The following is a 42,100-nucleotide window of genomic DNA, read 5'->3' as shown; positions in this document are numbered from 1 at the left end:
GGCCGGCCCCGGGCGCCGGGGCCGGCCGCGGGACGTCACTTGACCAGGGCGCCGGCGTCCACCGGCAGTGGCACGCCCGTGATGTACCGGGCGTCGTCGGAGGCCAGGAACACCAGCGCCCGGCTGATGTCGATCGGCTGGACCCACGGGATCGGCAGGGTGTGCATGGCCTGCGACCTCGGCTCGAAGTCCGCCCGGGTCGGGTTGGGGATGTCGGGGACGAAGACCTTCATCGTCTCGTCGTTCATGATCATGTCGGTCTCGACCTGGGTCGGGTGGATGCTGTTCACCCGGATCCGTTCCGGTCCGTACTCCACGGCGAGGGTGCGCATCAGGCCGACCACGCCGTGCTTGGCCGAGACGTAGTGCGAGATGTGCGAGTAGGCCTGCAGCCCGGCCGCGGAGCTGGTCAGCACGATGGCGCCGCCCTGGCCGCCCGCGAGGATGTGCGGGATCGCGGCCTTGCAGGTCTGCCACACACCGGTGAGGTTGACGTCGATCATCTGCTGCCAGACGTCGAGCGGCAGCTCGTGGGAGGCGTGCGGCAGTGACCCGATCCCGGCGTTGGCGGCCACGATGTCCAGCCGGCCGAGTTGGCTCACCCCGTCGTCGACCGCGCCGGCGAGGGCGTCGTAGTCCCGGACGTCGGCCTTCGCCGCCACGATCCGGCGGTCCAGCGCCTCGACCTCGCGGACGGTCTCCTGCAGCTTCTCCCAGGTGCCCGTCGGGTAGGGCATCCCCGGGACCTGCTCGCAGATGTCGACGGCGATGACGTCGGCCCCCTCCCGGGCGAGTTCGACCGCGTGGCTGCGCCCCTGTCCCTGGGCCGCTCCGGTGACGAAGGCGACCTTCCCCTCGAGCTTGCCCATGACGTCTCCCCTCGCCGATGTGGTGTGTGGCGCGTCACACTACGGGCCCTCTCCCGGTCGTTGCCCGGGTCCGGTCGGACGTCAGGTGTGGGAACTCGCCCGTGCCCACGCGGCGATGTGAGCCGATGCCGGCCGCGGCTCGATGCCGAGGGCCCGCAGTGGTCGGTCGCCCGCCTCCTCGCCGATGTCCATGGACAGCGCGATGCCCAGGACCGAGGCCAGTTCCGGCCGGCGTCGGCGCAGCGCCCGGGCGCCGAGGCTGAGCACCGGGCGGGGGACGACGATGCGGCGGAGCTGCGCGCCGAGGGCGCGCTCGAGGGCATCGACGACCTGGTGCCGGGTCAGCGCCTCGGGTCCACCGAAGTCCAGGGACCCCGGTGGGTCGGCCATCGTCGCCAGGCGGACGCACGCCTCGGCGACGTCGTCGGCCGCGACGTAGGGCACCGGCGTGTGGCCGCGACCGTAGATGACGGCCAGCCGCTTGTCCGGGCGGATGCCGGACTGCGGCCCGAGCCACACCTCCTGGAAGGCGGCCGGCCGCACGATGACCGACCGCACGGGTGATGCCTGCAGCAACCGCTCCGTTGCGCGCTTGGCGGCGAAGAAGGGCACCAGGGACACCATGGCGTCGGTCATGCCCTGCGCGGAGACGAAGACGAACCGGTCGACGCCGGCCGCCTCCGCTGCCCGGACCAGCGCGGCGTTGCCGTCGCGGTCGACCCGGTCGATGGACACGTCCGTCGCCCCTGCCAGCCTCCGGCCGATGCCGTTGGCGGTGCTGACCACCGTCCGCACCCCGACCAGCGCCCGGTCGAGACTGGGTGGGTCGGTGAGGTCGCCGACGCGGAGCTCGGCGGGCGACGACCGCAGAGCGGCGGTGTCGCTCCCCGGCCGCACCAGCGCCCGGAACGGGATCCGCCGTTCGGCCAGCCGGGCGGCGATCCGGCCGCCCAGGTCGCCGGTCGCGCCGCAGAGCAGGAGCTCACTCATGGCCTTCTCCCGAGGGTGCCGATGACCCAGGACGACACGGCCGAGGACCGCTGTCAACGCCCGTCGAGGTCCCCGGTCGCCGGTGCCGGTGACGCGGTCCGACGTCCCGAGCGCCGAGGTGGTGGACCCGGTCCCTCGGACGGTCCGGTGTCCCGACCCGGCGACGGGCCGGTCCCTCCGGACGACTGGTGGCGGTGGACGCCCGGCGCGGCGCAGGGGGAGTTCGCCGCGCGCGGCGGCGGTTACGGCACCGAGTATGCGTAGGGGTCAGGAGCTGTAGCCCCGGGACGCCGAGGCGTCGTGTGCCGACCGCTCCCAGACGTGGAGCTGCGCCGGTCCGTGCAGCTCCCTCGCGCGCCACCTCAGGAGGTGTTCCCGTGTTGCCGTTCCTCACGCTGTTGCTGGCCTGCCAACTGGCCGGTGAGGCGCTCGCTCGCGTCACCGGTCTCCCGGTGCCCGGTCCCATCCTCGGGCTGGTCCTGCTGTTCGCCGGTCTCGCGCTGCGCGGCCGCCCCGCTCCACGCCTGGAGGAGTCCGCCGACGGTCTGCTGGCCCACCTGAGCCTGCTCTTCGTCCCGGCCGGTGTCGGCGTCGTGCAGTACCTGCCCCTGCTGGCCTCCGAGTGGCTCGCGGTCAGCGCCTCCGTGGTCGGCGGTGCGGTGGTGGCCATCGCGGTCACCGGGCTGGTGATGCGCGCCCTGAGCCGCGACCCGGAGCCCGTCGACCGATGACGACCGACCTCCACGGCATCTGGGTCTACCTCGCGGAGACGCCGCTGTTCGGCCTGACGCTCACGCTCGCCTCGTACACCGCCGGCTCCTGGCTGCACCGGCGCAGCGGCTCCCGGGCGGTGCTCAACCCCGTGCTCCTGGCCGTGCTCATCACCAGCGTCGTGCTGGGGGTCACCGGGATCGACTACCGGACGTACTTCGAGGGCGCGCAGTTCGTGCACTTCCTGCTGGGCCCGGCCACGGTGGCGCTCGCCGTGCCGCTCTACCGGCAGCTGCCGCAGATCCGCCGGTTGGCCCTGCCGCTGCTCGCCGCCGTCGGCGTCGGTTCGCTGACCGCGATCGCCACCGCGGTCGCCATCCCGGCGGTGCTGGGTGCCGACGACCAGACGCTGTTGTCCCTGGCCCCGAAGTCGGCGACCGCTCCGGTCGCGATGGGGGTGTCCGAACAGCTGGGCGGTGCTCCTTCCCTGACCGCCGTGTTCACGATCCTCACCGGCATCACCGGCGCGGTGCTCGGCGGAGTCGTGCTCGACCTGGTCCGGGTCCGCGATCGCCGTGCCCGGGGGCTCGCTGTCGGGGTCGTCGCGCACGGGATCGGGACCGCCCGCACGATGCAGGTGCATCCCACCACCGGCGCCTTCGCGGGGCTGGGTCTGGCCCTCAATGCCGTGACGACCGCGGCGCTGGTCCCTCTCCTCTTCACCGTGGTGCCACCGCTGGCGCGACTGACGTCGTAGGTCCGGTGGGCGGCACCTCGTGGTCCGAGGACCCCGCGACGACGGGCACCGGAGATCGGCTGACCCGCGCCTGCCGGCCCGTCGGGGGGCGGCCCGGCCCTCCGTCGTCCGGTTCAGCCGCGCAGGTCCCGGCGGCCGTAGCCGACCAGGCCGGCGATGGCGAGTGCTGCTGCGACGGCGAGCATCCCGAGTGCACCGGGGAGGTCCCACGGTTCGGCGGGGACGTCGGCGAGGTGGGCGAACGGGGAGAACCAGCGGACCGCGCCCGGCCAGCCGAAGGTGTCGGCGAGCACCAGCAGCAGGTAGCCGCCGGCGGCCGGCGCGACCCCGAGCGGGAGCACCGCCGACGGGATCCAGCCCAGGGCGGCGAGCGCGGCACCGAGGCACAGCAGCGCCACGGGGAGGACCGACAGCGCGCCGGCCAGCGCGTCGGCCACCCCGAGTCCGGCGTCCACCCAGGCTGCCCCCGCCCACGCGGCCAGCCCCGCGGTGGCGGCCAGGACGACGGCGGCGAGGGTGACCACAGCCGCCTCCGTGGCGGCCCACCGGACGCGGGCGACGGGCCGGGAGTACAGCATGGCCAGGCGGCCGGCGCTCTCGTCGGCCGCGGTCGCGGCCACCCGGCCTGCGGCGAACGCCCCGATCGCGACGGCCAGGAGGGTGTACAGCGCGGCGACGTACCCCTGCACCGACCCGAGCTGGGCGAAGCCGGCCTGTGCGGCCAGATCGGCGAAGAACGGGTTGTCCCGCAGGAAGTCGGTCATCGCCGTCGCCAGCAGGCCGATGAGCAGGAAGTAGGCCGCCGCCCCGGCGGACCAGCCGGCCAGCGGGCCGCGGGTGCGGTGCACCGCCAGGCCCGGCAGCGAGGTCAGCAGCCGGCTGGGCGCCGCCGCCCGCTCACGACCGGCCAGCCGGCCACGGCCGACGTCGCGTCCGGCGGCGAGCCCGACGGCGGAGAGGGCCACCACGCCGACGAGGAGAGCGAGCACCAGGAGCGGCAGCGACCGGTCGGCGGCGAACGGCGCCGCGGAGCCGAGCAGCCCGAACGGGGTCAGCCAGGACAGCCAGGCCAGCGCCGGGACCTGGTCGGCCACCATGCGGGCCAGCAGGCCGCCCAGCAGGACGGCGACGGCCAGCCCGGACGCCGAGCGCCGGTCCGCGAACAGCTGTGCGGCGAGGACACCGAGCGCGGCGCCGACCATGCCGGTGCCGGCCAACCCCGCACCGAACAGCGACGAACCCAGCGGCCCCGCCCCGGCGAGGAGCAGGCCGAGCCCAGCGGCGGCACCGACGACGGCCGAGGCGGCCAGCAGCACGGCCAGGACCCGGACGACCAGGGTGGTCAGTCGCAGTCTCCCGGCCAGCAGCAGGTCCCACCGGCCGGCCTCCTCGTCCCCGCGGGTCAGCCGGGTGGCGGTCAGCGCGCCCCAGATGCCGACCAGGAGGGCGAGCACGGTGCCGGTCCGCCACACGGTGAAGCCGCCGGCGGTGTCCAGCCCGACCGGCGGGCCGAACAGCGTGCGGATGGCCGGGTTCTCCGCGAGGGCGGTCAGCGACTCGGTGCCGAGTGCGCCGTCCAGCCCCCGGTACTGCACCGCCACGAGGCCGACCATGCCGCCGCAGACGGCGGCGACCACCACGGTGCCGCGGCGGGCCTGCCGCGCAGCCGCCCGGGTGGCCGCCTGGCGGGCCGATGGCAGGGGTGGGAGAGGGGCCGAGGCCGCCAGCTCGCGGTCGGGACTGGTCCGGGTGGTCACGCCGGGACCTCGCCGTAGTAGTCGAGGAAGATCTCCTCGAGGCTGGGTTCCCGCATCTCCACGTGGGCGACGTCCGCCTCGCCGAGGGCCCGCAGGACGTCCCCGGGTGGACCCGTGAGCGCCAGCTCCACCCGCACCGCGCTGGGCCAGCGCAGATCGGTGACGCCGGGCAGGTCGGCGAGGCGCTGCAGGCCGGGCGCGGGCGCCACCAGGTCGACGACGATCTCGGCGCGGTGGAGGCGCCGCAGGTCGGCCAGCCCGGTGACCTCGACCAGCCGGCCGCTGCGCAGGATGCCCACCCGTGAGCAGGTCGCCTCGACCTCCGCCAGCTGGTGGGAGCTGAGGAACACCGTCTGTCCGCGTGCGGCGGCCTCGGCGATGCAGCTCCGGAACTCGCGTTCCATGAGCGGGTCCAGCCCGCTGGTCGGCTCGTCGAGCACGAGCAGCGGCGCCCGCGTCGCGAACGCGGCCACGAGCGCCACCTTCTGCCGGTTGCCGGTGGAGTAGGTGCGAGCCCGCCGGTCCGGGTCCAGGGCGAACCGCTCCAGCAGCTCGGCCCGGTGATGGGTGTCCGTACCGGGTCCGACGCCGGCCAGCAGGTCCAGGCACTCCCGGCCGGTCAGCGACGGCCACAGCGCGACGTCGGCGGGCACGTACGCCACCTGCCGGTGGGCCCGCTCGACGTCGCCGACCGGGGTGTCGAACACCCAGGCCGCCCCGGCGGTCGGCCGCAGCAGGCCGAGCAGCAGCCGGATGGTGGTGGACTTGCCCGCGCCGTTGGGGCCGAGGAAGCCGAAGACCTCACCCGGTGGCACGGTCAGCGACAGGTCGACCACCGCGTCGGTGCTGCCGAACCGCTTGCTCAGCCGCTCCATGCGCAGCGCGGGGGTGGACGATGACGGTGCGGACACGGAGCCCTCCTGGCAGTCGGGACCTCGACTGCCGACCAGGCTTCCCGGCGCACCGGAGGGAACAGTAGACCCGGTGGACACGCGCGGGAAGCCGCGGAGGCGCGGGCTGCGTCGGCGCGTCCCGCCGTCGTCCCGGGTCAGTGCGAGCGGACGACGACGAGGAGGTCCCCGCGCCGGACCGTCCCGAGCTGGGGGTCGTCGAACCGCAGCCGGCCGCCGTCGCGCACCACCGAGAGGACGACGTCCGGCGACTGCCGGGGGTCCTGTCCCACCTCCTCGGCAGTGGGCGGACGTTCGTGGAGGTCCAGGCCCACCCCGTGCTCCAGCAGGTCCTCCATCGCGGCCACCACGCGGGGGTTGTCGGGAGCCAGACCGAGGAGCCTGCCCGAGGTGGCCGACGTCGTGAGCACCGTGTCCGCCCCGGACTGTCGCAGCAGCGAGGCGTTGGCCTCCTCGCGGACGCTCGTCGAGATCCGCCCCTCGGGGTTGAGACGACGCGCGGTGAGCGTGATCAGGACGGCGGCGTCGTCCCGGTCCACGGCCACCACGACGGCGCGCGCCCGTCGCACGGATGCCCGCGCGAGCACGTCACCCCGGCCGGCGTCCCCGACGACGCCGGTGTACCCCGCGGCGTTGGCCTCCTCGATCGCCCGCGGGTCGGCGTCGACGACCACGACCTGGTCCGGCGGCGTACCCGTCTGCCGCAGGGCGCGGACCGCGTTGCGCCCCTTGGTGCCGTAGCCGCAGACGACGACGTGCCGCCGCACCCGCGAGGTGAACCGCCGGACGCGGAGCTCCTCACGCGAGCGGGCGGTCAGGGCCTCGAGCGTCGTCCCGATGAGCACGATGAGGAAGAGGACCCGCAGCGGCGTGATGACCAGCGCGTTGAACAGGCGCGCACCCTCGGTCACCGGGGTGATGTCCCCGTACCCCGTCGTGGAGAGCGTCACGGTCGCGTAGTAGAAGGCGTCCAGCAGCGACACCCCGCCGTCGATCGCGTCGCGGTAGGACCGCCGGTCCGCGTACACCAGGACCACGGTCAGGAGGAGCACCAGAGCGGCGATCGCCAGGCGCCGGGCGACCTGTCGGATGGGCGAGGTCTCCTCGTGGGCGAGCCGGACGCCCGTGTGCTCCGTCGGTGGGTCGCCCGCACCCCTCACCCGCCACACGGGACGTCCTCGCGGTCTCGGTCCGCCGGCCGCGGGGAGGTGCGGGTCACGGTCATGGGGGTCCTCCGGCGGTCGACAACGGACCGCCGACCAGACTTCCCGGCACACCCGGGCCGACCGTAGCCCCCCGGGCCCTCCGCTGTCAGGTGCCGGACCGGCGCTCGTCTCCCGACCCCCGGCGGTCGACCAGGACCCGGCGCCGTGGGTGTGCTTGTCCCGGCCGCCGGCGTCTGGTAGGTCAGGCGTCGGTGGCCGACGTCATTCCGAGGGTGTGGCGGTGGATCGGCCCTCGGACGGCGATCCACCGGACCGGCCATGCCTGCGTGGGCCGCCGTGTCCGGCCCCGGTGAGACAGGTCCCGACGCCGTCGACCGGGTGGCCCGGGAGGTCGCCGAGGCGTCGGCCGGTGAGCACGGGATGCCGGTCGCCCTGCTGGACGGGTATCTCACGGCCCTCTGGACGGTGGCGCGCACCGGCCGCCGGCTGAGCGTCGAGGAGGAACGGGCCTGCCGCCGGCTCGGTGGTGAGGCGGCGGCCGCGGGCCTGGCACTGCCCTCCGTCGTGGACCTGTACATGACCGCCTCGCGGCGACTGTGGCCCCGTCTGCCCGATCTCATGGCAGGGGTGCGGGGCAGGCCGTTGCGGCCTGCCGAGCTGGTCGGCCTCGGGGAGGCGGTGTGGAGGGCGGCGGACACCGCGCTGGCCGCGCTGGCCGCGGGCTACGTCGAGGCCCAGCGAGAGGTCGTCCGGCGCGAGGAGGCGTTCCGGCGGGAGTTCGTCGACGACCTGCTCAGCGGCCACCCCGACGTCGGCTCCCTCGTGCAACGGGCGGAGCCGTTCGGGCTGACGCTCACCGCCGCGCACGTCGTCACCGTCGCGGCCACCGATCGGCCGATCGACTCGGGCATGCAGGTGGCCGGTTCGTTGGCGGAGGACGTCCGTGCCCGGTTCGGGGAGCGGGGGTTCCTGGCCGTCGCCAAGGACGGGCGCCTGGTCTGCGTGCTCTCGCAACCACCCGCGACCGTCGGCGGCGATGCCGTCCCCGGCGTAGAGGAGCTGGCCGAGCTGGCCGGCCGGGCCGCCGCCCGGCTCACCCGGCGATCGCACTGGCGCGTCGGCATCGGACGGCCGCACCCCGGAGCGGGAGGCGTGCGGCACTCGTACCGGGAGGCCCTGGAGGCGATGGACCTGGCCGAGCGCCTGGGCCTCCCGCAGCGGGTCGTGCACGTCCGGGACCTGCTGGTGTACCGCGTGCTCGTGCGGGACGAGGCCGCGATGGCCGACCTGGTCCACGCCGTGCTCGGGCCGCTCATGGCTGCGCGAGGGGGTGCAGCCCCGCTCCTCGACACACTCGAGGCCTGGTTCGCGAGCGGGGGCAACACGTCCGAGACGGCCCGGCGGCTGCACCTGAGCGTCCGTGCCGTCACCTACCGGCTGCAGCGCGTGCAGGAGCTCACCGGTCACGACGCCGGCAACCCGGAGCACCGGCTGACGCTGCACGTCGCCGTGACCGGTGCACGGCTGCTCGACTGGCCGCGCCGGCCACTGCACGGGGACTAGCGCGCCCGCCGTTGCCGGACCCCGGCAGTTCCTGCCGGCCACAGACGTCCGCACCACGGCGCTGCGCGAGGGGGCAGGGGGTTCCTAGCCTCGCGCCATGCGCCGTCCGGACGTGCACCCGGCCCCCGGGGCGCCGCTGCCAGGAGGTGGGTCGCTCGCGAGGGACCACCGGCGGACCGGCTCGGTGCTCGCGGGCTCCGGGCCCGGACGGCCGTAGGACGGCGGCGTGTCCACGGTGTCCCACGAGCCGCCCGCCACCCCGGACCGCCGGCCCGGCTCGTCCGCCTGGGCGATGACCGTGCGCTGCAGTCGTGCGGCGTTCTCGGTGGGCGTGGTCTCCTTCGCGCTCATCGGCGCCCTCACCACCCCGCCGTACGTCCTCCTGGTGGTCGCGCCGACCTTCGGCCTGTTCATCGGCGGCGTGGTGGCGGTGCTCGACCCCGACTTCCCGGGGACCCGGGAGGCGCGCCGAGCGGTGCTGTTCTCGGGGATGTGGGCCGCACTGCTCGTGCCCTGCTTCGCGGGCCTCGGCGTCTTCGACACGGCCGGCACCGTCGCCGCACTGGCGCTCATGACGCTGAGCGTTGCTGCGGTGAGCGGCTGGGTCGTCCGCAGTTCCGGTCCCGGCGGGCACGGGGGCGACGAGCGGGTGGACGGCGCGCAGCTGCAGCAGCTCCTCCGCGTGCTGCCGACCTCCATGCTGCTCCACGAGTGGCGCGCGACCGCTGAGCACCTGCGGCCCGGCGCGGACCCGGACCGTCGAGCCGAGGCCGTCCTGATGCGCACCCTCCTGCTCGAGGAGCTCGCCCGGCGCGACCCGGTGGGCGTCGGCCACTGGCTGAGCGAGGGTGCCGAGGACGCGCCCGAGCAGTACCTGGGGGACGACCGGCAGGGGTCCTCGTGAGGACCGGACGGGCGACGAGTCGCCGGCCGGCCCGGCGGTGACGTCGACACCCGGCTGGTCCGGCGCCCCCTGACACCGGGTCGCGGCGGACCGGCTGCACGGGCGAGCACGCGGGCAGCCGGCCGGACCACCCGGCTCCCCGCCCACGGCCCGGTCCCTCGGTCTCCCTCCACCCCGGGGCGCAGTGCGCCGGCCGGTCCTCCTCAGCCGTCGACGGTCTCCATGCGGATCACGCGCCAGAGCCCGGTGCGGAACAGCAGGGTCTCGACGCGACGGTTCGCGTCGCGCAGCACGACCGCACCGCCCCGGGCCCGGCACGTGCGGTGCGCCGAGAGGAGGCTGGCCACGGCAGAGGCGGACAGGTCGTGCACCGCCGTCAGGTCGACCACGAGCAGCCGGGCCCCGGCGAGCAGGGCGTCGTGCAGCAGCCACCGGACGTCGGCCAGGCCATCGGCGAGCAACGCGTCGTCGAGCCGGATCGTCACCACGTCGTCCCTCGACGTCGTCCGCGGTCTCCGGGTCGCGCTGGCGTGGGTCATCGGGCCTCCCTCGTGCCGGTCCTCGTGCGGTCACCAGCAGGCTGGTCGGTCGACTCTGCGGTCCGGCGGCTCACCGCCTGGCGATCCCATGACGTCCCGCTGGTCGGGTGGGCGCGGTCGCTGTCGCGTCGATGCCCGCCGCGGCCGGCCCCGCGGCGTCCGTGCCCGCTGTGTGGCGTCCGTCTTGCAGTCGGGTGTCGACGGGAGGACATCGCGGTCGGCAGCACGGTGGCCGGGTAGCGGGCGGGGGAGGGCGCGGGCCTCGACGGACGGGGCCGACCTCGCCGGCGCCCCGCACCGACCCACCGGTCCGGAGGAGATCGCCATGCCTGGGTCCTCGTCGCGTTCCGTGGCGGCCATCGATGCCGACCTGCGCGCGCTCGGCGCCACCAGGAGGGCCGCGGAGGCCGAACTCGCCGAGGTGAGGCGCCGCCAGGGGGAGCTCGTCCACCGGGAGGGCGACCTCGTCGTGGCCGTCGACCTGCGTGCCCGGCGGATCGACGACCTGCTCGACGAGCGGCTGCGCGCCCTCGGCGGGGGTCGACCCGGTGCCGGGTCCGACCGGCCCGACAGCCACACCGAGGACGCCGGGTCGCGCGCGGCGACGGCTGTGGCTCCGGCGATCGCCGGAGCACCCCGGACGACGGGGACGTGACGACGTCGTGGCCGGCCGGGCTGGGACCTCCCCTGCGGAGCACGGGCGCGTTCCCGGCGAGTGTCATCGCATCGCAAGGCAGCGGCGCGTCCTTCGCAACGTCGGAGGCCGATCGTCGGAGTCGTCCGCAGGAACGGCTGGGAGTCCCCGAGGAGATCCTCATGGCCGGCACGGTCAGCCACGTCACGACAGGGCTGGAGACCACGGGGGACGAGGTGGTGCTCACTCTCGACGACGGCGTGCTGATCCACGGGATCGCCGACGTGCGCAGGCTCCTGGACGACGCACTGACGTCGGGGGCCCGGCGGCTCGTCGTCGACCTGACGCGGGTCCGGCTCCTGTCCAGCCCGGCCGTGACCTGCCTCCTGGAGGCGCACCGCACCTGTCGGGCCCGCGGGGGCGGGGTCGTCCTCCGGGGTGCCAACCGGCGCACCGAGGACCTCCTGCACCGCAGCGGGCTCTCGCGGCTCATCCCACTCGAGCGTGACCGCCGGTGGCCGACGGACCAGACCCGCCGGCTGCCTGCGGCCACCGATCTCCCGGAGCACAGCATGCTCACGACAGTGATCGCACTCCTCGTGGTGTCCCTCGGCGCCGCCGTGGTCGGGACGGTCGTCACCGGCCTGTTCTGGCTGACCCTCGTCGGGATCGCCGGGGTCCTCGGTACGGGCGCCGTCGGGGTGAGCAGGATCGGCGTCCCGCCGGAGGACGACGCGCCTGCCGTCGCCCGGAGGAGCCACCTGCGCCTGGTCGGCACCGGCCGCGGGGCGGCCCACAGCGGCGGGACCGCGGACGGCGAGTGCCGCCGGGCGGCGTAGTCGCCGGACGTGGGCCGGGCGAGGTGTCTCCTGCCGGCGCCGGCCGATGGTCGGCCCTCAGTCCGTCGGCGCCGCAGGGGGCGACGTGGTCGTCGGACCCCTCCCGGGCGGGGGACCGGTCACCTCGCAGCCGGCGCTGTTCTCCCGCAGGCGCTGCTGCAACGGCTGCAGCCGCCGGACCTCCTCGTCGAGCCGGGCGGCGTCCAGCGCGGCCGCGGCCGCCCCCAGGTCGTCGACGGCCGCGGCGATGTCCTGCGCGGCGTTGATGGCCCGCAGGCACGCCGCGTTCACCCGGGTCTCGGGCGTCCCGTCGGCGGGCTCCGTCGGTGGACTCCCCGGCGCGCTCGTCGGCCGGGGCTCCTGCGCCGTCGGCGGGACGGGCGGGTCCTGGCCGAGCAGGCCGACGAGGAGTGCACCGGCCACGAGGCCGACGACGAAGGTGCCGGCGGCCAGCCATCGCGACCAGGCTCTGCCCGGCCGATCGGCCCGCCGCTCCGGTGATGGGGCCTGGACCATGGGAGTCCCTCCACCAGACAGTCCCGGGAGGTCGGACGTACCCTGCCCGCACAGCGGTACGCACGACCCACGCCGAGTGGGAGGCCGCGGTGTCCTCACGGCAGTGGCCGCGCGCGTTCTCCTGGCCGGGTCGCGCCACTCGGGCGGTGGCCCGCGCCTGCCGGACGGCCGTGGTGGCCGGGCGGTGGCTCGTGGTCGTGGGCTGGGCCGCCGTCGCGGTGGCGGCCGTCGCGCTGCCGTCCTCGGGTGGCGGCGGTGGCGGCGACGACGTCGGGGCGCTGCTGCCGCCGAACAGTGATGCGGTCGCCGTCCAGGAGCGCAGCCTCGAGCACTTCCGCGTGCCGGTCCTCTCCGAGACCTCCGTGGTCGTCCACGACCCCGGCGGTCTCGGGCCGCTGACCCGCGCCGACGTCGCCCTCTGGGCGCTGGCGCACACACAGGCCTACCTCGACGGCGACGTACCACCGACCGGGGAGCAGATCGTCGCGGCGGTGCCGATCCCGACCTCCACGCCCCGGACCGCGGTCACCTACCTGTACGTGACCGGCGGGACCTCCCTGTCGGAGGCGACCTCGCTGGCGCGCCAGTACGCGAGCCACTTCCACAACCAGGCGTCGGTGCAGACCCACGTCACCGGCATCACGCCGGCGCGGGTGGCGCAGGCCGAGTACCTCGAGGCCCGGCTGCACGTGTTCGAGGTGGCGACCCTCGTCCTCATCGCCCTGGTCGTCGGGGCGACCTCCCGTTCCGTCGTCGCGCCGCTGGTGGTCCTGGTCGTCGCCGGACTGGCCTACGTCGTCGCCGTGCGTGTGCTGGCCGCGGCGGCCGGGGCGTTCGGCTTCGCGCTGCCCGACCAGCTGCGACCGCTGACCGCGGCGCTGCTCATCGGGGTGGTCACCGACTACTGCGTGCTGTTCTTCTCGGGCTTCCGCCGGCACCTGGACCGGGGACTGCACCGGCACGAGGCGGCCCGTCGCGTCGTCCTCACCGAGGGCCCCATCGTGGCGGTCGCCGGGGTCACCGTCGCCGCCGGGACGGCCGCCCTGCTGGCCGCCGACTTCGACCTGTTCCGGGCCTTCGGCCCGGCGCTGTCCCTCACGGTGGTCGTGGGGCTGCTCGTGTCCCTCACCCTCGTCCCGGCCGTGCTGGCGGTCCTCGGGACCTGGCTGTTCGCGCCCTCCCGGATCGGCGGGGGTCGGGCGCTCGAGCACAGTGGCGGCCGGGGTACGCGGTGGCTGGCCCGGCAGGTCTCCGGCCGCCGTGGGGCGGTGGTCGCGCTCGTCCTGGGCCTCGCCGTCCTCGTCCCCGCTTCGCTGCCGGTCTCCGACCTGCGCCTGGGGGTCTCCTTCACCAGCGGCCTGCCCGGTGACGACCCGGTGGCGCGCGGGGCCCGGGTGCTCGACGAGTCCGGGGTCCGGGGCGTGGTGGCACCGACGGAGGTGCTCCTGGAAGGCGAGGGCGTCGCCGGGCAGCGGGAGGCACTCGTCCGGTTCCAGGAGGAGCTGGCCGTCCAGCCGGGCGTTGCCGAGGTCCTCGGCCCTGCCCAGAACCCGCTGTCCGAGGAGTACGGGATCGTGTTCTCGCAGGACGGCACCGCCGCCCGCTTCGTCGTGTTCTTCGACAGCGACCCCCTCTCGGCCACCGCCATCGCCGACCTGGGCAGGCTGCAGGACCGGGTGGACCTCATGCTCGCCGAGGCCGGCGTCGAGGGCGTCACCGTCGGGGTCACCGGCCAGACCGCGATCGCCGGAGAGCTGGCGGCCGTGACCCGCGACAACCTGCAGCGCACGTTGATCGCGGTCCTGCTCGTGGAGCTGCTGGTCCTGGCGCTGTTCCTGCGTTCGCTCGTCGCGCCGGTGGCGCTCCTGGCGCTCAGCGTGCTGGGGGTCGCGGCCGCGCTCGGACTGACGGTCCTGGTCTTCCAGGGCGTGCTCGGCCAGCCGGGGCTCACCTTCTACGTCCCCTTCGCCACCGCCGTCCTGCTGCTGGCCCTGGGCTCGGACTACAACGTCTTCGCCGTGGGGGCCATCTGGGACCAGGCCGCCCGCCGGCCCCTCGCCCAGGCGATCGCGGTCGCCATGCCGGCGTCGGCGCGGGCGATCAGCGCCGCGGGGATGATCCTCGCCGCGACGTTCGCGATGGTCGCGATCATCCCGTTGAGCACCTTCCGCCAGGTGGCGTTCACGATGGCGGTGGGGCTGCTCATCGACACCTTCGTCATCCGGCCGGTGCTCACCCCCGCCGTGCTGACGCTCCTCGGCCGCACCGCGGGATGGCCGAGCCGGCGCATCCGGACCACGGCCGGTCGTACGCACGCGGGTGAGCAGTCCGGGCTCCTGGAGGAGGAGGCCGAGCGGCGGCGCGCCGACGCGGCCGCGGCGCCGGTGGCGTCCCGCGGGCGGTCGGGGTGAGCGGCGACCTGCGGGACGCGCCGGCGACCGCCACACCGCCGTCCCCGGACGCCGGAGGTCGCCGACGGACCGCAGCACTGGCGCTCACCGTCGTGCTGGGCACGGTCCTGCTCCTGTGGAGCGGCGACCGGCTGGCGCGCTGGGGAGCGGAGTCGGTGCTGGCTCGCGCCGTGCAGGAGCAGACCGGTGTCCTCGAGCGGCCGACCGTCACGCTGGAGGGCGGCGGACCGGTGCTGTTGCAGGCGCTGCGGGGGCGCTACGACGCCGTCGCGGTCGACGTCGACTCCCTGTCGTCCGGTCCGCTGCGGGTGGAGGACTACACGGCCGACCTCGAGGGCGTGTACCTCTCCTTCCACGACCTCCTCGACGGCAACACCGCCCACGTCCACGTCGAGCGGGCAGCCGAGGCGGCCTTCCTGACCTACGACGACCTCGACCGCTACCTGCGCTTCGCCGGCCGCGACCTCGACGTCGAGGCGGCGGACGGCGGACGGCTGCGGGTGAGCGGGACGGTCGACGTGCTCGGCGAGGTCCGCACGGTGTCCGCGCTGGTCGGTGTCGGCACCGAGGACGCCGCGCTCGTCCTGCGGCCCACCCGGCTGGAGGCCGCCGAGCCGCTGGACGGCCTCTCGGAGCTCCTGGTCAGCCAGCGGTTCACCGTGCGGGTGCCCCTGGACCCACTGCCGTTGGGGCAGGTCGTGGAGGAGGTCCGGGTGCAACCGGGAGGCGTGGCGATCCGCACCTCGGGCACGGCCGTCCGTCTCGGTTCGTGACGCGGGCGGGTCATCCCGGGCCCCGTGGCTTGCAGAGCGATGACGCTTCCGCGATCCGGCGAGATCGACCCGTTCCCGCTCCTACCGTCGGACCATGGAGACCAGGACGACGCGACACGGGCGGATCTCCTCGGGAGTGCTCGCCGGTGCCCTGCTGCTGATGCCGATCGCCGCCTGCGGGGACTCGACGGAGCCCGCGGAGGTCGACGCGACACCCGACGTCACCGCCACGGAGACCGCGGCCCCCGAGGAGACGGACGGCGGGGCCGACGTCACGGTCCCGGAGGACACCGCGGCCACCCCGGAGCCGGGAGGGACCGACGGCACGACCGACCAGACCGACGGAACGGACGCCGACGTGGACTGCTCCGGCAACTCCTGCTCGGTGACCCTGTCGGGGGACGGCGCCGAGGCCGACGTCCTCGGTACCCGGGTCGTGCTCGGCGGCGTCGAGGACGGCCGGGCGACGGTCCGCGTCGGGGACCAGGACCTCTCCTGCGGTCAGGGCGAGAGCGTCTCGGCCGGTCCGCTGACCCTCGCCTGCTCGACGGTCACCGAGGACACCGTCACCCTGACGGCCTCGCTCGGCTGACCGGGTCCGGTACGCCGCGCCCCCGATGAGGTCACGAGGTCCGGTCCCGGCTCTCCCGGACGTAGCCCTCCGGCGGGTCCTCGGGAGCCTCGGCCAGCCAGCGGCCGACTCCGACCGGGTCGCGCCGGCGGAGCTCGTCGATCAGCAGGCCGCGCAGCCGGATGCGGTCCTCGGCGTCCTCGCCGCCGGGGACCGCCTGACCGGCGGTGTCCCGCCACTCCTGGAACAGGACCTCGACCGGCAGCGTGCGCAGGAGGACCCGCAGCGAGCCGTCGTCGGGCTCCGGAGCCGCGTCGTGCCCGGTCGGGGGTGGGTCCGCGACGGCGCAGGAGGCCGCCCAGCAGCCGAGGACGACCGCCACCCCCAGGACGGCGCCGACGAGCCCCAGGGCACCGAGGCCGAGGGGCGCCGTCCCGGCCACGGCCGCCGGCAGCACCGCCATCCGGGTCGCCGGCACCGCGGGATGGGGCAGAGGTGGCAGGTCGGCGTCCGTGCACCGGCTCAGCAGGCGTACCGGCACCCACGCCAGGACGGCACACCCCGCGCCGAGGAGGAGGGACGTCTGCGGGCTGGTCACCGCGCCGAGCGCCGCGACCGATCCCAGGAGGACCAGGCCGGTCCGGCGCAGGACACGGAGCGTGCTGCGCAGGAGCTGGAGGACCGGCGACGAGACCTGCGGGGCGCTGGTTGCCATGCGTTGCTCCGTCCTGGGGCGAGCACGTCCTCGTCCACACGGGACGTGCTCGTTCGGCAGGCGGTCCTCACCCGCGTCGGCCAGATGTCACGCACTCGTCACCGAACCCGCACCGGTGCAGCCCGGCAGGTGCCGGTTCAACGCGGCGTGGAGCTGCCGGTGGGGGTGGCGTCGTCCTCGCCCGGCGTGCCGGAGGGGACCGACTCGGCCGGGGCGACCGACCGGTAGTCGTCGCGATCGACCGGCAGGTCGGTCAGGCCGTCGTCGGTCGGCACCTCGACGGGCGCTCCGTCCACGGTGAAGCGGACCGCGGTGACCGTGGGCAGGTCGGTCAGTGTCCAGACGACCTGGGCGACCGCGAGGAGTTGGTTGCCGCCGGTCAGCCCGGTGAAGCCACGGGTCACCGCGACCGTGGCCACGGGGTCGGGCAACGGCTGCTCGACCCCGACCAGCTCGGGCGCCAGTGCGGTCCGGATGCCCGTGCCCACCTCCGTCCGGGTGGGCCCCTCGACGAGCAGGTCCAGCGCCGCGGCCGTCGTCCCCGCGTCGGTGGTCCGCTGCACCGGGGCGAGGTCGGCTCCACGGACGAAGAAGACCGTGAGCCGTGGTCCCACGGGACGACTGTCGGCACCGACCTCGACCGACGGTGGGGCCGCCGTGGTGACCTGCTCGGGCTGGTCCTGGGGGCGGACGCCGCACCCGGCCAGCAGCACGGCGGCGACCAGGAGCCCCAGCGACCGCGGCAGTGTGCCGCTGACGGGTCTCACGGCTGCGGGCGCGCCGGCAGCTCGACGACGAACCGAGCGCCCCCGTCGGGGCTGTCGCCCACCCTCACGGTGCCTCCCATCGCGTGGACGTGCCGGGCCACGAGGGCCAGGCCGAGCCCAGCCCCCTCGCTGCGGCTGCGGATGGTGCCGCTGCCACGTGCGAAGCGGTCGAAGACGCGGTTGCGCTCGCTCTCCGGGATGCCGGGGCCACCGTCGTCCACCAGGACGCACGCGGTGTCCTCGCCGCGCGCCACGGTGATCCCGGTCAGCCCGCCGCCGTGCTTGTCGGCGTTGTCCATGAGGTTGCCCAGCACCCGCTCGAGTCGCCGCTTGTCGGCGTGGATGAGCACGTCCTCGGCGTCGGCACGGACCTCGAGGCGGGCGGTCGGGCGACCCGCGAGCCTCCTCCGGACCAGTGCCTCCTCGACCAGCGCGGCGAGGCGGACCTCCTCGACCACGAGGTCCGTGCTGCCCGCGTCCGCGCGCGAGATCTCGAGCAGGTCGGCCACGAGGCGTTCGAACCGGAGCACCTCCGCGCGGAGCAGGGCCAGCCCCTCCTGCCCGTCGGGCGGCAACCGGTCAGCGGTGGCCTCCACCAGGTCGACCGCGCCGAGCATCGCGGTCAGCGGGGTGCGCAGTTCGTGGCTCACGTCGGCGGCGAAGCGGGCGTCGGCGCGGACCCGTGCCTCCAGGTCGGCCACCGTCCGGTTGAAGGAGGAGGCGATGGGGGTGAGGGAGGGGTCCCCGCGCGGATCGATGCGGGCCGACAGGTCCCCCTCGGCGATCGCCTCCGCTGCCGTGGCGATGCGCTGCAAGGGTCGCAGGGTGGGGCCGGTGACCCACCAGCCGACCGCGAGCGCCGGGGGCACCAGTGCCACGACCGCCACGGTCAGCACCGCGGCGAGGACCCGGTAGGTGCGGTCCAGCTCGTCGAGCGGGAACACCTCGAAGTACGCCTGGTCCAGCCCGGCCAACGGCAGCCCCACCGCCAGCATGGTCGTGTCCTGCACGGCGATCCGCTGGCGTGCCGGGGCACCCCCCACGACTCTGTCGGCGAGCGCGACCGGGATGTCGTCGCGCCCGACCAGCAGCGACGTCGTCACCCACTCACCGTCGTCGACGTACAGGGAGACCGACCCGCTCTCCCGCGGGAGCTGGGCCAGCAACTGGGGGACCGCCAGTCCCTCGGTCCCGAGCGCTCGCTGCACCTGCGCGGCGTTGTCGGTGGCCTGGATCAGCGTGGCCCGTTCGCGCTGCAACAGCAGGTACTGCGAGACCGCGATCCAGACGGCCACCGCGAGGACGGCGGCGAGCACCAGGGTCACCGTGGTGAACGCGAGGGTGGCCCGACCCCGGAGGCTCCGTGGTCGCGGTACCTGTCGTCGACGTCCCGGCGCCGTTGCCCCGGGCGGGGCGTCGGCATCGCCCGCTGCCGCCGGGGCGGGGCGGGACCGGGTGGCGGTCACCCCGGGACGCGGTATCCCATGCCGCGCACGGTGGTCACCACGGTGGGGTTGCTGGGGTCCTCCTCGACCTTCTTGCGCAACCGCCGGACGTGCACGTCGACCAGTCGCGAGTCGCCGAAGTAGTCGTACCCCCAGACCCGCTCCAGCAGTTGCTCCCGGCTGAGCACGCGGCCCGGCTCGGTGGCCAGCTCGCACAGCAGCTTGAACTCGGTCCGGGTGAGGTTGACCGGCTCGCCGTCGCGGGTCACCGTGCCGTCCTGCGGGGCGATCTCCAGGTCGCCGACCTCGATCCGCACGCGTGGTTCCGGGGCGCGGGTGCGGCGGCTCAGCGCGCGGATCCGCGCCGACAGCTCCTTGGCCACGAACGGCTTGGACACGTAGTCGTCGGCGCCGGCCTCCAGGCCTGCCACCACGTCGTGGCTGTCCCCCCGGGCCGTGACCATGATGATCGGGACGTTGGACGTGCGACGGATCTCCCGACAGACCTCGAAGCCGTCCTTGCCCGGCAGCATGAGGTCCAGCAGGACCACGTCGAAGTCCCGCTGGGCCAGGTGCTCCAGGCCTGCCTCGCCGCTGTCGGCCTCGACGACCTCGAGACCCTCACGCTGCAGGGTCATCGCGACGACCCGGCGGACCCGTGGGTCGTCCTCGACGATGAGCACCGATCGGGGCACGTCGGTGAGTGTGCTCACTCGTCCCTCCGTCCACCAGCCTCAGGGCGACGCCGACAGCACCGCCCGAGGTGCGTCCGGATGGTCGCGGGAGGTCATCGGTCCCGGACACGGTGATGGCCGGGATGTCGCGCGATCGTCATGTCGCCCGCCTGACCGGGCGGGGGGCTGTGACCGGCAGGTGACGGCCAGGGTCAGCGTGCGGGGCGCAGCTCGAAGAAGGCGACCTGCGGCGGGGCGTTGACCCGGATGGGCACGACGCTGAAGCCGATGCCGCAGGTGACGAACAGCCGGTTGCCCTCGGCGCCGTGGTCCTCCGGCGCCCATCCGTCGGCGACGATGCGTTCCTCGCTGGTCAGCGCGAGGTAGCCCCAGTGCGGCGTGCCGGGCAGCGCCACCTGGCCGCAGTGGGTGTGCCCGGCCAGGGTCAGCGGGGCACTGCCGGGCGGGAGCTCGGGGAACACGGTCGGGTTGTGCATGAGCACCACCCGGGGCGCCTCGTCCGGGACGTCGGCGAGGGCCCGGTCCACGTCGGCCAGGCCCGGGAGGTCCGCGCCGACCCCCACCACGTGCAGCGTGTCCTCGGGCCGGTCGCCCAGGCCGGGCACCGGTACCGCTTCGTTGCGCAGCACGGGCACCCCGGCGTCCTCGAGGGCACCGGTGAGCTCGTCGGCCGCACCGACGGCGTGGTCGTGGTTGCCGAGGACGGCGACGGTGGGGATGCCCGACGCGAGCAGCGGGTCCAGCAGCTCGAGCAGCGTGTCGATCTGGTCGGCAGCGCTCGGATCGGTGCTGTAGAGGAAGTCGCCGCCCAGCAGGGCGACGTCCGGCTCGGCGGCCACGACGGTCCCGATCGCCCGCTCGACCATGCCGGTGTTGGCCAGCCACATGCCGAGCTGGAAGTCGGACACGACCGCGACCTCGGTGCCGGCCAGGCGCTCACCGAGGCGCGGCATGGGGACCTCGGCGCGCTCCTCGTCGAGGACCAGCCGCGGTTCCACCAGGACGCCGTAGACCAGCAGGAGCGCCAGCAGGACGCCGAGCACGGCTGCGATCCGTCCGAGCCGGTGGGTCATGTCGCGCTCCGTTCGTGGGTGCGGCCCCGGACGGCGTGGCCGGCCCGCGGCAGGAGACGCGCGCAGGCGCAGATCCAGACCGCGCCGAGCAGGAGACCGGCGAGCACGTCCGTCGGGTGGTGGGCGGCGGCGTACACCCGGCTGACCCCGACCGCGGCCGGGACGAGCACGGGCAGCACGAGCACCGTCCAGCGCCCTCGACCGCGGCCGTGGGCGAGGGCCAGGACGGCCATCGCCCCGTAGAGGGCCACCGCCGCAGCGACGTGCCCCGAGGGCCAACTCGCCGCCCGCGGGAGCCCCGAGGTCAGGTCCGCGACCGGCGGACGCACCCGCTCGACGGCCTCCGCGGTCAGCCAGTACAGGACGACCTCTCCGAGCAGCGTGACGCCGACGAAGACGACGGGGCGCCAGCTGCCCGTGACCGCCAGGGCCGTGACCGCCAGCGCGAGCCCGACGGCCACGACCGTCCGCGCGCCGGCGAGGGCTCCCACCGCGTCCATGACGGCGGTCAGGTCCGGGCTGCGCACCTCGACGAACCAGGCGACGACCGTGCGGTCCCACCGGTCCACCCAGGTGTCGGCCAGGGCCCCGGTCACGAGCAGTCCCAGGGCGGTCAGGGTGGCCACGACGGCCGCTGCCACGGACAGCAGCCGGAGGGCGGTCTGCGCGGCCCCGCGCGTGGGCGGCGCCGGTGCGGTCGCCAGGTGGGCGCCCTCCTCCGGCGGGACGTCGAGGGGGTCGAGGGCTTCGTCGGGCCGCACTCCGCGCTCGTGCTGCCACCCCCGGAACGCCGCGGTCGTCGCCGCCAGCCAGCCCGCCCCGAGCGCCCACCCGGCGAGCACGTCCGAGACGAAGTGCACTCCCAGGGCCAGGCGGGTGAGGCCGACGACGACCACCAGGACCGCCGTGGCGGCGACCAGCCACGGCCGGGTCCGACGGCGCACCGACGGGAGGGCCACGAGCAGCACGACGCCCCAGGTCACCAGCGCCGTCATGGCGTGCCCGCTCGGGAAGCTGGCGTTGGACGGCGTCTCGACGACCGGGGACTCCACCACGGGCCGGGTCCGGTCCACCACCGCCTTGGTCACCGGACCGAGCACCGCCAAGCCCACACCCGTCGTGGCGACGAAGGCCGCCAGTCGCCGGTGCCGGCGGATGAGCAGGAACACCGTCATCAGGGTGAGGACGAGGACGGCCACGCCCGTGCCGCCGAGGTCGGTGACCGCGGACAGCACCGCCACCAGGAGGGGGGAACGGCTGACCCACTCGTTCAGCCCCGCCGCGACCCCGGCGTCCACCGCCGCCAGGGGCGACCACGAGAGCCGGACCAGCAGCCACAGCAGCAGGAACGGGACCACGCCGACGACGACGGCTGCCCATCCCAGCAGCGAACGCAGCCCGAAGCGGCCCATGCCGGTGGTGTCGGCGGCCGGGCTCCGGGCGGCGAGGTCCGATCTCATCGTCCCGTCTGCGTGCCCCCGATCGCCGTCCTCATCCGAGGGGCCGGCGTTCGTCACCGACTCGACAAGGAACCCGGGGAACGGCGCGGTCGACGGAACGGCGGCTCAGCACGGGCGCTCGTCCCGGCGTGGGACGACCGCGACCGCCGCGCCGGGCGTCGGGACACCGGCCGCGGTCAACGCGCCACACGGCTGCGAGGACCGGTCGAGGAGGGCGCGCCGGTGTCGTCGCGCGGGCCCCTCGCGAGAGACAGATCCATGACGCTTCGCGCGGAGCCGTTGGCACCGACCTCCGGGACGGCGACCGTGGGACCGGGCACTGCTGCGGAGCAGCGGCCGGACGTACTCAGTGAGGGAAGGGCTCGAGATGGCAAGCACCGGGCACCCGGACGGGCACGCCGGGGGGCAGCGCGGAGGCGGGGAGCCGGCGGGGACCACCGCGGTCGAGGGCTCGTCCTTCACCGAGACCGTCGATCCCCGCACCGGTTCCATCCGCGCGAGCGGACGCCTCGACACTCGCGCCGCCGACATGCTGAGCGGCACGATCGCCGGCCTGCGCCGCGGTGGCTGCACGAGCGTCCTCCTCGATCTGGGCGGCGTGCAGGCCGTCGATGACGCCGGCCTGCACGCCGTCCGGTCCCTGGAGGCGGAGGTCGCGGACGCGGGCGGTCGGATGACCCTGCTGAACTGGCCAGGCGGGAGGACGCAGTGACGGCTCCCCAGGCGACCGCGTCGCGTCCAGGGAAGGGGACGGCGCGTGGGCCCGTCCTGCTCCTCGTGATCGCCTGTCTGGGAGCCGTGGCCATCGGCGCGGTGATCGAGGGCTGGGTCTGGGTGGGCGTCGCCGCCCTCACCCTGTCGCTGGTCGTCGGCACGGTGCTGGGGACCACGATCCACCCGCGGACGTGATCCTCGACCTCCGCGACACAGCGCAGGCTCGTCGGGCCGGCTCGACCAGGCCGTGGGCGTCGAACGCCTGGCGGTGACGCCCGTCCGTCGCCCCCTGTGGCGGGGGGGGGGGGGGGTGACCCGACCTCCTGGCCGCACCGGTCACGCGGCCGGGGCCGTGTCACGGAACTGTCACGTGCACGGCTGCGCCGGCGGCGTCGGTGCGGGTAGGCCAGGGGCCCAGGACGGACGTGCCGATGCGCGGAGGGAGCACGGATGACCCGGGTCCACCGGATCGCCCTCCGACGACCCGGCGGCGAGGGCCGGCAGCCGTGACCGCCGGACCGGGCAGGTGGGACCGGTGCTGATCGACGTCGTCCTCGCCTCGGCGGGCGCGCTGGGACTGGTGGTGGCCGCGCTGTCGGGACGCCTGCGGCGGTGGCCGGTGTCCGAGCCGGTCCTGGCCCTCGCCCTGGGGGTGCTCATCGGGCCGGAGGTGCTCGGACTCCTCACCGTGCCGCCCCTGACCGAGGACTCCACCTGGCTGCACACCGCCACCCGGCTGCTGCTGGCGATCTCGGTCATGGCCGTGGCCCTGCGCTACCCCGTGCGCGACGCTCGGGCCCGGCTGCGCCCGGTGCTGCTGCTCCTCGCGGTCGCGATGCCGGTCATGGCGGTCGTCACCGCAGGGCTGGCGGCCGCGGTGCTCGGCGTCGGGTTGGGGGCCGCCGCGCTGATCGGCGCGGCCCTCTGCCCCACGGACCCGGTCCTGGCCTCCAGCGTGGTCACCGGCGACCCTGCCGAGGAGGACCTCCCGGCCCGGGACCGGCAGATCCTCTCCCTGGAGTCCGGCGCCAACGACGGCCTCGCGCTGCCGCTGGTCCTGATCGCCGTCGCCATCGCCGGCGCCGACAGCGTCGGGGCGGCTCTCGCCGAGTCGCTGTGGCAGGTGGCCGGGGCGGTCCTCCTGGGGGTCCTCCTCGGCTGGCTCGGCGCCCGCGCGCTGCGGGCGGGGGAGGAGCACGGGTCCACCGACGCCGGTCCCCGGTTGCTGTTCACCGCGGTCCTCGCCTTCGCGGTCCTGGGGACGGCGGGCCTCGTGCACGTCGACGGGATCCTCGCGGTGTTCGTCGCCGGGCTGGCGTTCAACGCCGTGGCCACCGGACCCGAGCGCACCGACGACGTCCCGATCGACGAGGCGGTCAACCGCTTCCTGGTGCTCCCGCTGTTCGTGGCCCTCGGCGTCGTCCTGCCGTGGTCGGCGTGGGCGGACCTGGGATGGAGCGGACCCGTGTTCGTGCTGGCGGTCCTGCTCTGGCGCCGTCTGCCGGTCGTGTGGGTGCTGCGCCGGCCGCTGGGGTTGCGGCGGGCGGATGCGGTGTTCCTCGGTTGGTTCGGTCCGATCGGCGTCTCGGCGCTGTTCTACCTGGCGATGGAGGCCGAGCGCCTGTCCGTGGACCCGGTGGTCCTCGCTGCGGGCAGCCTCGTGGTGGCGGGGAGCACGGTCGTCCACGGCATCACGTCCTCGCCCGGCCGGGTGCTCTGCCGGCGCACCCGCGCGGCGTCCATCGACAGCTCCGCTCACTGAGAGAGGTCCTGCCCGCATGTGGTTCGACTCCTGGTCCGACCTGGTGCGGGTCGCGGCGGTCGGGGCCAGCGCCTACGTCACGGTGGTGCTGCTCCTGCGGCTGACCGGCAAGCGGACGCTGGCCAAGCTCAACGCCTTCGACCTCGTGGTCACCGTCGCGCTGGGCTCGACGCTCGCCACCATCCTGCTCAGCAGTGATGTGTCCTGGGCCGAGGGCGCCGTCGCGTTGCTGGTGCTGGCACTGCTGCAGTCGGTGGTCGCCTGGGCGACGGTGCGTCGCCCCGGGCTGCGCCGGGTGGTCACGGCTCGGCCCACCCTGCTGCTGCGCGACGGCCGTCCGGTGCCGACCGCCCTGCGGGACGAGCGGGTGACGATGGACGAGATCCGGCAGGCCGTGCGGGCGTCGGGATCCGGGGACCTGTCCTCGATCGCGGCAGTGGTCCTGGAGAGCGACGGCTCCCTGAGCGTCATCCCGGACTCGGAGGCCGGGAACAGGTCGAGCCTGCGCGGAGTGCGAGGGGTGGACGGGTGACCCCACCACTCGGTGGCGGTCACAGCGGCGGAGCCCAGCGGCCGGCCAGGGCGTCCCTGAGCTGACGTCGCCAGCGCCCCGTCTCCGCCGGGTCCACGTCGGTGGAGTCCTCCGCGCGCCGCACGACCCGCTCCAGGTACCCGCACAGCTGTCCGTCGAGGACGCCGCGCGGTGCCCGCCAGGCGAGTTCCCGCAGGAGCCGGGCCAGACGGCGGAGGACGGCGGGCTGTCCCTCGGCGAAGTGGATCGGCTCCTCGAGGCCCAGCCTCAGCAGCGCGGGGGCGTCCCACTGCGGCAGGACCAGCCGGAGGACACCGTCGGCGTCCTGGACCTGGCTCGGACGCAGGGAGTGCGTCACCAGCTCGCCGAGCAGCGCCGAGACGTGGGACAGCGCGTGCACGGCCGTCGTCGGGTCGTTCGTCCCGGGGGAGAGGGCGCGGACGGCGATGTCGACGACCTTGCGGAGGCTGTAGGCGACGTCCCGGTCGGGACGGCGCTCGAAGCCCAGGTGCACGCCCTCGTGCAGCGCGCGTTCGACCTCCTCGAGCTCCGTGGCCGTGCCCGCGGAGCAGGGCCGGACGTGTGCGAGCGGCGTGCCCGCGACGACCGAGTCACCGATCCGCGGCTCGAGGACCACCGTCACGCCGGCAGCGGCCGCCGCCGCGGCGATGCGCTCGCCGTCGACGTCGGTGACGAAGCCGCTCTCCCGCGCGCACACCGGCGTGGCCGGGCCGGGGAGCAGGGGCAGGTCGACGGGGGAGTCGTCGTCCTGGCGCGGCAGCTCTCGCGCGTAGGTGGCGCGCGCCTCCTCGGAGACGTCCCGCAGCATCGTCTCCACGCGCAGGGACCGGGCCAGGTGGCCGAGGAAGAGGACCAGGCCCACGACGCTGGCCAGGGTGAGGACGAAGCCGACGGAGACCGACAGCCGCGGGACGAACGCCGGCCCGGCCGACTCCTCGGTCCGCACCGTGCGCAGCACCGTGAGCGCGTAGACGAACGTGCCGACCAGCAGGGCCAGGGTGGTCTGGACGACGCGGTCGGCCACGAAGGTCTGGAGGAACCGCGGTGAGTGCTGGCTGCTGGCCAGCTGCAGCGCCACCACGGTGAACGAGAACGTCAACCCCGTCACGGAGATCAGTGAGCCGGCGATCGCGGCCAGCACGTCCCGGGCCGCCGACGGTCCACCGCCGAAGACGAGGGTCAGCGGGTGCTGCCCCCCGGGCCGCTGCAGGACCTGGTCCAGTGCCGGGACCGCGGTGCCCAGGCCGATGGCCACGACGATGGCCAGGACCGGGAGCGGCCACAGCGAGCTGCGCACCCGGGCCCAGATCCACGCAGCCGAGCGCCCGAGCCGACCGCGGCCGGGAGGGTGTCGCATGCCTGCTCCCTACCTCGGCCGGGCCCTCGGCCACCGGATGGCGGAGAACGTCACGAGCTCGTCACACCCCGCCCGGAGTGCCCGGCGCCGTCGGGGGAAGGGCACGTCCTCGGTGGACACGACGACAGGGGACTCCCCGTGGAGGCACAGGTGACGGCGACGCAGTCGGTCCTCGGCGCTCTGGTCATCACCGTGCTCCTGGCCGCCCTGCACGTGGCGGCTCCCCGCATCCGGCGGCTGCCCCTCGTCCCGGAGTCCGTGACGGGCTCCTTCGCCGGCGGGCTCGCGGTGGCCTACGTCTTCCTCCACCTGCTGCCCGAGCTCGCGGAGGGCAACGAGGCGATCGGGGAGGCGCTCAGTGACGTCGTGGAGCCGACGCCGTTGCTCGACCTCAGCGTCTTCCTGGTCGCGCTCACCGGCTTCGCCGCCTTCTACGGTCTGGAACGGCTGGCCCGCCGACGGGCGGCCACCGGGCCCGGCGGGCAGGAACCGGCCGGGGTCTACTGGCTCCACCTCGGCTCGTTCATGGTCTACAACGGCCTGATCACCTACACGATGGCCCTGCGCCTGCGGACCGGCCTCGCCTTCGCCGTCCTCTTCGCCGTCGCGATGGCCCTGCACTTCGTGCTGACCGACCGGTCCCTCGAGGAGCACTACCCCCGCCGTTTCCCCCGCAGCGGACGGGTCCTGCTGGCCGTGGCGCTCCTGGCGGGATGGGGCCTGGACGCGCTGTTCGCGCCGACGAGCACCGTCGTCGTCGCGCTCCTCACGGCCCTGCTGGGCGGTTCGATCCTGCTCAACGTCTTCAAGGAGGAACTGCCGTCCACCGGGCGCTCGGACTACCGGTGGTTCGTCGTCGGCCTGGCCCTCTATGCCGCCCTGCTGACCCTCGTGACCGCGCTGGGCGAGTGAGGTGGCCGACGCGGTCCCCATCGCCGTCGGCGCGGTCGTGGTCGTCGCCGTCCTCTTCGACGTCCTGACCACCACGCTCACCTTCGGGCAGGGCGCCGGGCCTCTGACCCGGCGGGTCCTGGGCTGGCTCTGGCGCGGGGTGTTGCGGGTGCGGCCCAGAGGGAGCCGGTCCCGGGTGCTGTCCAACGCCGGACCGGCGCTGCTCGTGCTGACGGCGCTCACCTGGGTCGCGGCGACGTGGGCGGGCTGGTGGCTGGTCTTCCTGGGCAGCGGTTCGATCGAGTCCGCGGACGCCGGGGTCCCCGCCTCCGCGTGGGATGTCGCCTACTTCGCCGGCTTCGCCGTCTCCACCCTCGGCGTCGGGGACTTCGTCGCCGACTCCCCGCTCTGGCGGGTCATGACCTCCGTCGCGAGCTTCGGCGGGCTGGCGCTCGTCACGCTGGCGATCACGTACCTGCTGTCGGTCGTGTCCGCCGTGGTCACCCGCCGCGCGCTCGCCACGCAGATCACCGCGCTGGGCTCCACCGGGGCGGAGGTCGTGGCCGCCGGGTGGTCGGGCGGGTCGTTCAGCCCGGCGTTCACCCAGCACCTGGTGGGCCTGGTCGCCCCGCTCGCGACCGTGGTCCAGCAGCACTTCGCCTACCCGGTGCTGCACTACTTCCGCAGCCGGTCCCCGGAGGAGTCCGCGCCCATGGCGATCGCCGTCCTCGACGACGCCCTGCTCCTGCTGACCGCCGCCGTCGACCCGGCCGTGGCACCGGACCGGACGGCCACCACGTCCGCCCGTCGCGCCGTCGACCGCTACATCCGGACGGTCGGCACCACGTCGGCACCTCGCTCCGACGACGCCCCCCCTCCGCCGCCGTCGGTGGAACCGCTGCTCCGCGCCGGCATCCCGCTGCGGCCGGGAGCCGTCCTCGGGGAGCGGCTGGTCGTCGAGGCCGACCGTCGGCGTCGCCTGCGGCAACTCGTCCACGAGGCCGGCTGGCCGTGGCCGTCGTCATGAGGGCGATCCGGTGACCCCGGGTCGGGTGCGGTCGCACCACCCATGTCGGTTCTGTGACAGAGGGCCGGCCGTCGTTTCCCGGCCGGTGGCACGGGCAGCCGGAGAGCACGGCAGGCGCGACGAGGGGAGCGAGGCTGTGTCGGCACGGCGCGTCGTCAACGATCGGTCGACCCCGGCGGTCCGCCCGCCGACGAGCGGGAGCAACGAGGCGCAGCCGGAGCAGCTCGACACGGCACGGCAGCAGGGGGATGCCTACGGCCGGGCGCTGCAGGCGATGGCGGAGGAGGACGGCGCGGCCGTCACGCGCGCCGGTCACTACCTCGTCGCGCTGGTCACGGAGCAGGCGGAAGGCATGTACGCCCCCGACGACTCCGGACGCCTCGTGTGGCGAGAGGCGCCGGAGGAGGCGAACACCCACATCGAGGTCGCCGTCGCCGACGGAGCCGACGGGCGGTTCGTGCCCGGACTCGACGTCACGGTGACCGTCCTGGACGGGGAACGCGAGCTCCTGAGCCAGCGGGCTCCGTTCCTCTGGCACCCGTTCCTCCACCACTACGGCGTCAACGCCCGCGTGCCGGGGGAGGGGCCGTACACGGTCCTCGTGGAGATCGAGCCACCGACCTGGATGCGCCACGACCCGGTCAACGGCAGGCGGTTCGAGGCGGCCGTCGACGCCGTCTTCGACGACGTGACCTTCGAACGGGGACGCAAGCCCAGCCCTGACGCCCGGCCGCGCGGCCCGGAGACCCCCTACGCAGGCTGATCGGGAGGACCACGTGGAAGGCATGACGCGGGAGCCCGCTCTCCGTCACCGGAGCAGCCGGGACGTGCTCGCCGCACACCTGCGGCTGCGGAAGGCGGGGGACCTCGAACAGGACCTGTGGGAGAACTACTCGCCGCACGTCGTCGTCCTCACCGCCCGCGCGGTGTTCCGCGGCCACGACGGCGTCAGGAGGTCGGCGCACCGGCTCTGGGCCGCGATCGGCTCCTCCGGCTCGTACACCTACAGCCACGTCCTCGCCGACGACCGGCTGTGCCTGCTCGAGTGGCGGGGCGGTGACGACCGCTTCCGCGTCCGGTGCGGGGTCGACTCCTACCTCATCGAGGACGGCTGGATCACCGCCCAGACCATCCACTACCGGGTCGAGGACCTCACGCTGTCGACGTCCGGCGACCACGTGGTCGCCGACCAGGACCGGTTGTCCGTGACCCCCGACGGGGCTCCGCGGTCGCGCCACTGAGCCGTGTCGTGCCCGGCACGACGCCCAGCCGTGGGCGGGAGGACCTCCGCGACCGGTGCGCTCGGCGCGTGTCCCTGCCGCGCGCGGTGGTCGTACAGCTCCCGGCGGCTGGGGAGCGGGTGCCCGTGCGGGCAGCTGAGCGTGCCCACCTCACCGACGTAGACCGATGCCACCAGCTCGGGGTGGAGATGGCGGCTCGCCCGCTGGACGAGCCGGTTGTCGCAGTGCGGACAGTGCAGGTTGTGCAGGGACTGGACCCAGATCGCATCCATGCCGACGAGGCTGGGACAGGCAGGGGGGCCGTGGTGGCACAGCCCGCCAGGTCCGCGCGATCGTCACCGGAACTCAATGCGGCGTCCGCTGCATGACGGTCCGTTGTGGTCTCGTCACACGCTGGTGGGCCTGCCCGACCCCGGCAGGTGTCGGTGACACCGTCCACGGCGTCAGGTCGACCGCGTCGGGAGGAGCAGGCGGATGGGCTGTCCCGGAGCGGGCGCTGGATCGCGGCCGAGCCGGTTCTGTCTCCGGTGTGGACGGCGGCTGCCCCCGGCGCCGACCACGACCGGAGCCGGCTCGGTCCTCCCGCGGCCGACCCGGGCGTCCTGAGCCGATCGGGGCCGCGCCACCTGCCGGTCGCGGCCGTCGGTGACCCCGGGCCGCACGGGTCGGCCACGGGCGAGCGACCCCGAGGGGAGACGGCGCGCATGCTCCGACCGGTTCCCCTGCCCGACCACCTGGCCGCGGTCCGGGACGACGCGTTGCGCGTCCTCGTGGTCGGCGCCGCCGTCCTGGCGGAGTCGCTGGGCGCAGCCACCCCCGGGTCGGTGCCCAGCGCGCTGACCGCTTCGAGGCCCGGCAACGTCACCGGGTGGAGTCCGCGCAGGACGACTCCCGCGCTCTGGCCAGGCTGCTGTTCCGGACCTCCCCGCCCGCCGCCGCGGTGCGCGACGCGGTGGCACGGGTCCTGCCGCTGAGGGCGGCCCTGGCGCCGATCCGCCGCCTGCTGGCGGACCCACCCCTGGCCTGATGCGGGACAGCGACCGCCGGCTGGTCCCCACGGCGGTGGGACTGCTCGGGCCGCGGGGTACCAGCACCCAGCTGCAGGCGGCGGTCACCGCCCGCGGACGGCCCCCGGCGGGTAGTCGAGCAGGGTCTCCTCGATCCGGTTCCACGCGTCACGCAGCTCGGCCAGCGCGGCCGGCTCCCGCGAGGCCAGGTCCGCTTCCTCCCGCTGGTCGACGGAGAGGTCGAACAACCCCTCCTCCACGACGTTGCGGTCCACGTCGTGGGAGACCCAGTACTTCCACTTCCCGCGTCGCAACGCACCCTGGTCGACGACCCGCCAGAACAGGTCCTCCGCCGGTGGTTGCCCCGAGCCCCACAGGTACTCGCTCAGGTCGCGGCCGTCCATCGGGTAGCCGGGGTCCGGCGCCACGTCCGCGACGGCGAGCAGCGTGCGGGTCCAGTCCATGGTGACCACCGGGAGGTCGGAGACCTGTCCGGCGGGCACCCCCGCCGGCCACCGCAGGATGGTGGGGATGCGGATGCCGCCCTCCAGGGCGTCGATCTTCCCTCCCCGCAGCGGCCACTGGTAGGAGAACCGCTCGCCGCCGTTGTCGCTCTTGAACAACACGATGGTGTTCCGGTCCTGCCCCGTGTCCCGGAGCGCCTGCAGCACCTCCCCGATGGACGCGTCCATGTCCTGGACCATCTCCACGTACTTGGCCACCGAGCCGCCGTCGTAGTGGAACAGGGCGAGCCGATCGCCGGACGTCGCGCGGGCGGTGAGCTCGTCGCTGACGGACTTGTCCCCGGGGCCCTCCCAGGGCCAGTGCGGCGTCGTGTAGTTGAGGTTGACCAGCCACGGCCTCTCGTGGTCGCGGTGCAGGTACTCGACGGTGCGCTCGGTGAGGATGTCGGTGTAGTACCGCAGGTCCTCGTGGGGCACCTCGTTCTCGTAGAGGTCGTGGGCGCCGCTGAGGGCGACCTTGGAGAAGTAGTCGAGGCCGCCGCCGAGGTTGCCCAACCACTCGTCCCAGCCCGACCTCAGCGGGCTGTACCAGGGCAGGTGTCCGCAGTGCCACTTGCCGAACATCGCCGTCGCGTACCCGGCGCCGCGCAGCAGGGACGCCAGAGTGGGGTGCTCGGGAGGGATGCCCCGCCGCGGATCGGTGGCATCCGGCCCGGAGATCGGTTCGGACAGGCCGGCGTACAGCCGCCCCGGGTAGCGCCCGGTGTACAGGCTGATCCGCGTCGGCGAGCACGTGGCCGACCCCGCGTAGCCGTCGGTGAAGCGGACGCCCTCGCTCGCCAGCCGGTCGAGGTGGGGCGTGGAGATGTGCGGCGCCCCGTAGCTGGACAGGTCGGCCCAGCCCAGGTCGTCGGCGATGACGATCAGGATGTTGGGTCGCTCCCCGCCGTCCGGACGGGCGGTGGGCGTGAAGGGTCGCTCGTCCGCGGCGGCGGAGCCGGCCGGCGCGACCACCGCGCCGGCCGTCGTGGCTCCGAGCAGGCCGACGAAGGCCCGGCGCGACAGACCCCCGGCTCGGACGTCGGAGCCGGGGGTCGGGGAGTCCTCGTGCATGGTGCTCCGTTCGTGTGGCGACCCGGCGGCTCAGGAACCGCGTCGGACGGCGGGACCGCGGGGCGCGCGAGCAGGATGTGGTCTGTGTCACAGACAGAGGGCGCCCGGAGTCAGTCACATCGCCCTGGTGGCGTCAAGGTCGCGGGCGTGTCGTCGCCCGGCTCGGCCTCCGCGACGGCCGTCGTCGTCGGTCGGACGTCTCGGGTCGCAGCGGTGCGATGCGGGACCGGCCACGGCGGGGCTGTGCGGAGAATCACCGTGGACTCTTGTTCCGCACTACCGCCTCTGGTTCCCTCATGCGAAGTCGGTCTCAAATGACGCAACAGGATAGGGGAGTGTCATGGAGCAACCGCGCAGCGAACAACCCGCGTCCCCTCGCCCACCCGGCCGGTCGGCGGCCGGGGAGCCCGCGGCCGGTGGAGCCGACGGCGGGGTGCGGGAGGCGCGCGCAGCCGCCCGGGCCGCGGACGTGACCGTGACCGGGATCCATCCGGCCATCGCGGAGCCGCCACCCTGCGTCGCCGACCGGCACTGGGCCGTCGACCGGGTGCTGTTCGCCATCGCCGCGGTCATGGCGCTGGCCTTCGTCGCCTGGGGCTTCGCCACCCCCACGGGGCTGGGCACCGTGAGCGGGTCGGTCCTCGGCTGGGTCACCGGTCGGCTGGGCTGGCTGTTCGTGCTGTTGGCGTCGGCGTTCGTGGTCTACGTGATCTGGCTGGCGGCCAGCAAGTACGGGCGGATCCCGCTGGGGCGCGACGACGAGCGGCCGGAGTTCCGCACCATCTCGTGGATCGCGATGATGTTCAGCGCCGGCATGGGTATCGGGCTGATGTTCTTCGGGGTCGCCGAGCCGCTCTCGCACTACGTCGCCCCGCCACCGCTCACGACCGAGGCCCAGACCTCCGAGGCCATCCAGACGGCGATGGCCACCACGCTGTTCCACTGGACGCTGCACCCCTGGGCGATGTACGCCGTCGTCGGGTTGGCGATCGCCTACGGCACGTTCCGGCGGGGCCGCCGGCAGCTGATCAGCTCCGCCTTCATCCCGCTGCTCGGCGAGCGCCGGGCCGCCGGTCCGGCCGGACGGACGATCGACGTCCTGGCCATCTTCGCGACGCTGTTCGGCTCGGCGGCCTCGCTGGGGCTCGGCGCGCTGCAGATCGGCAGCGGCGTGGAGATCCTCGGCTGGGCCGGGGACGTCGGCAACGGCGTCCTCGTCGCGATCATCGCCGTGCTGACCGCGGCGTTCGTCGCGTCGGCGGTCTCCGGCATCGCCAAGGGCATCCAGTGGCTCTCCAACACCAACATGGTGCTGGCCCTGCTGCTCGCGCTGTTCGTCTTCGTCCTCGGGCCGACGATCTTCATCCTCAACCTCATCCCCGACGCGATCGGCAGCTACTTCTCCGACCTCGGCGAGATGGCCGCGCGCACCGAGGCCACCGGCGGGGACCCGATGGCCGCCTGGCTGCGTGGCTGGACGGTCTTCTACTGGGCCTGGTGGATCAGCTGGACGCCGTTCGTCGGACTTTTCATCGCCCGGATCAGCCGCGGCCGCACCATCCGGCAGTTCGTCACCGGCGTGCTGCTGGTGCCCAGCCTGGTCAGCCTGCTGTGGTTCGCCGTCTTCGGCGGCGCCGGCATCGCCGCCCAGCGCGACGGCCTGGACGTCGCCGGTCAGGGCACCACCGAGGGGCAGCTGTTCGCCGTCCTCGACCAGTACCCCCTGGCCACCGCCGCGACGGTGCTCGTGATGGTCCTCGTGGCGATCTTCTTCGTGTCCGGTGCCGACGCCGCCTCGATCGTCATGGGGTCGCTCTCCCAGCGCGGCACCCTGGAGCCGAGCCGCTGGGTCGTCGTCTTCTGGGGCGTGGTGATGGGCTCGGTCGCGGCGATCATGTTGCTCCTCGGCGAGGACGGCGCTGCGCTCACCGGGCTGCAGAACCTGACGATCATCGTGGCGCTGCCCTTCGCCCTGGTGATGGCGGCGATGGCGGTGAGCCTGGTCAAGGACCTCCGGCGTGACCCCATCGTGCTCCGGGGCAACTACGCCAGCCTCGCGATCGAGCAGGCCGTCGTCGACGGCATCAGCCGGCACGGCGACGACTTCGTCCTGGTGGTCGAGCCGTCCCGGAGTGCCGACGCCCCCGGCGGTGACAGCGTGGCGGCGGAGCCGTCCGCGACCGGCCCGGAGCCGGGTGGCCGGCGGCAGGTGAGCCACAGCGGCAACTTCGTGGCCCCGGTGGAGGGCTCGTCGGTGCCGGCGCAGGGTCAGCACGCGGCCGAGGCCATCGGCCGGCCCCTCGATCCCCGCGACTGAGAGGGCTGGCAGGGAGGGCAGGCGCGCCCGGCTCAGGCAGAGCCGTGGGCCGGGCGCAGTCGGCCCGCCAGCCAGTCCGCCGCCATCTGCCGGGCGCGGCGCACCGGGTCGCCGGTGTCCAGGCCGGACGTGGTCGCCTGGCGGGCGAGGCGGGCCAGGGCGCCGTCGTAGAAGGACAGCAGGCCGTCGGCGATCTCGGTGGGGTCGTCGGCACCGGCCGACCCGGCCAGCTCGCGGAGGCGCCCGGTCAGCAGCCGTGAGTCGGCGGCCAGCCATCGGTGGCCGGGATGGCCGGGGGGCAGCTCGGTGGCCGCGGCGAGGAACGCGCACCCGCGGCGGCCGCCCTCCGCTCCGCGGTACCGGGCGACCGCGTCGAAGACCGACAGCAGTCGGTCGACCGGGTCGGCCTGCTCCTCGAGGACGTCGTCCCAGATCTGCTGCCAGCGCCGGAAGCGGTGCTCGAGGTAGGCCGCCACCAGGCCGTCCTTGCCGGAGAAGTGTGCGTACAGGGTCGCGGGGGACACCCCGGCGCGGGCCAGGACGGCGTCCACCCCGGTCGCGGCGATCCCGGACTCGTAGAACAGCTCGCCGGCGGCGTCGAGCAGTCGCTCCCGGGCCGGCCGCCTCGCGGCGACGGAGGACACGGTCCTAGCATAACGCTCGTTATGCTGAAACGATCGTTACAGCCGGTCCCCGGCTCGCCCGCTCGGTGGGCCCCGTACGAGCTGGTGGCCAGCGGACTGCTGGTGGTCGCGGTGACCTACGGCCTGTCCCGGTACGGCTTCGGCCTCTACCTGCCGCAGTTCCGATCGGACCTGGGGCTGACGTCCGGGGTCGCGGGCGGGATCGCCGCGGGCAGCTACCTCGCCTACTGCGTCGCGGCCGTCCTGGCCCTGCGCCTGGTCGACCGCGGTCGGGCGCGCCGAGCCCTGTGGTCGGCCGGCGTCAGTGCGGCCGCGGGGTCGCTGGTGGTCGCTTCCGCGGGCTCGACACCCGTCCTGGCGATCGGGGCCCTCGTCGCCGGCAGCGGCGCCGGAGCCGCCAGCCCGGCACTCGTGGCCGCCGTGGTCGCCACGGTGTCGCCACGCGCCGAGCCCCGGTCCCAGGGGGTGGTGAACAGCGGCACCGGGGCGGGGGTGCTCGCCGGCGGCCTGATGGTGCTGGCCTGGCCCGGGGAGTGGCGCTGGGCATGGCTCGGCTTCGCCGGCGGTGCGCTGGTCGTGACCTGGTGGGCCGACCGGTCCGCCTGCTGGAGCCCACCCTCGCCCGACCCCGATCGGTCGCAGTCGGGCCTGCGGCCGCAGCGCCTCGGGCGCGCGCTGACCGCCGGCCTGCTCGCCGGGGCCGGCGGGGCCGGGGTGTGGACGTTCGGTCCGGACGCGACGACCGCGAGCGGGCTGTCCACCGAGGTCACCGGGCTGCTGTGGTGTCTCCTGGGTGGCGCCGCCCTCGTGGGCGGCCTGAGCGGGAGCCTCGTGCGCAGAGCCGGGCTCACCACCGCCTGGGTGACCTCGACGGGGCTCGCCGTCGCGGGGACGGTGCTGCTCGCCTGGCGGCCCGGATCCGTGCCGGCCGCCGCGAGCGCGCTGGCGCTGTTCGGCTGCGGCTTCGTGGCGCTGAGCGGCGTGCTCATCGCCTGGGGCAGCAGGCTGGCCCCAGGTGCGGCCGCGCAGGCCACGGCCCTGTTGTTCATCGCCCTGACCGCCGGCCAGGCCGCCGGCGCCGCACTGCTCGGCCTGCTCGTCGACGCCGCCGGCACGCCGGCCACCCTGGGCGCCGCCGCGGCGCTGCTGTCGGCAGCCGCGGTCGCCGCTCCCCGCGGACGCCGTCAGGGCTGACCTGGGGCACGGGTGGCCGCCGGCGGTGCCGACCGCCGGCGGAGGTCAGGACGCGGCGGGCACCGCCGAGCGCAACTGGCGGCGCCAGCGGGTGAACAGTCGGGGCTGGTTCATCCCGAGGACGGCCACCGGGTTCCCGTCGCGCTCGTAGACCACCAGGAAGCTGCGGTCGGCGCAGCTGCCCTCGACCACGCGGGCGACGTCGCCCTCGCGGCGCGACCCGGCGAACTGGATGCGGGTGCCGTACTGGTCGGACCAGAAGTAGGGCACCGGCGTCCGCGCCGGTGTCCCGACACCGAGCAGGGTGGCAGCCGCGGTGGCCGGCTGCTCGAGGGCGTTGGTCCAGTGCTCGATGCGGACGTGCCGCTCCGTGGAGGTCGACCACGTCGCGGCGCAGTCGCCGACCGCGACGACGCCGGGGGTGCTGGTGGCGCCGCGGGGGTCGGTGAGGACGCCGTTGCCGAGGGCCACGCCCGAGCCCGCGAGCCACTCGGTGTTCGGGATGGCACCGATGCCCACGACCACCACGTCGGCGGGCAGGCGCGTGCCGTCGGTCAGTTCCACGGCCTCGACCCGGCCGGTGCCGACCAGTCCCGCGACCCCGGTGCCGACCAGCAGGCGGGTGCCGTGGTCGGCGTGCAACCCGGCGCAGACCGCGCCCATGTCGGCGCCGAGCGGTCCGGCGAGCGGGACGGGCTGGGTCTCGACGACGGTGACCTCCAGCCCGAGCGTGCGGGCGGTCGAGGCGACCTCCGCGCCGATGAAGCCGGCGCCGATCACGACGAGCCGTCCGCCGGCGGCCAGGTCCTCCCGCAGGGCCACGGCGTCGTCGAGGGAGCGCAGCACGTGCACGCCGTCGAGCCCCTCGCTGCCGGGCAGTCGCCGGGCGCGGGCCCCCGTGGCGAGGACGACGCCATCGGCTCGCACCTCGCCGCCGTCGCCCAGCAGCACCGAGCGGGTCCCGGGGTCCAGGCCGACCGCGGTGGTGCCCAGCCGCCACTCGAGGCCGAGGGTGTCGTCGTCCGGCACGCCGAGGGCGATGTCGTCCAGCGTGGCCGTGCCGGCCAGGAACTCCTTCGACAGGGGCGGGCGGTCGTAGGGGGCGTGCACCTCGTCGCCGATGACCACGATGCGGCCCTCGTAGGACTGCTCGCGGAGCGCCCGCGCAGCCGACAGGCCGGCCAGGGAGGCCCCGACGACGGCGACCGTCGGGCTCACGCGGCACCCTCCGCGGCGGCCCCCGGCTGCACGTAGACCATGCCGTCCCGGACGACGACCCGGTGGGTGCGGACCGGGGTCTTGGCCGGCGGGCCGGACACCTCCCCGGTGCGCAGGTCGAAGCAGGAGGCGTGCAGGGGGCACTCGACGGCGCACCCGTCCAGCCAGCCGTCGGCCAGCGAGGCGTCCTGGTGGGTGCACGTGTCGTCGATCGCGTAGAAGTCGCCGTCGACGTTGAAGACCGCGATGGGCTCGTCGGCCTCGACTCGGGTCGCTTCTCCGGGCGGCAGCGCGGTCGTCGGGCAGACCGGGATCATGGGCGCTCCAGGCTCGCTACTGTTGCGGTTAACGCAACTCTGTGCCGATAGCGCAACAGCATGGCCGCCGGGCTCTACGCCGTCAAGAGGCGGGCCGGAGCGTGCGCCCGGCCACCTACCCTGAGGTCATGAGTGCGCCGCAGGTAGACAACACAGACCGCGGCTCGGTCGCGGTCGTCCAGTCCGTCGACCGCGCGCTGAGCGTCCTGGAGATCCTGGCGGCGCAGGGGGAGGCCGGCGTCACCGAGGTGGCCGCCGAGCTCGGCGTGCACAAGTCCACGGCCTTCCGGCTGGTCGCGGCGCTGGAGAGCCGGGGCTTCGTCGAGCAGCTGGCCGACCGCGGCAAGTACCGGCTGGGCTTCGGTGTCGTGCGCCTGGCCGGTGCCGCGGCGGCGCAGCTGGACATCGCCCGGGAGGGGCGGCCGATCTGCCAGGCGCTGGCCGCCGACCTCGAGGAGACGGTCAACATCGCCATCCTGGACGGCGACCGTGCCGTGAACGTGAGCCAGGCCCGTGGGCCGGCGGCGCTGAGCACGCACAACTGGGTGGGGCAGGGCACCCCGCTGCACGCGACGTCGAGCGGCAAGGTGCTCCTGGCCCACGCTCCCGACGCCGTCCGCAAGGACGTGCTCTCCCGGGACCTGCCGCGCTTCACCCCCGCCACGGTCACCGACCCCGAGGCGCTGCGGCAGGACCTCGACCGGATCGTCGAGCAGGGGTGGGGTGCCACGGCCGAGGAGTACGAGGTGGGTCTCAACGCCGTCGCGGCGCCCGTCCGGGGTGCGGACGGGGACGTGGTCGCGGCCCTCAGCGTCTCCGGGCCCTCCTTCCGGATGGACCCGGAGGACCACCCGCGGCTCGCCCGGCGGGTGCTGGCGGGCGCCGACGAGCTGAGCCGGAGGCTGGGCTTCTTCGGTCAGCCGCGCTGACCCGGGCGGGGCCGTCGCGGGGCCGGTGTCGCGGGGCTGTATCAGGCACAGCTGCGCGCGTTGACTGTTGCGCCCTGCGCGACGCGCTGAGTAATGTGCAACACAACGGTCGCCTTGAGCTCTCTGGTGGGCGGCGGCCGTGGCCTGTCAAGACCCCGCGTAGTCCGACCTCCGGCGAAGTCCTCCCTCGCCCGACGGAACCCCGAGGTGCCGTATGACCACCACCGACCAGCCCGCGAGCCTCATCTCCACGCTGCCGGGCTCCTACTACACCGACCCCGCCGTCTTCGCGCTGGAGCAGTCCCGGGTGTTCGAGGACATGTGGTTCTGCGCGGTGCGCTCGAGCGACCTGCCGACTCCCGGCTCCTTCAAGAAGGTCCAGGTGGGGAGGGAGAGCGTGCTCGTCGTCCGCAGCCGGGACGGCCGGCTGCGGGCCTTCCTCAACATCTGCCGGCACCGGGGCGCGCAGATCTGCACGGAGGACTCCGGCGCGGTCAAGCGGGCCTTCCAGTGCCCGTACCACGCCTGGACCTACGACCTCGAGGGCAAGCTCATCGCGGCCCCGAACCTGACGAAGATGCCCGACATCGACCGGGTGGAGTACGGCCTGGTGCCGGTGGCCCTGCGCGAGTGGCTCGGCTACGCGTGGGTGTGCCTGGCCAAGGAGCCCCCGTCGTTCGAGGACGAGGTCGTGGCCGACGTCGTCGAGCGCCTCGGCGACGTGGAGTCGATCGACCACTACCAGCTCGACTCGCTGTCCGTGGGGCGCCGCATCACCTACGACGTGCAGGCGAACTGGAAGCTCATCATCGAGAACTTCATGGAGTGCTACCACTGCGCGACGATCCACCCCGAGCTGACCGAGGTGCTCCCCGAGTTCGCCGACGGCTACGCGGCGCAGTTCTTCGTCGGGCACGGCGCGGAGTTCGGGGACGACGTCAAGGGCTTCACCGTCGACGGCAGCGAGGGCTTCGACCGGCTGCCCGGCGTCGAGGAGGAGCAGGACCGCCGCTACTACGCCATCACGGTCCGGCCGACGGTCTTCGTCAACCTGGTGCCCGACCACGTCATCTTCCACCGCATGTTCCCGATCGCGGCCGACCGGACGATCGTGGAGTGCGACTGGCTGTACTCCCACGAGGTGGTCGAGTCCGGCCGGGACGTCACGCGGTCGGTGGAACTGTTCCACCGGGTCAACGAGCAGGACTTCGCCGCCTGCGAGCGGACCCAGCCGGCCATGTCCTCCCGCGCCTACGCCAACGGCGGCGTCCTCGTGCCCTCCGAGCACCACATCGGCGCCTTCCACGAGTGGCTGACCCACCGTCTGTCGGGCTGAGCCGCACGCACGGACCGCGGGGCCGGGAGGACGTCGTCCTCCCGGCCCCCCCCCCCCCCCGCCCGGCGGGGGCCCCCCCGCCCCCCCCCCCCCCCCCCCCCCTCCGCACGGGGACGTCAGACCGCGGGGTTCCCACCGGTCGTCCCACCGGCGTCCGACAGGCGGGCCAGCCACTCCTGCCGCCACGCCTCGGTCCGCGCCACCTCGTTGAACGTGAAGAGGTGGAAGCCCGACAGGCCGTGCTCGGGGTCCTCGAGGGCCGGCGAGAGGTGTTCGACCAGCCGGTCGGGCCGGTAGCCGTGGGGGAGGAAGAAGCGCCAGAACACGCTGTGCTGCCTGGTCAGGAAGCGGGCCGACTGCCCGAGGCCGAGCCCGGCCGAGATGCGCACCAGCTTCTGGCGCGTCACCGCGCCGGGCAGCCCGACCCGGATCGGCAGGTCCACGCCCCGTTGCGCGGCCTGCCGTGCCCACGCCACGGTGGTCGCGGCTCGGAAGCACAGCTGCGTGATGACGTGGGTCGCGTGCGGGGCCTTCCGCTCGAGAGCGCGCTCGATCAGCTCCGCGCTGATGTGCCCGTGCCCCTCCGGGTAGCCGCCGATCCCCACGTGGCGGAAGGAGTGGCCGGCGGTCTCCAGCTCCTCGAGCAGGGTGAGGGCGTCCGGGAAGGAGCCCGCCGGCTCGGCGGCGTCGCCCCCGACGACGAACACGCCGTCCACGTCGGCGGCGTGGAGGCGTGCCACGACGTCGGCCAGGTCCGCCCGGTCCCGGACCAGCCGGGCCGCCAGGTGGGGTCTGACGGCGAACCCGGAGCCGGACAGACGCTCCGCCAGCTCCAGCGTGGGCGTCAGGCCCTTGGCCTCGGTCACCGTCACGGTGAGGGGCACCGTGCGCGGGACGTGCTCGAGGACCGACTCCTCGGCTCCCCGCAGCGGCAGGATCTCGCAGCTCGCACCCCGCAGTGCCCGCTCAAGCGGACCCCCGGCCGGTCGAGGCCCCGGCCGGCTCTCGACGGTGGCCGGGAGGACCGCCCTGCCGCGCACCCCGGGCCCGCCGGGGACCTCAACGGACACGGCCCGCCTCCGCGGCGATCGTCGTGTCCTCGCCGTGGCAGGTCTTGACGACCGTGTCCGCGGGCAGGGTCAGCAGGCCCGAGCGGAGAGACCTGAGGACGGTCGGCTCGTCGCTGGAGGGGTGCCCGCTCCCGCCGGGTGCGCCCCGCGACAGGGGGGCCCCGGCGAAGACGGTGTCGAGGTCGCGGGCGTACAGCGAGGTGCCGCCGGGGGAGTGCATCGAGACCAGCAGTGTCCCCGCCACGGAGAAGGGCGTGCCGTGGCCGACGGGTCGATCGGGCAGCGCATCCGGGTGGACGCTCCGCCAGAGCGGGAGGTCGGCGGGGTCCATCCAGATCGGCGCGCCGGTCGCCTCGCGCAGCGCGACGGCGGCGGCGATGTGGTCGTGGTGCCCGTGGGTGAGCACGATCGCCGTCACCGTGCGCCCGCCGACCACCTCCAGGATCGGTGCGGCGTCGTGCGGGGCGTCGATGACGAGCACCTCGTCGTCGTCCCCGACCAGCCAGACGTTGTTGTCGACCTCGTGGTGCCGTCCGTCGAGGCTGCACCTGCCGCTGACGACGGCCTTGTCGATCCGTGCGGTCCTCATGGCTCGCCTCCCCACTCGTCGCGCTCCTCGCTCGTCGTCCGGACGCTCACTTGTCCATCACCACCACCGAGCGCAGCACCTCACCCCGGCGCAGGTCGTCGAACGCCTCCTCGACGTCGTCCAGGCCCATGGCCTCGGTGACGAAGTCGTCGAGCGGGAAGCGACCCTGCAGGTACAGGTCGACCAGCATCGGGAAGTCCCGGCTGGGCAGGCAGTCGCCGTACCAGCTCGACTTCAGCGCCCCGCCGCGGCCGAAGACCTCGATCAGCGGCAGGGTGATCGTCATGTCCG

At 74.7% G+C, this 42,100-nt stretch carries 42 protein-coding genes and 1 pseudogene; 22 read left to right on the top strand and 21 right to left on the bottom strand.

Annotation, left to right across the window (positions count from 1 at the left end; genetic code table 11):
• Window positions 1-35: 35 nt before the first annotated feature.
• A complete protein-coding gene (locus ACI79C_RS22900) occupies window positions 36-869 on the bottom strand; it encodes a mycofactocin-coupled SDR family oxidoreductase (protein ID WP_456947996.1) in 834 nt (277 codons plus the stop codon).
• Window positions 870-950: 81 nt separating this feature from the next.
• Window positions 951-1,859 (bottom strand): SDR family oxidoreductase, encoded by a 909-nt coding sequence (locus tag ACI79C_RS22895; RefSeq protein WP_456947995.1) that lies wholly within the window; start codon window positions 1,857-1,859, stop codon window positions 951-953.
• 377 nt (window positions 1,860-2,236) lie between these two features.
• On the opposite strand from ACI79C_RS22895, the gene ACI79C_RS22890 reads away from it, so the two are divergent.
• Both ACI79C_RS22890 and ACI79C_RS22885 read left to right on the top strand, forming a co-directional pair.
• Window positions 2,237-2,590 carry a CidA/LrgA family protein gene (locus tag ACI79C_RS22890; RefSeq protein ID WP_456947994.1) on the top strand — a complete coding sequence of 118 codons (354 nt, stop codon included), beginning with the start codon at window positions 2,237-2,239 and terminating at the stop codon, window positions 2,588-2,590.
• The gene (locus ACI79C_RS22885) at window positions 2,587-3,327 is read left to right on the top strand and encodes an LrgB family protein (protein WP_456947993.1); all 741 of its coding nucleotides are present in this window, start codon (window positions 2,587-2,589) and stop codon (window positions 3,325-3,327) included. The genes ACI79C_RS22890 and ACI79C_RS22885 overlap by 4 nt, the downstream gene beginning before the upstream one ends.
• A gap of 113 nt (window positions 3,328-3,440) precedes the next feature.
• Here ACI79C_RS22885 and ACI79C_RS22880 read toward each other — a convergent pair whose 3' ends face one another.
• The 3 genes from ACI79C_RS22880 to ACI79C_RS22870 form a co-directional block, all read right to left on the bottom strand.
• Window positions 3,441-5,084, bottom strand: a complete 1,644-nt coding sequence (locus ACI79C_RS22880) for a hypothetical protein (RefSeq protein ID WP_456947992.1) — start codon at window positions 5,082-5,084, stop codon at window positions 3,441-3,443.
• Window positions 5,081-5,995 carry an ATP-binding cassette domain-containing protein gene (locus ACI79C_RS22875; RefSeq protein WP_456947991.1) on the bottom strand — a complete coding sequence of 305 codons (915 nt, stop codon included), beginning with the start codon at window positions 5,993-5,995 and terminating at the stop codon, window positions 5,081-5,083. The genes ACI79C_RS22880 and ACI79C_RS22875 overlap by 4 nt, the downstream gene beginning before the upstream one ends.
• A 137-nt stretch (window positions 5,996-6,132) precedes the next feature.
• Window positions 6,133-7,164, bottom strand: coding sequence for a potassium channel family protein (locus ACI79C_RS22870; protein WP_456947990.1), 1,032 nt, complete (start codon window positions 7,162-7,164; stop codon window positions 6,133-6,135).
• Window positions 7,165-7,479: 315 nt separating this feature from the next.
• On the opposite strand from ACI79C_RS22870, the gene ACI79C_RS22865 reads away from it, so the two are divergent.
• Both ACI79C_RS22865 and ACI79C_RS22860 read left to right on the top strand, forming a co-directional pair.
• The gene (locus ACI79C_RS22865) at window positions 7,480-8,724 is read left to right on the top strand and encodes a PucR family transcriptional regulator (protein WP_456947989.1); all 1,245 of its coding nucleotides are present in this window, start codon (window positions 7,480-7,482) and stop codon (window positions 8,722-8,724) included.
• Between the two features lie 226 nt (window positions 8,725-8,950).
• The gene (locus ACI79C_RS22860) at window positions 8,951-9,628 is read left to right on the top strand and encodes a hypothetical protein (protein WP_456947988.1); all 678 of its coding nucleotides are present in this window, start codon (window positions 8,951-8,953) and stop codon (window positions 9,626-9,628) included.
• 203 nt (window positions 9,629-9,831) lie between these two features.
• On the opposite strand, the gene ACI79C_RS22855 is transcribed toward ACI79C_RS22860, so the two are convergent.
• Window positions 9,832-10,167: an STAS domain-containing protein gene (locus tag ACI79C_RS22855; protein ID WP_456947987.1), complete on the bottom strand. Its 336-nt coding sequence runs from the start codon at window positions 10,165-10,167 to the stop codon at window positions 9,832-9,834.
• A 325-nt stretch (window positions 10,168-10,492) separates the two neighbouring features.
• Between ACI79C_RS22855 and ACI79C_RS22850 the strand changes: the two genes are divergently transcribed.
• Both ACI79C_RS22850 and ACI79C_RS22845 read left to right on the top strand, forming a co-directional pair.
• Complete coding sequence (locus tag ACI79C_RS22850; protein WP_456947986.1) at window positions 10,493-10,822, top strand: hypothetical protein; 330 nt, start codon at window positions 10,493-10,495, stop codon at window positions 10,820-10,822.
• Between the two features lie 161 nt (window positions 10,823-10,983).
• Window positions 10,984-11,640 carry an STAS domain-containing protein gene (locus ACI79C_RS22845; RefSeq protein WP_456947985.1) on the top strand — a complete coding sequence of 219 codons (657 nt, stop codon included), beginning with the start codon at window positions 10,984-10,986 and terminating at the stop codon, window positions 11,638-11,640.
• Window positions 11,641-11,697: 57 nt separating this feature from the next.
• On the opposite strand, the gene ACI79C_RS22840 is transcribed toward ACI79C_RS22845, so the two are convergent.
• The gene (locus ACI79C_RS22840) at window positions 11,698-12,156 is read right to left on the bottom strand and encodes a hypothetical protein (RefSeq protein WP_456947984.1); all 459 of its coding nucleotides are present in this window, start codon (window positions 12,154-12,156) and stop codon (window positions 11,698-11,700) included.
• Window positions 12,157-12,245: 89 nt separating this feature from the next.
• Between ACI79C_RS22840 and ACI79C_RS22835 the strand changes: the two genes are divergently transcribed.
• The 3 genes from ACI79C_RS22835 to ACI79C_RS22825 all read left to right on the top strand — a co-directional run bounded on the left by ACI79C_RS22835 (window position 12,246) and on the right by ACI79C_RS22825 (window position 15,932).
• Window positions 12,246-14,567, top strand: coding sequence for an MMPL family transporter (locus ACI79C_RS22835; protein WP_456947983.1), 2,322 nt, complete (start codon window positions 12,246-12,248; stop codon window positions 14,565-14,567).
• Window positions 14,564-15,340 carry an LmeA family phospholipid-binding protein gene (locus ACI79C_RS22830; protein ID WP_456947982.1) on the top strand — a complete coding sequence of 259 codons (777 nt, stop codon included), beginning with the start codon at window positions 14,564-14,566 and terminating at the stop codon, window positions 15,338-15,340. Before ACI79C_RS22835 ends, ACI79C_RS22830 begins: the two co-directional genes overlap by 4 nt.
• Before the next feature lie 94 nt (window positions 15,341-15,434).
• Window positions 15,435-15,932, top strand: coding sequence for a hypothetical protein (locus ACI79C_RS22825; protein ID WP_456947981.1), 498 nt, complete (start codon window positions 15,435-15,437; stop codon window positions 15,930-15,932).
• A gap of 31 nt (window positions 15,933-15,963) precedes the next feature.
• Here ACI79C_RS22825 and ACI79C_RS22820 read toward each other — a convergent pair whose 3' ends face one another.
• From ACI79C_RS22820 to ACI79C_RS22795, 6 genes are all read right to left on the bottom strand, one after another.
• Complete coding sequence (locus tag ACI79C_RS22820) at window positions 15,964-16,626, bottom strand: hypothetical protein (RefSeq protein ID WP_456947980.1); 663 nt, start codon at window positions 16,624-16,626, stop codon at window positions 15,964-15,966.
• Between the two features lie 137 nt (window positions 16,627-16,763).
• Window positions 16,764-17,393, bottom strand: coding sequence for a GerMN domain-containing protein (locus tag ACI79C_RS22815; RefSeq protein WP_456947979.1), 630 nt, complete (start codon window positions 17,391-17,393; stop codon window positions 16,764-16,766).
• Complete coding sequence (locus ACI79C_RS22810) at window positions 17,390-18,718, bottom strand: ATP-binding protein (protein ID WP_456947978.1); 1,329 nt, start codon at window positions 18,716-18,718, stop codon at window positions 17,390-17,392. Before ACI79C_RS22810 ends, ACI79C_RS22815 begins: the two co-directional genes overlap by 4 nt.
• 137 nt (window positions 18,719-18,855) lie before the next feature.
• A complete protein-coding gene (locus ACI79C_RS22805) occupies window positions 18,856-19,551 on the bottom strand; it encodes a response regulator (RefSeq protein ID WP_456947977.1) in 696 nt (231 codons plus the stop codon).
• Window positions 19,552-19,724: 173 nt separating this feature from the next.
• On the bottom strand, window positions 19,725-20,606 hold the full coding sequence (locus tag ACI79C_RS22800) for a metallophosphoesterase (protein ID WP_456947976.1): 882 nt from the start codon (window positions 20,604-20,606) through the stop codon (window positions 19,725-19,727).
• Window positions 20,603-22,066: a phosphatase PAP2 family protein gene (locus tag ACI79C_RS22795; RefSeq protein ID WP_456947975.1), complete on the bottom strand. Its 1,464-nt coding sequence runs from the start codon at window positions 22,064-22,066 to the stop codon at window positions 20,603-20,605. The genes ACI79C_RS22800 and ACI79C_RS22795 overlap by 4 nt, the downstream gene beginning before the upstream one ends.
• A 367-nt stretch (window positions 22,067-22,433) precedes the next feature.
• Between ACI79C_RS22795 and ACI79C_RS22790 the strand changes: the two genes are divergently transcribed.
• From ACI79C_RS22790 to ACI79C_RS22775, 4 genes are all read left to right on the top strand, one after another.
• The gene (locus ACI79C_RS22790; protein WP_456947974.1) at window positions 22,434-22,778 is read left to right on the top strand and encodes an STAS domain-containing protein; all 345 of its coding nucleotides are present in this window, start codon (window positions 22,434-22,436) and stop codon (window positions 22,776-22,778) included.
• A gap of 65 nt (window positions 22,779-22,843) precedes the next feature.
• The gene (locus tag ACI79C_RS22785; protein WP_456947973.1) at window positions 22,844-22,975 is read left to right on the top strand and encodes a hypothetical protein; all 132 of its coding nucleotides are present in this window, start codon (window positions 22,844-22,846) and stop codon (window positions 22,973-22,975) included.
• 340 nt (window positions 22,976-23,315) lie between these two features.
• Window positions 23,316-24,542, top strand: a complete 1,227-nt coding sequence (locus ACI79C_RS22780) for a cation:proton antiporter domain-containing protein (protein ID WP_456947972.1) — start codon at window positions 23,316-23,318, stop codon at window positions 24,540-24,542.
• A 16-nt stretch (window positions 24,543-24,558) separates the two neighbouring features.
• On the top strand, window positions 24,559-25,074 hold the full coding sequence (locus ACI79C_RS22775) for a DUF421 domain-containing protein (RefSeq protein WP_456947971.1): 516 nt from the start codon (window positions 24,559-24,561) through the stop codon (window positions 25,072-25,074).
• A 19-nt stretch (window positions 25,075-25,093) separates the two neighbouring features.
• On the opposite strand, the gene ACI79C_RS22770 is transcribed toward ACI79C_RS22775, so the two are convergent.
• The gene (locus ACI79C_RS22770) at window positions 25,094-26,452 is read right to left on the bottom strand and encodes a DUF2254 domain-containing protein (protein ID WP_456947970.1); all 1,359 of its coding nucleotides are present in this window, start codon (window positions 26,450-26,452) and stop codon (window positions 25,094-25,096) included.
• A gap of 150 nt (window positions 26,453-26,602) precedes the next feature.
• Here ACI79C_RS22770 and ACI79C_RS22765 point away from each other — a divergent pair, with 150 nt between their 5' ends.
• The 5 genes from ACI79C_RS22765 to ACI79C_RS22745 all read left to right on the top strand — a co-directional run bounded on the left by ACI79C_RS22765 (window position 26,603) and on the right by ACI79C_RS22745 (window position 30,638).
• Window positions 26,603-27,364, top strand: coding sequence for a hypothetical protein (locus ACI79C_RS22765; RefSeq protein WP_456947969.1), 762 nt, complete (start codon window positions 26,603-26,605; stop codon window positions 27,362-27,364).
• 1 nt (window position 27,365) lies between these two features.
• Window positions 27,366-28,370, top strand: a complete 1,005-nt coding sequence (locus ACI79C_RS22760) for an ion channel (protein ID WP_456947968.1) — start codon at window positions 27,366-27,368, stop codon at window positions 28,368-28,370.
• A 136-nt stretch (window positions 28,371-28,506) separates the two neighbouring features.
• Window positions 28,507-29,133: an iron transporter gene (locus tag ACI79C_RS22755; protein WP_456947967.1), complete on the top strand. Its 627-nt coding sequence runs from the start codon at window positions 28,507-28,509 to the stop codon at window positions 29,131-29,133.
• A 64-nt stretch (window positions 29,134-29,197) separates the two neighbouring features.
• Window positions 29,198-29,611: a nuclear transport factor 2 family protein gene (locus ACI79C_RS22750; protein WP_456947966.1), complete on the top strand. Its 414-nt coding sequence runs from the start codon at window positions 29,198-29,200 to the stop codon at window positions 29,609-29,611.
• Window positions 29,612-30,479: 868 nt separating this feature from the next.
• On the top strand, window positions 30,480-30,638 hold the full coding sequence (locus ACI79C_RS22745; protein WP_456947965.1) for a hypothetical protein: 159 nt from the start codon (window positions 30,480-30,482) through the stop codon (window positions 30,636-30,638).
• A gap of 84 nt (window positions 30,639-30,722) precedes the next feature.
• Here the strand turns inward: ACI79C_RS22745 and ACI79C_RS22740 are convergent, their stop codons facing one another.
• Window positions 30,723-32,195, bottom strand: coding sequence for a sulfatase family protein (locus ACI79C_RS22740; protein WP_456947964.1), 1,473 nt, complete (start codon window positions 32,193-32,195; stop codon window positions 30,723-30,725).
• 475 nt (window positions 32,196-32,670) lie between these two features.
• Between ACI79C_RS22740 and ACI79C_RS22735 the strand changes: the two genes are divergently transcribed.
• Complete coding sequence (locus ACI79C_RS22735) at window positions 32,671-34,512, top strand: BCCT family transporter (protein WP_456947963.1); 1,842 nt, start codon at window positions 32,671-32,673, stop codon at window positions 34,510-34,512.
• A 32-nt stretch (window positions 34,513-34,544) separates the two neighbouring features.
• Here the strand turns inward: ACI79C_RS22735 and ACI79C_RS22730 are convergent, their stop codons facing one another.
• Window positions 34,545-35,156 (bottom strand): TetR/AcrR family transcriptional regulator, encoded by a 612-nt coding sequence (locus ACI79C_RS22730; protein ID WP_456947962.1) that lies wholly within the window; start codon window positions 35,154-35,156, stop codon window positions 34,545-34,547.
• An 84-nt stretch (window positions 35,157-35,240) separates the two neighbouring features.
• On the opposite strand from ACI79C_RS22730, the gene ACI79C_RS22725 reads away from it, so the two are divergent.
• The gene (locus ACI79C_RS22725) at window positions 35,241-36,350 is read left to right on the top strand and encodes an MFS transporter (RefSeq protein ID WP_456947961.1); all 1,110 of its coding nucleotides are present in this window, start codon (window positions 35,241-35,243) and stop codon (window positions 36,348-36,350) included.
• A gap of 45 nt (window positions 36,351-36,395) precedes the next feature.
• Here ACI79C_RS22725 and ACI79C_RS22720 read toward each other — a convergent pair whose 3' ends face one another.
• Together ACI79C_RS22720 and ACI79C_RS22715 are read right to left on the bottom strand one after the other, a co-directional pair.
• Window positions 36,396-37,568: an NAD(P)/FAD-dependent oxidoreductase gene (locus tag ACI79C_RS22720; protein ID WP_456947960.1), complete on the bottom strand. Its 1,173-nt coding sequence runs from the start codon at window positions 37,566-37,568 to the stop codon at window positions 36,396-36,398.
• Window positions 37,565-37,885, bottom strand: coding sequence for a bifunctional 3-phenylpropionate/cinnamic acid dioxygenase ferredoxin subunit (locus ACI79C_RS22715; protein WP_456947959.1), 321 nt, complete (start codon window positions 37,883-37,885; stop codon window positions 37,565-37,567). The genes ACI79C_RS22720 and ACI79C_RS22715 overlap by 4 nt, the downstream gene beginning before the upstream one ends.
• Window positions 37,886-38,013: 128 nt before the next feature.
• On the opposite strand from ACI79C_RS22715, the gene ACI79C_RS22710 reads away from it, so the two are divergent.
• Window positions 38,014-38,814, top strand: coding sequence for an IclR family transcriptional regulator (locus ACI79C_RS22710; RefSeq protein ID WP_456947958.1), 801 nt, complete (start codon window positions 38,014-38,016; stop codon window positions 38,812-38,814).
• Between the two features lie 214 nt (window positions 38,815-39,028).
• Complete coding sequence (locus ACI79C_RS22705) at window positions 39,029-40,150, top strand: aromatic ring-hydroxylating oxygenase subunit alpha (protein WP_456947957.1); 1,122 nt, start codon at window positions 39,029-39,031, stop codon at window positions 40,148-40,150.
• A 116-nt stretch (window positions 40,151-40,266) separates the two neighbouring features.
• Here the strand turns inward: ACI79C_RS22705 and ACI79C_RS22700 are convergent, their stop codons facing one another.
• The 3 genes and pseudogenes from ACI79C_RS22700 to ACI79C_RS22690 form a co-directional block, all read right to left on the bottom strand.
• Entirely contained in the window at window positions 40,267-41,220 is a 954-nt protein-coding gene (locus tag ACI79C_RS22700; protein ID WP_456947956.1) for a methylenetetrahydrofolate reductase, read from the bottom strand.
• On the bottom strand, window positions 41,210-41,809 hold the full coding sequence (locus ACI79C_RS22695) for an MBL fold metallo-hydrolase (protein WP_456947955.1): 600 nt from the start codon (window positions 41,807-41,809) through the stop codon (window positions 41,210-41,212). The genes ACI79C_RS22700 and ACI79C_RS22695 overlap by 11 nt, the downstream gene beginning before the upstream one ends.
• A gap of 46 nt (window positions 41,810-41,855) precedes the next feature.
• A pseudogene (locus ACI79C_RS22690) lies at window positions 41,856-42,100 on the bottom strand (S-(hydroxymethyl)mycothiol dehydrogenase); the annotation flags it as partial.

The sequence above is a fragment of the Geodermatophilus sp. SYSU D00697 genome, assembly GCF_054050175.1.
Note: the sequence above shows the minus strand (reverse complement) of the source record. Positions and strands in the feature narration are given on the sequence as shown.

Excerpts from the sequence above, each read along its gene's own strand:
- ACI79C_RS22900 (WP_456947996.1), bottom strand. The coding sequence starts at position 869 with ATGGGCAAGCTCGAGGGGAAGGTCGCCTTCGTCACCGGAGCGGCCCAG.
- ACI79C_RS22895 (WP_456947995.1), bottom strand. The coding sequence starts at position 1,859 with ATGAGTGAGCTCCTGCTCTGCGGCGCGACCGGCGACCTGGGCGGCCGG.
- ACI79C_RS22885 (WP_456947993.1), top strand. The coding sequence starts at position 2,587 with ATGACGACCGACCTCCACGGCATCTGGGTCTACCTCGCGGAGACGCCG.
- ACI79C_RS22865 (WP_456947989.1), top strand. The coding sequence starts at position 7,480 with ATGCCTGCGTGGGCCGCCGTGTCCGGCCCCGGTGAGACAGGTCCCGAC.
- ACI79C_RS22855 (WP_456947987.1), bottom strand. The coding sequence starts at position 10,167 with ATGACCCACGCCAGCGCGACCCGGAGACCGCGGACGACGTCGAGGGAC.
- ACI79C_RS22850 (WP_456947986.1), top strand. The coding sequence starts at position 10,493 with ATGCCTGGGTCCTCGTCGCGTTCCGTGGCGGCCATCGATGCCGACCTG.
- ACI79C_RS22845 (WP_456947985.1), top strand. The coding sequence starts at position 10,984 with ATGGCCGGCACGGTCAGCCACGTCACGACAGGGCTGGAGACCACGGGG.
- ACI79C_RS22840 (WP_456947984.1), bottom strand. The coding sequence starts at position 12,156 with ATGGTCCAGGCCCCATCACCGGAGCGGCGGGCCGATCGGCCGGGCAGA.
- ACI79C_RS22825 (WP_456947981.1), top strand. The coding sequence starts at position 15,435 with ATGGAGACCAGGACGACGCGACACGGGCGGATCTCCTCGGGAGTGCTC.
- ACI79C_RS22820 (WP_456947980.1), bottom strand. The coding sequence starts at position 16,626 with ATGGCAACCAGCGCCCCGCAGGTCTCGTCGCCGGTCCTCCAGCTCCTG.
- ACI79C_RS22800 (WP_456947976.1), bottom strand. The coding sequence starts at position 20,606 with ATGACCCACCGGCTCGGACGGATCGCAGCCGTGCTCGGCGTCCTGCTG.
- ACI79C_RS22795 (WP_456947975.1), bottom strand. The coding sequence starts at position 22,066 with ATGAGATCGGACCTCGCCGCCCGGAGCCCGGCCGCCGACACCACCGGC.
- ACI79C_RS22790 (WP_456947974.1), top strand. The coding sequence starts at position 22,434 with ATGGCAAGCACCGGGCACCCGGACGGGCACGCCGGGGGGCAGCGCGGA.
- ACI79C_RS22775 (WP_456947971.1), top strand. The coding sequence starts at position 24,559 with ATGTGGTTCGACTCCTGGTCCGACCTGGTGCGGGTCGCGGCGGTCGGG.
- ACI79C_RS22770 (WP_456947970.1), bottom strand. The coding sequence starts at position 26,452 with ATGCGACACCCTCCCGGCCGCGGTCGGCTCGGGCGCTCGGCTGCGTGG.
- ACI79C_RS22740 (WP_456947964.1), bottom strand. The coding sequence starts at position 32,195 with ATGCACGAGGACTCCCCGACCCCCGGCTCCGACGTCCGAGCCGGGGGT.
- ACI79C_RS22715 (WP_456947959.1), bottom strand. The coding sequence starts at position 37,885 with ATGATCCCGGTCTGCCCGACGACCGCGCTGCCGCCCGGAGAAGCGACC.
- ACI79C_RS22710 (WP_456947958.1), top strand. The coding sequence starts at position 38,014 with ATGAGTGCGCCGCAGGTAGACAACACAGACCGCGGCTCGGTCGCGGTC.
- ACI79C_RS22705 (WP_456947957.1), top strand. The coding sequence starts at position 39,029 with ATGACCACCACCGACCAGCCCGCGAGCCTCATCTCCACGCTGCCGGGC.
- ACI79C_RS22695 (WP_456947955.1), bottom strand. The coding sequence starts at position 41,809 with ATGAGGACCGCACGGATCGACAAGGCCGTCGTCAGCGGCAGGTGCAGC.